General features: G+C 52.0%; 46 protein-coding genes and 3 tRNA genes (2 of these 49 cut by a window edge). 26 read left to right on the forward strand and 23 right to left on the reverse strand.

Going from position 1 to position 57,671, the window contains the following annotated elements; all coding sequences use genetic code 11:
- Together TJ79_RS20615 and TJ79_RS20620 are read left to right on the forward strand one after the other, a co-directional pair.
- A protein-coding gene (locus TJ79_RS20615) for an AraC family transcriptional regulator (RefSeq protein ID WP_040952231.1) crosses the window boundary here: on the forward strand, positions 1 to 872 show its 3' portion. The gene continues 58 nt to the left of window position 1, outside the view; 872 of the gene's 930 nt are visible here — the last part of the coding sequence; the start codon falls outside the window, past its left edge; it ends in the stop codon at positions 870 to 872.
- Positions 873 to 1,041: 169 nt separating this feature from the next.
- Positions 1,042 to 3,225: an alpha-galactosidase gene (locus TJ79_RS20620; RefSeq protein WP_040952232.1), complete on the forward strand. Its 2,184-nt coding sequence runs from the start codon at positions 1,042 to 1,044 to the stop codon at positions 3,223 to 3,225.
- Between the two features lie 188 nt (positions 3,226 to 3,413).
- Here the strand turns inward: TJ79_RS20620 and TJ79_RS20625 are convergent, their stop codons facing one another.
- The 3 genes from TJ79_RS20625 to TJ79_RS26210 all read right to left on the reverse strand — a co-directional run bounded on the left by TJ79_RS20625 (position 3,414) and on the right by TJ79_RS26210 (position 9,365).
- Entirely contained in the window at positions 3,414 to 4,760 is a 1,347-nt protein-coding gene (locus TJ79_RS20625) for a GDSL-type esterase/lipase family protein (RefSeq protein ID WP_238323087.1), read from the reverse strand.
- Between the two features lie 126 nt (positions 4,761 to 4,886).
- Positions 4,887 to 5,816: an AraC family transcriptional regulator gene (locus tag TJ79_RS20630; RefSeq protein WP_040952234.1), complete on the reverse strand. Its 930-nt coding sequence runs from the start codon at positions 5,814 to 5,816 to the stop codon at positions 4,887 to 4,889.
- Positions 5,817 to 5,999: 183 nt separating this feature from the next.
- Entirely contained in the window at positions 6,000 to 9,365 is a 3,366-nt protein-coding gene (locus TJ79_RS26210; protein WP_052339822.1) for an Ig-like domain-containing protein, read from the reverse strand.
- A 241-nt stretch (positions 9,366 to 9,606) separates the two neighbouring features.
- Here TJ79_RS26210 and TJ79_RS20640 point away from each other — a divergent pair, with 241 nt between their 5' ends.
- Together TJ79_RS20640 and TJ79_RS20645 are read left to right on the forward strand one after the other, a co-directional pair.
- Positions 9,607 to 10,101, forward strand: coding sequence for a sigma-70 family RNA polymerase sigma factor (locus TJ79_RS20640; protein WP_238323088.1), 495 nt, complete (start codon positions 9,607 to 9,609; stop codon positions 10,099 to 10,101).
- Positions 10,094 to 10,783, forward strand: coding sequence for a hypothetical protein (locus TJ79_RS20645; RefSeq protein ID WP_040952235.1), 690 nt, complete (start codon positions 10,094 to 10,096; stop codon positions 10,781 to 10,783). Before TJ79_RS20640 ends, TJ79_RS20645 begins: the two co-directional genes overlap by 8 nt.
- On the opposite strand, the gene TJ79_RS20650 is transcribed toward TJ79_RS20645, so the two are convergent.
- Both TJ79_RS20650 and TJ79_RS20655 read right to left on the reverse strand, forming a co-directional pair.
- Entirely contained in the window at positions 10,752 to 11,597 is an 846-nt protein-coding gene (locus TJ79_RS20650) for an alpha/beta fold hydrolase (RefSeq protein ID WP_040952236.1), read from the reverse strand. The genes TJ79_RS20645 and TJ79_RS20650 overlap by 32 nt on opposite strands.
- An 18-nt stretch (positions 11,598 to 11,615) precedes the next feature.
- Entirely contained in the window at positions 11,616 to 12,599 is a 984-nt protein-coding gene (locus TJ79_RS20655) for a Gfo/Idh/MocA family protein (protein ID WP_040952237.1), read from the reverse strand.
- A gap of 408 nt (positions 12,600 to 13,007) precedes the next feature.
- Here TJ79_RS20655 and TJ79_RS20660 point away from each other — a divergent pair, with 408 nt between their 5' ends.
- The 7 genes from TJ79_RS20660 to TJ79_RS20690 all read left to right on the forward strand — a co-directional run bounded on the left by TJ79_RS20660 (position 13,008) and on the right by TJ79_RS20690 (position 20,151).
- Positions 13,008 to 13,871: a VanW family protein gene (locus TJ79_RS20660; RefSeq protein WP_052339823.1), complete on the forward strand. Its 864-nt coding sequence runs from the start codon at positions 13,008 to 13,010 to the stop codon at positions 13,869 to 13,871.
- Positions 13,872 to 13,874: 3 nt separating this feature from the next.
- Positions 13,875 to 14,117, forward strand: a complete 243-nt coding sequence (locus TJ79_RS20665) for a hypothetical protein (RefSeq protein ID WP_040952238.1) — start codon at positions 13,875 to 13,877, stop codon at positions 14,115 to 14,117.
- 197 nt (positions 14,118 to 14,314) lie between these two features.
- Positions 14,315 to 15,358 (forward strand): LacI family DNA-binding transcriptional regulator, encoded by a 1,044-nt coding sequence (locus TJ79_RS20670; protein ID WP_040952239.1) that lies wholly within the window; start codon positions 14,315 to 14,317, stop codon positions 15,356 to 15,358.
- Positions 15,345 to 17,090 (forward strand): glycoside hydrolase family 13 protein, encoded by a 1,746-nt coding sequence (locus TJ79_RS20675; RefSeq protein WP_052339824.1) that lies wholly within the window; start codon positions 15,345 to 15,347, stop codon positions 17,088 to 17,090. Before TJ79_RS20670 ends, TJ79_RS20675 begins: the two co-directional genes overlap by 14 nt.
- A complete protein-coding gene (locus TJ79_RS20680; RefSeq protein WP_040952240.1) occupies positions 17,087 to 18,370 on the forward strand; it encodes an extracellular solute-binding protein in 1,284 nt (427 codons plus the stop codon). The genes TJ79_RS20675 and TJ79_RS20680 overlap by 4 nt, the downstream gene beginning before the upstream one ends.
- A 69-nt stretch (positions 18,371 to 18,439) precedes the next feature.
- Positions 18,440 to 19,309: a carbohydrate ABC transporter permease gene (locus TJ79_RS20685; protein WP_052339825.1), complete on the forward strand. Its 870-nt coding sequence runs from the start codon at positions 18,440 to 18,442 to the stop codon at positions 19,307 to 19,309.
- 14 nt (positions 19,310 to 19,323) lie between these two features.
- Entirely contained in the window at positions 19,324 to 20,151 is an 828-nt protein-coding gene (locus tag TJ79_RS20690) for a carbohydrate ABC transporter permease (RefSeq protein ID WP_040952241.1), read from the forward strand.
- A 184-nt stretch (positions 20,152 to 20,335) separates the two neighbouring features.
- Here TJ79_RS20690 and TJ79_RS20695 read toward each other — a convergent pair whose 3' ends face one another.
- Positions 20,336 to 21,316, reverse strand: a complete 981-nt coding sequence (locus TJ79_RS20695) for a GNAT family N-acetyltransferase (protein ID WP_040952242.1) — start codon at positions 21,314 to 21,316, stop codon at positions 20,336 to 20,338.
- Positions 21,317 to 21,438: 122 nt separating this feature from the next.
- Positions 21,439 to 21,873, reverse strand: coding sequence for a ferritin-like domain-containing protein (locus tag TJ79_RS20700; RefSeq protein WP_040952243.1), 435 nt, complete (start codon positions 21,871 to 21,873; stop codon positions 21,439 to 21,441).
- A 169-nt stretch (positions 21,874 to 22,042) separates the two neighbouring features.
- Here TJ79_RS20700 and TJ79_RS20705 point away from each other — a divergent pair, with 169 nt between their 5' ends.
- Complete coding sequence (locus TJ79_RS20705; protein ID WP_040952244.1) at positions 22,043 to 23,386, forward strand: glycoside hydrolase family 30 protein; 1,344 nt, start codon at positions 22,043 to 22,045, stop codon at positions 23,384 to 23,386.
- Positions 23,387 to 23,454: 68 nt separating this feature from the next.
- Here TJ79_RS20705 and TJ79_RS20710 read toward each other — a convergent pair whose 3' ends face one another.
- The 9 genes from TJ79_RS20710 to TJ79_RS20750 form a co-directional block, all read right to left on the reverse strand.
- On the reverse strand, positions 23,455 to 24,198 hold the full coding sequence (locus tag TJ79_RS20710; protein ID WP_040952245.1) for an ABC transporter ATP-binding protein: 744 nt from the start codon (positions 24,196 to 24,198) through the stop codon (positions 23,455 to 23,457).
- A 33-nt stretch (positions 24,199 to 24,231) separates the two neighbouring features.
- Complete coding sequence (locus tag TJ79_RS20715; protein WP_040952246.1) at positions 24,232 to 25,788, reverse strand: ATP-binding cassette domain-containing protein; 1,557 nt, start codon at positions 25,786 to 25,788, stop codon at positions 24,232 to 24,234.
- Positions 25,785 to 26,783 (reverse strand): ABC transporter permease, encoded by a 999-nt coding sequence (locus TJ79_RS20720; RefSeq protein ID WP_040952247.1) that lies wholly within the window; start codon positions 26,781 to 26,783, stop codon positions 25,785 to 25,787. The genes TJ79_RS20715 and TJ79_RS20720 overlap by 4 nt, the downstream gene beginning before the upstream one ends.
- Positions 26,770 to 28,401, reverse strand: a complete 1,632-nt coding sequence (locus tag TJ79_RS20725) for an ABC transporter substrate-binding protein (protein ID WP_040952248.1) — start codon at positions 28,399 to 28,401, stop codon at positions 26,770 to 26,772. Before TJ79_RS20725 ends, TJ79_RS20720 begins: the two co-directional genes overlap by 14 nt.
- Before the next feature lie 42 nt (positions 28,402 to 28,443).
- The gene (locus TJ79_RS20730; protein WP_040952249.1) at positions 28,444 to 29,049 is read right to left on the reverse strand and encodes a hypothetical protein; all 606 of its coding nucleotides are present in this window, start codon (positions 29,047 to 29,049) and stop codon (positions 28,444 to 28,446) included.
- Positions 29,037 to 29,693, reverse strand: coding sequence for a hypothetical protein (locus TJ79_RS20735; protein WP_040952250.1), 657 nt, complete (start codon positions 29,691 to 29,693; stop codon positions 29,037 to 29,039). The genes TJ79_RS20730 and TJ79_RS20735 overlap by 13 nt, the downstream gene beginning before the upstream one ends.
- On the reverse strand, positions 29,690 to 30,214 hold the full coding sequence (locus TJ79_RS20740; protein WP_040952290.1) for a hypothetical protein: 525 nt from the start codon (positions 30,212 to 30,214) through the stop codon (positions 29,690 to 29,692). The genes TJ79_RS20735 and TJ79_RS20740 overlap by 4 nt, the downstream gene beginning before the upstream one ends.
- 303 nt (positions 30,215 to 30,517) lie before the next feature.
- On the reverse strand, positions 30,518 to 31,150 hold the full coding sequence (locus tag TJ79_RS20745; RefSeq protein WP_040952251.1) for an HAD family hydrolase: 633 nt from the start codon (positions 31,148 to 31,150) through the stop codon (positions 30,518 to 30,520).
- A gap of 72 nt (positions 31,151 to 31,222) precedes the next feature.
- The gene (locus TJ79_RS20750; RefSeq protein WP_040952252.1) at positions 31,223 to 32,176 is read right to left on the reverse strand and encodes a LacI family DNA-binding transcriptional regulator; all 954 of its coding nucleotides are present in this window, start codon (positions 32,174 to 32,176) and stop codon (positions 31,223 to 31,225) included.
- A gap of 489 nt (positions 32,177 to 32,665) precedes the next feature.
- Between TJ79_RS20750 and TJ79_RS20760 the strand changes: the two genes are divergently transcribed.
- From TJ79_RS20760 to TJ79_RS27375, 7 genes are all read left to right on the forward strand, one after another.
- On the forward strand, positions 32,666 to 33,559 hold the full coding sequence (locus tag TJ79_RS20760; protein ID WP_040952254.1) for an ABC transporter permease: 894 nt from the start codon (positions 32,666 to 32,668) through the stop codon (positions 33,557 to 33,559).
- 3 nt (positions 33,560 to 33,562) lie between these two features.
- Complete coding sequence (locus TJ79_RS20765; RefSeq protein ID WP_040952255.1) at positions 33,563 to 34,459, forward strand: carbohydrate ABC transporter permease; 897 nt, start codon at positions 33,563 to 33,565, stop codon at positions 34,457 to 34,459.
- 73 nt (positions 34,460 to 34,532) lie between these two features.
- Complete coding sequence (locus tag TJ79_RS20770) at positions 34,533 to 36,206, forward strand: type 2 periplasmic-binding domain-containing protein (protein ID WP_238323089.1); 1,674 nt, start codon at positions 34,533 to 34,535, stop codon at positions 36,204 to 36,206.
- 60 nt (positions 36,207 to 36,266) lie between these two features.
- Positions 36,267 to 38,063 (forward strand): sensor histidine kinase, encoded by a 1,797-nt coding sequence (locus TJ79_RS20775; protein WP_040952256.1) that lies wholly within the window; start codon positions 36,267 to 36,269, stop codon positions 38,061 to 38,063.
- Positions 38,060 to 39,670, forward strand: a complete 1,611-nt coding sequence (locus tag TJ79_RS20780; RefSeq protein ID WP_238323090.1) for a response regulator — start codon at positions 38,060 to 38,062, stop codon at positions 39,668 to 39,670. The genes TJ79_RS20775 and TJ79_RS20780 overlap by 4 nt, the downstream gene beginning before the upstream one ends.
- A 40-nt stretch (positions 39,671 to 39,710) precedes the next feature.
- Positions 39,711 to 42,527 (forward strand): glycoside hydrolase family 2 TIM barrel-domain containing protein, encoded by a 2,817-nt coding sequence (locus TJ79_RS20785; protein WP_040952257.1) that lies wholly within the window; start codon positions 39,711 to 39,713, stop codon positions 42,525 to 42,527.
- Positions 42,528 to 42,618: 91 nt separating this feature from the next.
- Entirely contained in the window at positions 42,619 to 42,789 is a 171-nt protein-coding gene (locus TJ79_RS27375; protein ID WP_155987973.1) for a EutP/PduV family microcompartment system protein, read from the forward strand.
- Between the two features lie 65 nt (positions 42,790 to 42,854).
- Here TJ79_RS27375 and TJ79_RS20790 read toward each other — a convergent pair.
- Both TJ79_RS20790 and TJ79_RS20795 read right to left on the reverse strand, forming a co-directional pair.
- A tRNA-Pro gene (locus TJ79_RS20790) sits at positions 42,855 to 42,931 on the reverse strand.
- A 69-nt stretch (positions 42,932 to 43,000) separates the two neighbouring features.
- A complete protein-coding gene (locus tag TJ79_RS20795) occupies positions 43,001 to 44,011 on the reverse strand; it encodes a LacI family DNA-binding transcriptional regulator (RefSeq protein WP_040952258.1) in 1,011 nt (336 codons plus the stop codon).
- 541 nt (positions 44,012 to 44,552) lie between these two features.
- Between TJ79_RS20795 and TJ79_RS20800 the strand changes: the two genes are divergently transcribed.
- From TJ79_RS20800 to TJ79_RS20815, 4 genes are all read left to right on the forward strand, one after another.
- Entirely contained in the window at positions 44,553 to 45,467 is a 915-nt protein-coding gene (locus tag TJ79_RS20800; protein ID WP_040952259.1) for an ABC transporter permease, read from the forward strand.
- Positions 45,468 to 45,481: 14 nt separating this feature from the next.
- Positions 45,482 to 46,369 (forward strand): carbohydrate ABC transporter permease, encoded by an 888-nt coding sequence (locus tag TJ79_RS20805; RefSeq protein ID WP_040952260.1) that lies wholly within the window; start codon positions 45,482 to 45,484, stop codon positions 46,367 to 46,369.
- 50 nt (positions 46,370 to 46,419) lie between these two features.
- Entirely contained in the window at positions 46,420 to 48,015 is a 1,596-nt protein-coding gene (locus TJ79_RS20810; protein WP_040952261.1) for an extracellular solute-binding protein, read from the forward strand.
- Between the two features lie 100 nt (positions 48,016 to 48,115).
- The gene (locus TJ79_RS20815; RefSeq protein WP_238323091.1) at positions 48,116 to 49,465 is read left to right on the forward strand and encodes a glycoside hydrolase family 30 protein; all 1,350 of its coding nucleotides are present in this window, start codon (positions 48,116 to 48,118) and stop codon (positions 49,463 to 49,465) included.
- Between the two features lie 138 nt (positions 49,466 to 49,603).
- On the opposite strand, the gene TJ79_RS20820 is transcribed toward TJ79_RS20815, so the two are convergent.
- Positions 49,604 to 49,680, reverse strand: a tRNA-Pro gene (locus tag TJ79_RS20820).
- Positions 49,681 to 49,916: 236 nt separating this feature from the next.
- Between TJ79_RS20820 and TJ79_RS20825 the strand changes: the two genes are divergently transcribed.
- Positions 49,917 to 50,792 (forward strand): zinc ribbon domain-containing protein, encoded by an 876-nt coding sequence (locus tag TJ79_RS20825; protein WP_040952262.1) that lies wholly within the window; start codon positions 49,917 to 49,919, stop codon positions 50,790 to 50,792.
- 30 nt (positions 50,793 to 50,822) lie between these two features.
- A complete protein-coding gene (locus TJ79_RS20830; protein ID WP_040952263.1) occupies positions 50,823 to 52,277 on the forward strand; it encodes a zinc ribbon domain-containing protein in 1,455 nt (484 codons plus the stop codon).
- A 50-nt stretch (positions 52,278 to 52,327) separates the two neighbouring features.
- Here the strand turns inward: TJ79_RS20830 and TJ79_RS27380 are convergent, their stop codons facing one another.
- Positions 52,328 to 52,594, reverse strand: a complete 267-nt coding sequence (locus TJ79_RS27380) for a hypothetical protein (RefSeq protein WP_155987974.1) — start codon at positions 52,592 to 52,594, stop codon at positions 52,328 to 52,330.
- Between the two features lie 341 nt (positions 52,595 to 52,935).
- Here TJ79_RS27380 and TJ79_RS27385 point away from each other — a divergent pair, with 341 nt between their 5' ends.
- Positions 52,936 to 53,073, forward strand: a complete 138-nt coding sequence (locus tag TJ79_RS27385) for a hypothetical protein (RefSeq protein WP_155987975.1) — start codon at positions 52,936 to 52,938, stop codon at positions 53,071 to 53,073.
- 836 nt (positions 53,074 to 53,909) lie between these two features.
- On the opposite strand, the gene TJ79_RS20835 is transcribed toward TJ79_RS27385, so the two are convergent.
- From TJ79_RS20835 to TJ79_RS20845, 3 genes are all read right to left on the reverse strand, one after another.
- Positions 53,910 to 53,986, reverse strand: a tRNA-Arg gene (locus TJ79_RS20835).
- A gap of 65 nt (positions 53,987 to 54,051) precedes the next feature.
- Complete coding sequence (locus TJ79_RS20840) at positions 54,052 to 56,694, reverse strand: EAL domain-containing protein (RefSeq protein WP_052339826.1); 2,643 nt, start codon at positions 56,692 to 56,694, stop codon at positions 54,052 to 54,054.
- Between the two features lie 64 nt (positions 56,695 to 56,758).
- Positions 56,759 to 57,671 carry the 3' portion of an ArnT family glycosyltransferase gene (locus TJ79_RS20845; protein ID WP_052339827.1) on the reverse strand. The gene runs 299 nt beyond the window's last position, so only the last 913 of its 1,212 coding nucleotides appear in the window; the start codon falls outside the window, past its right edge; it ends in the stop codon at positions 56,759 to 56,761.

Genomic DNA, 57,671 nt, shown 5'->3' on the forward strand with positions numbered 1-57,671 from the left:
ATGCGTATTACTTCAAACAAGTGAACGAGCAGGCGATGTCTTTCCACCATCACGAATCAACGGAGATCATGTACATGATCAGCGGCGTCTGCCGCATCGATATCGAATCCGGCAAAGACTTGGACAGTCTCCATTTAAAAAAGGGCGAGTTTATCCTGCTGGACGCAAACGTCTCCCACCGGATTGCCATGGAAGAGGATATCCCTTGCCGGATGCTGAACGTGGAGTTCGGCTTTGAGCGGCGACCCGGCGCTATCCCGGCCATCAAGGATCTTATCCGGGAGAGGGCGTTTACCGATCTGCTGGCCGTGCCTTTTACTTATTCGGTGCTGCGAGACCCGGACGAGGTGTACCATGTGCTGAAAAGCCTCGTGCTGGAGCTGGACGGAACGGGAACGGACAGCGGTATGCTGGTTCAACTGCTGTTCGGTCAATTGCTGCTTAGGGTCGCGCGGTTGAAAGCGGAGGCGAGCGAGGGAGGCATGCCTCTTGCTGAACTGTACGTCAAGCGCAGCCTGGAGTTTTTGCGCCAAAACTATGACCGGGACGACATTAGGGTAAAGGAAGTCGCCGCCGCAGTGAGTGTGCATCCCGGCTATTTGCAGCGCATTTTTAAGGCGCAAACGGGGAAAACGATAACCGAGCAGCTGACGGAATTGCGCATGGAAAAGGCGAAGATCTTGCTGCGGCAGACGGATATCCCGGTGTCGGACATTTCCGGCTATGTCGGGGTGGCGAGCCGCCAGTACTTCCACCAGTTGTTCAAAAAATACACCGGCCTGACGCCGGTTGAATACCGCGGCTCCGGCGAGCTGCAGAAATGGAGCTACAGCAGGGAGAATGGGGCGGGAAATTCGGATATTCAGCAGTAAGTTGCTCGGTAGTTCTCGGTAGTTCTCGGTCATTTTCGGTAGTTTTTTAGTAGATAAGGTGATGATTTTTGACATGGAATCGGTCAATGAGTTAGGAATTTGATCACGTTTCCCGGGTTTCCCTTGTTACAATAGGTTCGAAATCTTTTCATCAAAGGAGAATCGAAAAATGGGAATCCGCTATGATGCTGAAGGCCAAATCTTTCACCTCACTGCCCAAAATACAAGCTATCTCCTCCAGATTACGGAGCAAGGCTATCTCGCCCACCTGTACTGGGGTCGCAAGCTGCGTCCGGGTCACTACGCCCACACGCTGCAAAAACGCGACTACTTCGTTTCATTTTCACCGAATGCCACGCCTGACGTGTCCTTGGACATTTTGCCCCAGGAGTATCCGGCCTTTGGCGCCGGGGATTTCCGCAATCCCGCTTATCAAGTGCAATTGGAGAACGGATCGACGGTGTCCGAGTTTGTTTATCGCGAGCACCGCATCTTGAAGGGGAAGCCGCAATTGGAAGCTCTCCCTGCTACCTATGTGGAAGAGGATAGCGAAGCCGAAACGTTGGAAATCGTCGTGGAGGACAAGCTCACCGGCTTGGAAGCTGTTCTCTCCTATACAGTATTTGAGCGGTTTGATGCTATTACCCGCTCCGTCCGCTTGATCAACAACGGCAAAGAGAGCCTGAGGCTGCTGCGGGCGCTTAGCGCCAGCGTGGATATGCCTCATGCCCAGTATGATCTGCTGCACTTGTCCGGCTCTTGGGCCAGGGAACGGCACATCCAGAAGCGGCCTTTGCGCCCCGGCATGCAGGGCGTGGAAAGCCGCCGCGGCTCCAGCAGCCATATGCAAAACCCGTTCATCGCCCTCTTATCCCAAGGGGCGGGGGAGACTCACGGCGACGTGTACGGCTTCAGCCTCGTGTACAGCGGCAGCTTTACCGCCCAGGCGGAAGTGGATCAGATGTTTACGGCCAGAGTCTCCATCGGCATCAATCCTTTTGACTTCACCTGGCTGCTGAATCCGGGCGAATCGTTCCAGACTCCGGAAGCGGTGCTGGTGTATTCGCCGGAAGGGTTGGGCGGCATGTCCCGCACGTACCACAAGCTGTATCGCACCCGCCTTTGCCGTGGCACTTACCGGGATAAAGAGCGTCCGGTGCTGATCAACAACTGGGAAGCTACTTATTTCAACTTCACTGCCGATAAAATCGAAGCCATCGCCAAGGTCGGCACGGAGCTGGGCATCGAGCTGTTCGTATTGGACGACGGTTGGTTCGGTCATCGGGACAGCGACAACTCCTCCTTGGGCGACTGGTTCGTCGACCGGAAAAAGCTGCCCGAAGGGCTGGAGGATTTGGTCGCCCGGGTGAACCGTCTCGGTCTCGGTTTCGGACTTTGGTTTGAGCCGGAAATGATATCGCCGGACAGCGAGCTGTACCGCGCGCATCCCGACTGGTGCCTGCATGTGCCGGGTCGTCGCCGCAGCGAAGCTCGCCAGCAACTGGTGCTGGATTACTCCCGTCAAGATGTGCGGGATTATATCGTGAAAACCGTCAGCGACATTTTGGCCAGCGCGCCGATCACCTACGTGAAATGGGATATGAACCGGAACATGTCAGAGATCGGCTCCGCCCTCCTGCCGGCGGAACGCCAGCGGGAAACAGCTCATCGCTACATGCTGGGGCTGTACGAAGTGCTGGAACGCATCACCTCGGCGTTCCCGAAGGTGCTGTTCGAAAGCTGCTCCGGCGGCGGCGGCCGCTTCGATCCAGGTATGCTGTATTACATGCCGCAAACATGGACAAGCGACGACAGTGACGCGGTGGAACGGCTGAAAATCCAATATGGAACCAGCATCGTCTATCCTGTCAGCACGATGGGCGCCCATGTATCGGCGGTGCCGAACCATCAAGTCGGCCGGGTTACTTCTTTAGAGACCCGGGCTAACGTGGCGATGGCGGGCAATTTTGGGTACGAGCTGGATTTAACGGTATTCACCGAGGAGGAAAAGGCGCTCGTCAAAGCTCAGGTGGCGCAGTACAAGGAAATCCGCCATTTGGTGCAGTTCGGCGACCAGTACCGGCTGCTGAGTCCTTTCGAAGGGAACAAGACGGCATGGATCATCGTTTCGGAGGATAAAACGGAAGCGGCGCTGTTCTTCTTCCGCGTGCTGGGCGAGCCGTACCCCGGACAGTTCCGTTTGCGTTTGGCCGGTCTTGATCCGAACAAGGATTATAAGCTGGCGGACAGCGGCGAGGTGTACGGTGGCGACGAGCTGATGGAACTGGGGCTGCCCGAGCCCAAGGGCTACGGCGACTTCCAAAGCGCGCTCGTTTTGTTGAAGGAAGTATAAACAGAAATATAAGAAAACCTCTATCGAGGCTTTACAAAGATGAGCGACCGCGTTTCAGAGGTAGGTTTTCTTGGTACAGAATGTTTTAGTGCTTGAGCACTTTAGCAAACTTAAACATTCTGTAACGTTAACAAAAAGCGGCGTCCCACCGGAGTTCGGGGGACGCCGCTTTTCATGTTTTAAGCGAGTTACGGCTGCCAAGGTTTCGATAGCACGTCAGCCAACGCTTTGCCCAGTGCTTCATGGCCTTTTGCATTGGGGTGGACGTCCTGGCGGATCATCAACTCCCGCTGCTTGCCGTTAATGACGGAATAGGCGTCGAAGACCTGCACCTTTTTATCCTTCGCCACCTTGGTGACGACGGTGTTTTGCTTGAGGATGAGGGGATCGGCCATTTTAAACAGATCGGTGTAGAGACTCGGCACCGGGTCGTAAAGATTGAAGACGACGATGCGGGATTTTGGCGCGACGGTTTTCAGGGTGTCGATGATTTTGCCCAAGTTAATCTTGAGCTGGTCGCTGGCCGCGTCGAACTTTGTTTGATCCTCCTGCGTGAACACGGGGCTCAGGTTGCTGGCGCTGAGCAGGCCGAGGCTGCGGGCCAGCCCCATAATATCGTTGCTGCCGATGGTTAAGGTGATCGTATCGGCTTGTGCCAGGCTGCGGCGGATGGAGTCGGCAGCCAGGTTGGTGAGTAAGCCCTCCGAGGTCATGCCGGACACGCCCAGGTTGACCGTTTGGTATTTGATAGTGTTCCCTGCGATGAACGGAAAGGAGTTGGGAGCTAGAATGCGGCTATCCGTCTGGAGGTTATAGCCGAAGGCGATGGAATCGCCAAGAGCAACCAACGTTTTGGCGGCTGGAGCGGCAGGGATTTTGTCTTGTTCCGCACGGCTGACGAAAACGAGCCGCACATCGGTATGGGCCGCGGAGTTGCCTGCATGGCCGTTAGGCTTCCAATCGATTTCCGTATGGTTGACGACTGCGGGAATGGGCACGGAGATGACGGGCAGTTCCGAGAGTTTTTTGGCTGTCTCAACTTTTCCGTCCACGCTGTATTCCACGAAGATCAATTTCCCGTTAGACACCCCGTAGACCAGATTGTTCGGGGCATCGATAGGGCTGGCCCAGCGCTCGCCGATTTTCGCTTCAGAGGCGGTTAACCGCACGACGTTATCCGGCAAAATGACGGCATTGGTCGTCTTGCTGGCGGCATCGAAGCCGATTTCGGCGCGGGAACCGCCATAGGCTTCTATGAGAGCCCGCAGGGGCGCGCGCAGGATGCCTTTCAACACAACGGGCTTGCCGTATGCTTCGGAAACGGCTTTTCCATCTACAGTCAGCTTCTTGGTTTTGTCATCCCATTTGTAGGCAATGCCATAGAAAGATGTGAAATAGGGCACGGAAAGATAGGTTCGTCCTCCAGCTTCTGACAGGAGGGAAGCGTCTTTAACCGGCGTGTTGTTGAGGCTCGCTTTCGGTGCGGCTGGCGCGGCTGTGGTACCAGCGGCTGCGGCGGAGATGGGCGTGGACACGGCGGTAATAAGGAAAAGGAAGAATATAAGAGCAGACATTTTCTTCATCGGGCAACTCCCTTTATGCGAATGATTCCGATGCATGCCAAAAACAGGAATGCATCGCTCTATGAATCATATCACACCTTATTTGCCGGTGTCTGCCAAAATGAGAGGTTTTTTCACGGGTCGCAGCACCGCATAACCATACCCCTCCGGATAATGCCGTTGGTAATCCTGGAACGGCGGATCTTCATTCCAAACGTATCCGATCGATTCGGGATCAAAGGTCCAGGCGGTTTGTTCGACAACCTCCATGACGGCGCCATTATCCTTCAAATAATCGAAGGGCGGATGAAAGAAAACCAGATAGTCCGACTCCGGGATGTCCCGGCACTTCATTCCAGCGGGAATCTCTCCCGTGTAATCCGCGGCAACGGGAATGCCGTAGAGATACCCTTTTTTCCCATTGTCGTAAAACCACCCGGCGGTCTGGCTGATCTGACCGGGCAGGGTCAGGTTGGACATGCTCGTCAGCGTGCCGCAAATGTCGTCACAATCGTGGCCATTATCCCAAAACTCCCCGTAATACTGCACCGAACCATCCCAAATACCGATGAATTTATGAGCCGGAATCCTTTCGATTTTAATCTCCGCTTGCTGCAGGTGAATGTTTCTCATGTTTCCTCGCTCCTTGATCAAATAGTGATAAGGGGAGAATACCTCTGCACGAATGGCGAGCGGTATGGGCCGTGGGGCTTTGCGGTAAGCGTGAGGCGTCACTTGAAAGGCTTTGACGAACGCTCGGGTAAACGCCTCTTGGGACGAAAACCCATACTTCACCGCAATATCCAGAACGCGGGCATCGGTGTCGCGGAGCTCCAGAGCGGCCCGGCTGATCCTGCGCGTCCAGACATAATCCCTTAGCGTCATGCCAGTTAGCGCGTGGAATTGTTTGGTGCAGTAATAAGGCGAATAGCCCAACTGCATCGACATGTTCAAAAGCGAAGGGGTGCTCGTCAGGTTATCGTCGACCCAATCGATCATGAGCTGTACCATTTCGTTCCATTCGTACATGGCAGGTTCCCTCCTTTCGCTTTTGATCTTACCAAGAGAGCTCCTTCTCATATTTGACCTGAGTTGCAAAAATCCTTTCGGCATCTTCGCAGCCATAGGGGAAAATCAGAAGCGTCCAATATGGTCCATGGGCAAAAAAAGGGGAGAACAGCCTATGTCTGTTCTCCCGGTTTATTGAGGCTACTATTTTTCCGTTACCGTAATGTTCAGCTTCACTTTCTTGTCTCCGAATTCGACGGTAACGTTTGCTTTACCTGCACCCGTGGCTTTGATCAATCCGTCTTTTACGGTTGCGGTATCCGGTTTGCTCGATGTCCATAAAGCGCGTTTGGTTACGTCAGCTTCGCTTGAGTCCAGATAGGTTGCGGTAGCCGACACTTGCAACGTGCCGCCGACCTTCAGCGATACGTTCATAGAAGAGGTTTCCAGGTATTTCAGCATATCGACGTCGACCGCTACTTTAGCGGTTTTCCCTGCGTATTTCGCTGAAATATTCGCTTTGCCGGAGGCGACTGCTTTAACGACTCCGCTTGTCGATACCGTTGCGATTTTATAATTGCTCGTAGTCCATTCCGCAAGCGATGTGACATCCTTGCTTTTTCCATTGCTGAAGTATACGGTAACTGTCAGCTTGGCCGTTTCGCCGGACTTTAGCGAAGCGCTGGGGACGGAAGCTACGATTCGGGAAACCTGATCGACTTCAACCGATACTTGCGTTGATTGTCCGCCATAGGTGGCGGTAATCGTGGCTGTACCTTTGGAATAACCGGTGACAAGGCCTTTCTTGACGCTTGCCACCGTAGCTTTACTTATTTTCCATTCGGCTTTATCCGTAACGTTCGTTTCATTGCCGTTGTCATCCGTTGCGGTCAATACGATTTGGTACGTATCGGAAACGCCTATCGTGACGAGCGGAACATTGGCTTCCAAACTGCCCGTAAGTCCAACTTTAACGGTGATATTGATCTTTTCGTCATTGTACTTTGCAGTGACTGTCGTCGATCCGGTAGCTATCCCGGTAATGACGCCGTCAAGGACTTCCGCGATGCTTTTATCCTTTGTACTCCACTCCACATCCGAGGAGACATTGGCGACCGTTCCATCTTTGTATTTGGCGAAAATGGTTACCGTCTCTTCATCGCCGATTTTATTAAGTTTGACTTCGCTATTCGATGCATAGACCTTCGACGGGATATCTACAGAAACTTGGACGGTAACCTTTTTTCCGCCATAGCTTGCGCTGACAGTCGCTTTCCCCATTTTATACGCGGTGATGGTTCCCTTGGAAACGAGAACGGCATTGTCGTTATCCGAACTCCAGGAAGCCATGCTTGTTACATCCTCCGTTGATCCATCCGCATACGTTGCCGTTAACTTGATTTTTTCACTGCCGCCGGTATGCATTGCAAGTTCATCCTTGTTTGCATCCAGATGGTTGGCAATATTGACACCTACCGTAATATTGACTGATTTGTTGCTGTACGTCGCTTTGATCGTCGCTGTGCCCGCTGCCTCAGCTGTAATCGTGCCTTTGTAGACGGATGCAATGGCTGGATCGCTGGAACTCCAGGTTGCGGAGCTCGTTACATTGGTAGTTGTTCCATCCGGATACACCGCTGTAACCGTAACGTTGTAAGTCTCGTCTGTTTTTAGGTAGAGTTCTTGGTGGTCAGCCTTCAGCTTTTTCGTCTGGTCAACATCGATGGAAATGGTCGCGGTTTGATTCGCGTAAGTCGCTTTAATCGTCGCAGTTCCTGCTTTTAGGCCTGTAAGATTGCCTTTCGTCACATAGACAACCGATTCATCGCTGGAGGACCAGGTGGCGTCAGAAGAAACATCTTTTTGGGTACCGTCCGTGTAAGTCGCCAACAGGGTGATCGTCTCTTTGTCATTGACAAGGAGGGCAACCTCTTGCGAACTCGGAGTCAGCCGTCTGACATTTTCGACATGAACGGTTATCGAGATGCTTTTATCTGCGTAAGCTGCCGTTACCGTAGCCGTCCCGTAAGCAACGCCTGTCAGTACCCCTTTACTATTCACGGTCACGATCGAAGGATCGTCTGAAGTCCAAGTTGCCGATTCTGAAACGGCTTTCTCGCTCCCGTCGGCGAAAACCGCAATCACATCGGCGTAATATGTATTATTGATCTGAATATTGATTTCTTTCGCTGTCGTGATGATCTTGGTCGGAACGTCAACGCTTACGGTAATGGTTACCGTCTTCCCACCATAAGTCGCGCTGATCGTTGCCGTGCCTGCTTTATATGCAGTGATGGTCCCTTTAGAGGCAATCGCTACAGTTTGGTTGGAAGACGTCCATGTTGCTTTGCTCGTTACGTCTTCTGTTGACCCGTCGATATAGGTAGCCTTCAGCGTTGGCGTATTTTTGTCGTTTACGCTCATCGCCAGTTCATTGTCGCTGGAATCAAGGAAGTTGACAATTTCGACATTGACCTTAACGGTCACCGTCTTGCCGCCATAGGTGCCTGTAATCGTCGCCGTACCCGAGGATAGGCCGTTAATTAACCCTTTCGTTACAAACGCAACACTCTCGTTGCTAGAACTCCAAGTTGCGCTGCTTGTCACATCGTTCGATGTTCCGTTTGGATATACAGCCGTCAATGTCAATTGCTGAGATTTATTTTCATGCAAGAATACGTCCTGAACGTTAACGGTAAGCTTTTGCGTTTTGTCTACGGTAACCGAAATGGTAGTCGTCTTCGTGCCGTACGTAGCGGTAATCGTCGCCGTACCGGCGCTGTAGCCTGTGATAACGCCACTCAGTACATCTGCAACCTCTTCATTGCTGGATGTCCACTTGGCAGCTGTCGTAACCTCTTCAACACTGCCGTCCGCGTAGGTTGCGTTCAATGTAATCTTCTGCGATTCCTTTTGCAGCAGAGACACCTCGGTTGAACTTGCTGTAATCCGTTTCGCCACATCGACGTTTACCGATACGGTAACGGATTTGCCTCCGTACGTTCCGGTTATCGTTGCTGTTCCAGAGCCTGCTCCCATCACAACTCCATTCACTACCGTTGCAATGGACTCATCCGATGAAGACCAGTCCGCCTCTTTGGAAACCGATTCCGTCGTATTGTCCGAATACGTCGCCGTCAATGTAATTGCTGCGGTTTCATCTTTACGAAGCTCGATGCTTTGTTTATCCTTCGTTAACGCTTTTACCTTTTTTGTAACTTTCACGGTAATCGACTGGGAAAAGCCATCATAGCTGGCAACCATGGTTACTGTACCTTCCGCTTTAGCCGTGATGGTGCCATTGTAAACGGAGGCGATGGATGTGTTCTCACTATTCCAATCTGCGTAATAGGTAAGATCATCCGTTGATTCGTCCCCATATATTCCGTAAGCGTAGAGAGACTTCGAATCCCCGACTGCAAGTGTTACTTCGTTGGTGGAGAGAGTAAGCTTTTTCAGGACATCGCTGCTCGACGATGTGCTTGCGAAGGCTGTTAGTGTGCTGGCAGATGCCCAGATGAGCACTAGAACTGCCAACATCAAGTTCCGCACTGTGCGTATTTGTTTCAAATGTTTCCCCTCCGAATGGTTAATTTTGCTACATCTCTTTTCGGATAAACAAGAGGGGGAATTTATAGCTTTCATTCCATTTTAAGCGATCATTCAGCACACTTTCAGAAAAAGTCGAGTCTGGACAATTCCTTCTCTATTATGAATCTACGGGAAATGAGAGCCATCGGGAAAATTTTCGGCAAAGATGAAACATTTTGGCCGGGAATGTCGTGTTTATGAAAGAAGGGGGCGAGAGAGCTTGACGATCAATCGGCTGGATGAGGAAGCCTATTGGGAGGAGAAGGTCCATGTCTATGCCGATATGGTGCTGCGCTTGGCCCTTACCTATATGAAAAATAAAACCGACGCCCAGGATATTTGCCAGGACGTGTTTTTGAAGCTGCTTCGTCAGGGGAGGCGATTTTCTGATGAGGAGCATGAAAAAGCATGGATTCTCAGGGTGACGATCAACGCCTGCAAGGACGCTTTGCGCAGCCCGTGGCGAAGGCGGGTCGCGCCGCTTACGGGCATGGAGCTGCCCATTGGCAACAGCGAAGGGAGGGAGATGGTGGAGCAGGTGCTTGCGCTTCCCTCTAAATACCGGGTCACGGTGTATCTGCATTATTTTGAAAACTACCGGACGGCGGAAATCGCTGAGCTCCTGGGAAAGAACGAAAATACGATCCGTACCTGGCTGAAAAGGGCGAGGGAATTGCTGCGAACGAAGCTGGATGGAGGCGAGGGCAATGGGTGAGAGCGTGGAGAAGAGCCTGGAAACCTATGCGGAAGGCATGGGGGAAATCAAAGCGGATGACAGGCTGAAGGCCGATCTGATCCGGCGGTTAAGCCAAGAGCGGGAACGGATGGGGAATACCGGGCGTTATCGCGGGACTTTACATAGAACCGCCTATTGGATGGCCGCATGCGCGGTGGCGCTGGTCATTTTTCTGTTCGGGCTTCCTAATCTGCAGGGCACGGAGCATCTCAGTGAAACGGGTCGTCCGTTTCATAGGTTTGTTCTGACGGCTTATGCCGCGGACGGCTCGTCCTTTGAAATTAAACCTCAGGTGGAGTTCCTTCTTGGGCGCTACAGTCCATTGATGAGCAGCGTTCCCGGCTTCCCGCTCAAAGCAGAGGCGGAAGGGGCGGACCGCATCGAGTGGATGGCAAGCGAGGGCAATTTCGTGTTGTGGAACCCACCTGATTACAAAGTGTACAACAAGGGGCAATCGGTGAGCTTAAGGCCAGGAGAAACGCTGTATTGGTCGCCACTTGACGAAGGCGCGCAAACGGCGGCCGAGAAGAGCGCCGTTACCGTTACCGCGTATGCCGACGGCAAAAAAGTCGGAAGCGCCCAGATCGAGATCGCTTCCGACAAAGATTATTTCTATAAGGGAAAACTGGTCACCCTTGAATCTGTGCTGCAAACGCCTTAATGGCTTCCGCCAATTGCTCCGGGGCTTCGTACATGCTCATGTGGCCGGAGGATACAAGGAGTGTGCAGGTTACGCCATCCCCTTCCACCGAAAAGGTCTTTTCGGTGGGGACGATTTTGTCCTGGCCTCCGGATACCAGCAGCACTGGGACCTGCGCGTCCTGCAGTACGGCATTACGGTCGGGGCGGCGACGCATGCCCTCCTGGGTGGCGGCAGCGGCGCCGGGATCGGTGCCTCGGCCGATGGCGAGAGCCCGCTGCACCTTGTCCGGCATGCTGTTCAGGTGATCGGGGGCGAATAACTTCGGCACCAGCCCTTCGACGAAGACGGAGATCCCCTGCTCCCGAATGGTGCGGATGCCGGCGATACGGTTGATCTTGCCCTCCTCCGTGTCGGGATACGCGGTGGAGTGGATCAGCCCGAAGGCGGCGAGCCGTTCCGGGTAAGCTTCGGCGAAGGCCAGGGTGACGTATCCGCCCAAGGAGTGGCCGAGGAGGATCGCCTTGTCGATGGCGAGAACGTCCAGCAGCTCCCGAACATCGAGGGCAAAGGCCTCCATCGGGTAAGCGTCTTGGGCGGCACCGCCCGCTTCGGCCTCGCGGGCCGTATCGCCCGCCGCCGGCGTTGGCGCCGAGGAATCTCCATGTCCCCGCAGGTCCGGAGCGATGACCCGGAACTTGCCGGCGAGGAGGGGAATCACTTCCTCCCAATAAGCGGAGCTGCCGCAAAACCCGTGAAGCAGTACAACAGGCGCTCCGCTCCCTTCGTCAACGTATGTGATTCGGCTATTTTTCAACTGAGCGGTATGTTTCACGTGAAAAACACTCCTTTGTTAACGGGATTGGTTTTCAAGCTTCACCGGCAGCCCGGAAGCAGCCGATTGGTTCGCCGCCATGGTGACTTCGTGGGTTTTCAGCGAGTCAGCATAATCGGAACGGATGAGCGAGCGGTCGCCGGTGCGTAGGGCGTGGATAAAGGCTTCATTCTCCCGCCCAATAGGATTACCCGGCAAATGGTACTCTGACGTCTTTTCCGGTTTGATTATTTTCAGGCTGCTGTCCCGTACTTCGAAGGTTCCTTTTTCCGTAAACAGATCAAGGCCGACGGTATGATAGTGGGGCAGCATGCAGGTGTTGGACAGGGTGGCTACCCCGCCGTTTGCCAGCTTCATCGTTACGGTGCCGACGTCGTATACGTCGGCCTTTTCCACTTTTTTATGCATGACCCGCTTATCGTAAGCCGCGTATACTTCGGTGATCTCCCCGCACAGATAGCGCAGCAGGTCGACCATGTGCGTCGTCTGCTCCACGAACTGGCCGCCGGACCGGTTGAAGGCGATCCACCAATCCGCCATCGGCATCGTTCCCATCCAGTAGCCTAAGGCCATGCCGAAGGTGGTGTCGCGCAGTTTCTTTTTCGCTTTATCTACCGAAGGCAAATAGCGCCAATGATAACCGACGGAAGTGAGCAGGTTTTTCTCGCTAATGGCCGCAGCCAATCGCTGGGGCAGGGCAGGCTCGTGAGCCAAAGGTTTTTCCACCAGAAAAGGTATCCCGCGTTCGATCAACGCTTCTTCCAATCCCTCATGGGTGTCGGGAGGTACGCAAAGATAGACGGCATCGAGCTTGCGGTCGTCCAGCATATCAGCCAAAGAACGATACGCCCGGGCGTTCGACCATGCCGCCGCCGCTTTTTCCGTATTCGCCCAGGTCGATCCGGCAAACGCCGTCACCTCGACGCCCTCGATTTGGGCAAGCTGAGCCTGATGAGACTTGGCAATTCCCCCGGTTCCAACGAAACCGATTGTAAGCGTCATGAAAACACCTCTCCTATGTGCATGATACTTTTTATTATACACGGCGATGAAGGCTTGACCAAAAGAGGGAGATTCCATTTGATGATCGTAACCAAAATGTCCACGATCAAATCGCGGACCAAGAGCCCCGTTCTACCCGCAATCACGAAAGACGCTTCCTAAACGAGAATTGCTTTGTCCAACCGATCGGCAACCTGCGCTTCACGTAAGCGGTGGGAAGCCGGTCTTTTTTGTGTAAAACTGGATAAAAAAGGAGGAAAAACCCCGCAACCAGCGAACCTAAAGGAAGGCTAGAACGTCAATATATACGGCTGGATTTGCTCGGAAGAGCTTTTGGGGTATTGCAATCGCCTTTTACAAGAAAACGGCAGTCCAACTGTAAACTGGATGGGGTATGGTGAATAGATGATGAGAACTTTTATACGGAAATGGCCGGCAGCCTATCGCCTGCGGGTAGCTCAGTTGCGCGTTCAGAGGGGCTTTCGGAACCAATTCGTTCGTTTTGCCCTTGTCCGGCGGGAAGAGGCCTTTCCTTATCCGGTAAAAAAACACCAGTCTCTGCTGCGGCGCAAACTGGGCGCCTCCGATCCGGTGCTGCAGGACAACAAGGTGGTCAATCTGGGGATTGCCGTGAGCAAGGTGAACGGCGTAATCATCGAGCCGGGAGAAACCTTCTCCTTTTGGCGACTGATCGGGAAGCCAACAGGCAAGGCAGGGTATCTGGATGGGTTACTGCTCTCTCATGGCGAGGTAAAATCGGGTGTCGGCGGCGGATTGTGTCAGCTGGCTAACCTGTTTTACTGGATGACGCTGCATACGCCGTTAACCGTGGTGGAACGGCATCACCACAGCTTCGACCCGTTTCCCGATGACCGGCGGGTGCTGCCCTTCGGCAGCGGAGCCAGCGTGTTTTACAACTACATTGACCTGCGATTCCATAATCCGACGCCCCACCGGTTTCATTTCCGGGTTTGGCTGACGGACCAGCATTTGAAGGGCGAGGTGACTTGCGACAGCGACTTGCCGGCGGCTTACCATCTGGAGGAACGGAACCATCGGTTTCATCGGAAGCCGGAGGGAAATTTCCGCGAAAACGAAATTTGGCGCAAAGTCATCGACAAGCGGATCGGGGCGCTTATTCGGGAAGAGCTGCTGATCCGCAATTACGCGGAAGTGAAGTATGCGCTGCCGGATGAACAGGTTGAGCAGAGCGAGCAGGAGGCGGCCGTGAAGGAACTCCAACCGATGGATGCTGCATGCGGGGAGGAATAGCGCATGTTCGAGAGCTTTAAATCAACAGTTTGCGCGGTATTATTGATTATTTCGGGGATATTGGCTACGTTGATCACAGTATTTGCCGCTGCCCGGTTTCTGTGGATCGGGGTGCTCTTTTTTCTCTCCGGGCTGGGCTTGCTTTTTCTCGTGCGGGCGGCGAGAGAGGATTCGTACAGTCTCCACCAAGAGATTATCCAGCTGAACAAGCGGCTGGATGAGTCGGAGCAAAAGCGGCAGCTGTAAACTGCACGTTCGCTCTTAGCGTTATTTACGGGCAGGTTAGTTCAGGCGCGGAAATGAGGTCACTCCCTTGCGGGCTATAAGCAGGGGGTGGTCTTTTTTTTGGCTGCGTTTTCATTTTAGTTATTGCGGAATGATAAAAAGTAGCCTATAATGACGTTAATGCAACCGGTTGCATTGAGGAAAGGAAGATTGCATGCATGCCTAAAAATAAAATCACGATTCAACAGATCGCGGATCTGGCGGGGGTCAACAAAGCCACGGTATCCCGGGTACTCAACGGCAATACGAACATCTCCGAGAAGACCCGGCAAAAAATCGAGAGCATCATGAAAGAGCATGATTACGTCCCCAACACCAATGCCCGCGGTCTTGCCTTCAACAAGACGTTCACCATCGGCTTCTGTTTTGATTACACCGATAAGAAAGCGTTTGCAAATCCTTTTTTCTACAAGGTGATGTCGGGGATCGAGGACGCGGTGTACGGAAACGATTATCTGTTCCTGATGATGAGCGACCACAACAAAGGAAAAGGCAAATCCACCTTTGAGCGGGTGGTGGCAGAACATCGGGTGGATGGCGTGCTCATTCCCGACACCCTGTTAACTCCGGATAATTATCGTTTACTGATGCATCATGGCATGCCCTTCGTCGTAATCGGCGAGACCATGCTACCTGAGGTGGGCATCCATTGGGTGGATGTGGATAATAGTCTCGCCGGTCAGTTGTTGACGGAGACCCTCATCGCTCAAGGCTACCGAAACATTTCTCTCTATGCCGATGCGGAGTCGCTGAAGCGGGATAAGTTTATCGCTGACCGAATTCAAGGATACCGGCGGGCGATGGATGCCCATGGGATGAGTCCCCGTATTTTCGCCGATGCCGGGTCATTCCGGAAAGCCGTCCGTTCGGACGGAAGCAGCGCTGAAAGGTTGGCCGGCCGGGCTGACGCGCTGATCTGCTGCACCAACGATCAATTGTTTGACGTGCTCGATCCGGACAATGGAGGGCCACTGGCCGCTGATATCGGACTGGCTACCTTCGATGATTTATCCATGCATCGCTACTTGAAGCGCAACGTCCACTATGTGGTCATCGATCTGGAGCAAATGGGGCACAAGGCGGCGGAGCTGCTGTTTTCACTGGTTAACAAGGCGGCGAACATTCCAGATCTGATTCGCATTCCGACGACAAAAGTAATTGAATCCAACGCAAAGAGGACAGAACACGATGACAATCTATGAATGGCACGATCCCGCATATGATGCAACCTTGCTGTCGGAGGGGGAGCTGGAGCTTCGCTTGAAGGTTCCTAAGCCCTCCGGCCGCGTATCGCTTCTCTTTTGGAACAAATATCGAACCGAGCAATATGGTATCCAACGCAAGACAATGATCAAGTGGGCAGAGTCGGAGCAGTATGGGTACTACCGCATCGTATTGACAGGTGTCGAATCCCGGATTCGCTACCTTCAATATACATTCGAAATCGAGAGGGAGGGGGACAAGGCATGGGTTAACGCGGAAGGGTTGAAATCGGAGCTTGCGGCAAAAGGGAGTTTTTCCTTCTCCTACGCAGGCGACCGGGACGCGGTTCACGCGCCGGAATGGATTTACGACCGGGTCTGGTATCAAATCTTTCCGGAGCGGTTCTACAACGGTGATCCGTCCAATGATCCGCAAGGCGCGGAAGCTTGGGGCGGTGCTCCGACGAGGGACAATTACATGGGAGGGGATCTGCAGGGAATATTGCAAAAGCTGGACTATTTGTCCGATCTGGGAATCAACGCGATCTACTTGAACCCGATCTTTGCGGCTAGTTCCAACCATAAGTACGACACAGTGAACTACCTGGAGGTCGATCCCCAGTTCGGGACGAAAGAGGATTTGCGCAAGCTGGTTGAGGCCTGCCATAGACGGGATATCAAAATCGTGTTGGACTTGGTGATCAACCACTGCGGGTATTATCATCCGTTTTTCCAGGACGTAGTGCAAAACGGGGAACAATCGCGGTATAAGGATTGGTTTTATATTCACGAGTATCCCATCGCTTTAAGCGATGAGCAGTATGATTCCGTCGGGTACTACCGGTGGATGCCCAAGCTGCGGACATCAAATCCCCAGGTTCGCGAGTACGTGTACGAGATCGTTTCTTTTTGGCAGAAAGAAACGGGTATCGACGGCTGGAGAATTGATGTCGCAGACGAGGTGGAGTTCAGCTTCTTGCGGGAGCTGAACGCCAAGGTGAAGGAATTGGATCCCAACGCCTTTATTATTGCAGAGATTTGGACCGATGCCAAGCGCTTGCTGCTGCACGGCGGCGTCAATACCGCTATGAACTATGAGCTGCGGACGCTGCTTCTCGATCTGGCCACGGACTCCACGCTAACTCTTGATGCTTTTCATGATCGCTTGATCGGATTTCTCCATCGTTATTCCATGAAAGAGCTGCACCAGATGTTCAATCTGCTGGGAAGCCATGATACGGAGCGGATTTTGACCCGCCTCGGGGAAGACCATAACCAGCTTGCACTACTCGTGGCGTTTCAATTCGCGCTGCCTGGCAATCCCGTCGTTTATTACGGCGACGAGGTAGGAATGACGGGAGAAAACGACCCCGGGTGCCGGGGATGTATGCCCTGGGAAGAGCAGGCGGCAGCAAACGACTTGACCGATTTGTTCAAAAAGTGGATTCAACGCAAAAAAGCCGACCCCGTGCTGCAGCAGGGCGATGTTTATCTTGAAAACGGGGGGGACGGGATGTATATCGTCAAACGCGTGCAGGATAGCAAAGTGTGGTCCCTTGTCGTAAACCTTTCCGGGAAGAGCCGGGAAGTGGGCGAGCTTTTACGGATGAGCGGCCTGCAGGGCAGAACGGTCACGGATCCATGGAGCGGGGCGGGCGTCCCGGCTACGGATCGATTGGAGTCGGGAAGATGCCTGATTGTCCAAAATTATAGTGAAGGAGCCCCTATATGATCAAAAAATGGAGCAAGACCGCCATGGCGGTTCTTCTGATAGCAGCGGTTTTAGCCGGCTGCAGCACGAAAAATAAAACAACCGGCGACACAAGCGGAAAAGCGACGAACAAACCGGCAAAAGAAGTGACCCTTACCTTCTGGCATCATTACAGTTCCGCATCTCCGGAGGAAAAGACGTTAACGGATACGATCATTCCCAAGTTCGAAGCGGAGAATCCGGGCATCAAAGTGAAGGCGGTGGCGTTCCCCTGGGACGAACTGCATAAAAAGCTGCAAATCGGCGGCAGTTCCGGCGATCTTCCCGACGTAGCCCGGCTGGATATCATCTGGGTCCCCGAATTTGCCGCTCAAGGTCTTTTGCAGCCGTTAAACGGATTCTCCGATTTCAACGAGGTATCGGCCGCACTGCTTGCCGGTCCGGTAAGCACGGGTAAGGTGGGCGACACGTACTACGGGTTGCCGCTGAACACGAATACGAAAGTGCTGTTCTGGAATAAGGAAATGTTTAACGCCAGCGGCATCGACAAAGCTCCGGAAACGACGGATGAGTTCTTCACGGATTTGGATAAAATCAAAACCAAGTACGGTAAGGTATGGGGTTACGGCGAACCCGCTCTACAAGGGTGGAACATCCTCCCGTGGATTTGGAGCAACGGCGGCGACGTCCTGTCTCCTGATTTCAAAACGGCGGACGGGTACTTGAATTCTCAAGCTTCCGTGGACATCATGACCAAGTTGCAAGCCGCTGCCAAAAAAGGCTTGATTTCCGGCTTTAAGCCTGGCGACGTGCCGGTTACTGAAGGGCATGCCAAGAATAGCTACGCCATGATGGCCGAGGGACCATGGGCGTACGCCCAATTCGATAGCCAGTTCCCGGAATTCGCTACCGCCAGCGCTTCCTTCCCGAAAGGGTCCGCCGGTTCCATTCAAGTGCTGGGTGGAGAAGATCTTGGTATTTTCACGAAGGATAAACAAGAGGAAGCTTGGAAATTCGTCAAATTCATGACCGAGGAATTTTCGCAAGTGGAAATGGGTAAAGTCGGACAGATTCCCGTCAATGTGAAAGCGGGAGAGAATGAGGAGATCAAAAAGATCGCCTACTACGCTCCTTTCTTGGAGCAGCTCAAGACCGCCAAGGCAAGACCTCCCGTCGCGAAGTGGCCGCAGATCGACGTTGTTTTGAGCGATACCACCGCCGCCATCATGCTGACGGGCGGGGATGTAAAGACCGAGCTGGATAAAGCGGTCGCCAAGATCGACGCTCTGTTGAAACCATAACCGTAAAACACTTCAAAAAAAGGAAGCGTCGGTTCGTCACCGGCGCTTCTCTCCAAAGGAGCCAGCAGCATGCGTACGAAACACGGGATAGCCGGATATGTGTTCTTTTTACCGGGGTTCCTCTTCTTTTCCTTCTTCCTGCTGTATCCCCTTGCGCGAAATTTGGTATACAGCTTCTACGATTTCAAGTTGACCCGGCTTAACGACTTAACCTTCGTCGGTTTCGGCAATTATGCGCGGGTGTTCCAGGACGAGGTGTTCTGGATATCCATCCGCAATATCTTGATCTATGGCGTGATATCGGTTCCGGGACAAATGATTATCGGCTTTCTGGTCGCCTATGCCCTGCACCGGAACAAGGCGGGGGTAACCACGTTCCGTGTGTTCTTTTTCCTCCCCGTGATCACGTCTTGGGTCGTGGCCTCGCTGATTTTCAAATTCGTATTCACCGATCAAGGCTTTCTGAATTATGTCCTGACGGATATGCTCCATCTGACAAAGGAGCCCATCAGTTGGTTGAGCCAGACGGGAACGGCCCTTCTTGTCCTTAGCCTGTTGGGCATCTGGAAGGGCGTAGGTTGGGTCATGGTCATTTACCTAGCCGCTCTTCAAGGCGTTCCGAAGGAATTATATGAAGCGGCTTCCTTGGACGGAAGCAACTCCTGGCAGAAAATCCGGCATATCACCCTGCCCTCCATTCGCAGCACCACGATGTTCATTCAGATCATGCTGATCATTGGGGCGTTCAACGTGTTCACCTCCATTTTTCTCATCACAAAAGGTGGCCCTTTGCACCAAACCGAAGGCATGCTGAGCTGGATGTACCAAAAAGCGTTCACGGAATACGACCTGGGGTACGCTTCGGCGCTTTCCTATGTATTTGCGATCATCATCGCCCTTCTGACGGTCATTCAATTCCGCATGAATAAACAGGAATAGGAAGGTCGAATAATATGCGCCTATCATGGAAATCGATAGTTCTCTACAGCTCGCTTATTATCGGGTCGCTTGTTTCCATCTACCCGTTGTTCTATATGCTCATGACTTCGCTGAAGCCGATGACGGTCTTGTTCGAATTTCCGCCGAAGCTGTTTCCGACGGAACCGACCCTGAACAACTACAAGGAAGCCTGGACCAGCGCCAACTTTTCCCGTTATCTGGGGAACAGCGTTTTTGTCACCCTGATGAGTTTTCTTGTGCTGTTCCTGTTTTCCTCGATGCTGGCCTTCGCGTACTCTCGGTTTTCTTTCTTTGGGAAAAAAGTTAGCTTCGGCATCCTCATCGGCAGCTTGTCGATTCCGAGCTTGACCCTGGTTATCCCCCAGTACATTCTGGTGCGAGATTTGGGCTTGTTCGATTCCTATTGGGGGCTGATTACGATCTACGCGGCCGGGGCCATCCCTTTCACTACTTTCTTGCTGAAGGGGTTCTTCGACTCCATCTCCCGGGAGATCGACGAGTCGGTGTCCATCGACGGCGGAGGCAGCGGGCGGTTGTTTTTCACCATCATTCTGCCGCTGTCCAAGCCGGCCTTCGTACCGGCCACCATCTTCAACGCCATGATCATCTGGGAGGAGTTCCCGTGGGCGTTGACGATCATCAACGATCCGCTGAAGCGGACGCTGCCCATCGCGCTAGCTAATTTTCAGGGCCAGTACACGACCCAGTGGGGGATCGTCTTCGCCGGCTCCATCATCGCCATGGCGCCTATCGTCCTGCTGTTCCTGATGCTCCAGCGGTATTTTGTCGCGGGGATCACGGCTGGCGCGTTGAAAGGTTGATCGGGCGGGTTGGATGAGGATTGTGCAAAAGACGAAAAAGCGGTGCCGGATTGTTAATCCAGCACCGCCTTTTTAAAGATATCAGAAAGTATTAACTTCGAAGCAGTGGCATCCTGATATCGCAAAAAAAACTTCCTCTAAATGCGGTCTGGCTTCTTTGAAGGTACGTCGATAGACGTTTTTCTTATAAATAGCGCATTGCCCGCTCATCGATACGCCGGCAAAAGCTGTAGGTGTAGTCGACGAAATGCTTTCCCCAGAAATAACGGGCGGTTGGGTTCAGCGTCTCGCAATCCACGCCCAGCCGTTTGACGCCTTCGCTTTTCAGAGTGGTCAGAACATGGGCCAGCAGCCCAGTAAAGACACCGCCGCCCCGTTCGCTCTCCTCCAAATACGCACCGCAAATGTTCATCATATCCGGGGCTTCCGTCAGAAAGTTTTCGCCGTTTGCGGTCAGCTCCATGTATCCGCTGATCGCATCCGTTCCGGCTTTACGCGCCACGAAGAATCGGGACTGCCGTTTCCGGCACAGATCAAGGAAATCCGCCTCTTGTTCTTCCTCGCATGCAAAAAATACCGGGCTGCGCCGCAGATGCTGGATGAGCTTGTTCTTGAGCGGCAGGATTTCGGCTGCATCGGCGGGGGCCAGCTCTGCGAAAAGCCAGCGGTCGTCCGCTTGCGGCAAAAGGGAAAGCGGAGTGTCAACCAGGCGAATCGCATCGGCGCAGCGGATGCCGAACCCGTTCAGCGCCAGCGCCCGGGTCACTTCGGCTTCATGGGCGTAAACGGTCAGAGCATAGCTGCCGATCCCCTGCCCGGCCATCTCCTCCGCAGCGAGTTGAAACAAACGGGACGCTAGTTTCTCGGGTTCGCCCGCGAAGGCGTTGCCGTGGAGAGGAGAGTACGAGCCGACCACCTCTCCGAACTGGCCATTGAGCCCGCTCCAAAAGCCTAAATAGCCGACCATCCGCCCGCCTTCGAAAGCGCCGACTCCTGTACCGTGAATGAAAAGCTCGCGAATACCGCGAGTTAGCGCTTCCCTGTAGTCTCTTGCATCCGCGCGTTCATCAAGAGCGGCTACATGCCGCCGTTCCGCCCCGCAGGCCGCAAGGGCCAGCCGGACGGCCTCCTCCGTATATCCCTCATGCAGTGAAGCAAAATCCATATCCCAGCCTCCCGTAAAATCTTCCTTCTTTTCATTGTAAAACGGATTGGGAGGGAAACAAGGGAAAGGTTGGGTATAGCGATTTACGGCAAAGGGATTATTGGCACGGGGATGCCGCGCTGTTATGACCTCGCATTATGGAGAGACATAAAAGAAAGAAACCAGACCGCATGATTCTGCTCATCGGCGGCAATGCGTCTGATGGATTCTTTCATGGAGGCTTCCGGTGCCCGGTCGGCCAGATCCAGATAGAAGTCCACCGTATTTTGTTCATCATTGAATGCAAATCGCAGCCCTGCCTTATAATCAGTCGGGCAAGATTCCGTGATTTGCGGGACAGGTAAGCGGCCGGTAAGCGATGCATAGATTTGCGAAAAAACGCGGAGATGCCTCATTTCGTCACTGCGAATCTCTGAAATTCGTTTGCGCTCCTCTTCGTTCGGGGCCATTTTTGCCAATTGTTCATAGCAGGCGATGGCGCTGTACTCGCCATTCACGGCTTTCCCAATATCGGCGGCAAAGCCGGTATCAACGCGGTAATAAGCGGGATAATACATAGGCGAATCTCCTCCGGGCTTTTTCCATTAGCCTATGCGGCAGGGAGAGTGGCGGTGCGGCAGGTGTGGACAAAATTGCAAATACAAAGACCAAAATGGAACATTTCCGATTCGGAACGTTAATGGTATGATCAGTCTGGATAACCCCGAAAGGATGGATCTAGCGCAGATGAAAATGAAATGGATTTCAACGACGTATGTAGAGGAAAAAAAGCAGCAAACGGAAAGCGAAAGCGCCTTTCAACCGGACAAAGGAACGGAGATGCTGGCGGTCAACGTGTACCCCGGAGTAGAGTACCAAACCTTTGACGGATTCGGTGCTGCAATCACCGAAGCTGCTGGTCACACCTTTTCGCTGATGAGCGCGGAAAAGCAGAAGCAGATTTTGGATGCCTACTACGGCAAGGACGGAAACCGCTATAACCTGGTGCGGACGCATATCGACAGCAGCGACTTTTCTCTGGGTCAATATGCGGCGATGAACGATCCGGAGGACCGGGAGTTCCGCTCTTTTGATCTGAGCCGGGACGAGCAATACATTTTGCCGCTTTTGAACAGAGCGGAGGAAACTGCCGGCCGCAAAATGCAGGTGATGCTCACTCCGTGGTCGCCCCCTTCGTTTATGAAGTCCAACGGGCAGCGCGTGGGCGGCGGCTCGCTTTTGCCGGAGTATCGGGCTTTTTGGGCGGATTACATCTGCCACTATATAAAAGAATACCAAAGCCGCGGTGTGAACGTCGAAATGATCACGATCCAAAACGAACCGATCGCCGTGCAAAAATGGGACAGCTGCATCTACACCGCCGAAGAGGAAAAAGTGTTCCTGCGCAACTTCCTGTACCCGGCTATGGAGAAGAACGGGCTGACGGATATCGCCGTGAACATTTGGGACCACAACAAAGAGCGGGTGTTCGAACGGGCTTGCGACATCATTGACGAGGAAACGGACCGGATGGTGCAGGGCGTGGCGTTCCACTGGTACAGCGGCGACCATTTCGAAGGAGTTCAGCTCGTACGGGACAAATTCCCGCAGAAAAAGCTTATCTTCACCGAAGGCTGCGTCGAATACAGCCGGTTCAGCGATGCCGGCCAGTTGGAAAACGCGCAAATGTACGCCCATGATATTATCGGCAACATGAACGCGGGGATGACCGCTTTTATCGACTGGAACCTGCTGCTGAACAAGCAAGGCGGACCGAACCACGTAGGCAACTTCTGCGACGCTCCTGTCATGTGTGATACGGATAACGACATCGTGCAGGAAAAGCTGTCCCTCACCTACATCGGCCACTTCAGCCGCCACATCGTGCCGGGCGCGAAGCGGATCGGGCTCAGCAAGTACACGGACAAGCTGGAAGCGACGGCCTTTAAGAACCCGGATGGTTCCCTGGTTCTGGTCTTCATGAACCGGACGAACAAGGAACTTCCGATCAAAATCCGGCTGAACGGCCAGGTCGCCGACTTCACACTGCCGACTGGCGCCATCGCTACGGGGATTCTTCCGGCAGAGTAACTTCTTATTGGACAAGCCCCTCCGTCATCTGGACGGAAGGGCTTGTTTCATTCTGGCTTTCTTTTCTTTCAATAGTAAGCTGACTTTAGCAAGGCTTTCGTATAGTCCGATTGCGGATTGGCGAATACCGTTTCGGTCTCACCCCATTCTTGTATCGCTCCTGCCTTCATGACGGCCATCCGGTCGGTGAAGCCGGAAATCGTCTCGATTCGATGGGTGATGTATAAAATGGACATTTCTTCCGTGCGCTTTAACGAAAGCAGTAGCCGGAGAATCTCATCTTCCGTGGACGGGTCCAGCGCCGAGGTTATTTCGTCAGCCACGAGCAGCTTCGGTGACATGGATAACGCTCTTGCAATGGCGATTCGTTGCTTCTGCCCGCCGGAGCATTCAGCCGGATATTTGTCCGAGTAGTCGGCAGGAAGCTTAACCTTGGCCAGAAGCTCCGCTGCCAAGCCGTAGGCTGCTTTCTTCGGATATCCGCTTAGCCTTAGCGGCTCTGCGACGATCTCCTTTACCCGCCAATAAGGATTCATGGAACGGTCGGGATTTTGAAAGATCAGCTGCATGGCGGGGGTCGGTTTACTCGGTTTCGACGAAGGTGCCGGATCGTCCCATGCAATGGACCCGGCCGTCGGTTTTTGCAAGCCCATGATCAATTCCGCCAAGGTTGACTTGCCCGAGCCGCTCTCTCCGATCAAGGCGAATATCTCGTCTTTCCGCAGCGTGAACGATACTTCATCCACCGCTTTGATGGGCTGGTCTTTGGTTTTGCCGGCGTAATGTTTCGATACCTTTTCCAAACGAAGCATTTTCGTTCACCCCTTGCGATTCATCCATCTTCTTCATGCGGTTTGCTCATCAAGCCGCTTACCGGCGTGTAGAACGATGGTCTGATCGGAAATGTGCCGGGCGGCGGGGAGGTCATGGGTAATGAGCAGCAGCGCCATCTGATGTTCCTTCACTTTGTTGACGAGCAGATCGAACACTTCTCTTTTCACAAGGGGATCCAGCGCTCCCGTCGGTTCATCGGCAATGAGTACCTTCGGCTTGTTAACGAGCGCAAGAGCGATCATCGCCCTACTTAACATCCCTCCGCTTAATTGGTGAGGATACATATTTACTACGTGCGCCCCAAGCTGGACTTCCTCCAAGGCTGCGATAGCGGCCGCTTTTTTTTGCGTTTGAGTCGTATGAAGCCGCATCGCCTCGAAAAACTGCCTGCCGATGGTCATAATCGGATTAAAGCTGCTCCTCGGATCTTGGAAGATGTAAGCGGCATCGATCCAACGCTGCATCCGGCCGGAATCGCCCGCTGCGTAGATGGGGAGGCCGTTTAATCTTATGGCGCCTTCCACCGACTCGTCTGGCAGGAGTCCGTATACCGCCCGGGCCACGGTCGTTTTGCCAGAGCCGGATTCTCCGACCAAGGAGGTGATGCTTCCTTGTTTTACCTCGAAGGAGATCGGATGGACGATGGTCTTTTCTCCGTAAGTCACCTTCATGTTGCGGACACTGATGGCACTGGTCTTTTCATCCGCTTTGGGCTCTTGTGGCTTATTCGGCAAGATTCGGCTCGGCTTACGATCGATCTTTGCTTCAAACCGATGGCCGGTCATCTTGCCTTCTCCGATGAGGGCGAGCGCGATGATGAGCATCAGGATGGCGGTAGCAGGAGGCAAAATCATCCAGAGCCATGCATCCGTCACGAAGGTCTGCGTGCGCGAAAACGCGTCTTGCAGCATCCGCCCCCACGATACGGTGCTGGGATCGCCAATCCCAAGAAAGGAGATACTGGCTTCCATCGCCACCGCCGCTTGAAACGAGACGACGAACTTGGTCCGTATCAACGGCCATAGAAAGGGCAGCAGATGCCTGCGCAAAATATAGCCGGTTTTTCCCCGGTAAAGCTGTGCCGCTCGCACGAATTCTCTTTCTTTGAGGGAGAGCACGGAGGCGCGGATGAGTTTCATATATCCCGGCCAGGTTAACAAGCTTAGCGTGAGGATCAATTGCCAAGTGCCGCCTCCCGTGAAGGACGCGACAATCAGGATCAATAGCAAAGAGGGAAGCACCAGCAGCATGTTTGCCAGACCGTCCAAAACCGGGTCGAGCTTTTTGGAGTAACCGGCGACGAGACCCAAGGCAGCGCTTAAAAACGTGCTGATCACCGCGACGGTAATGCCGATGATCAGGGTCGTCCTTGCTCCATAGACGAGCTGGCTGAACAGATTCTGTCCAATGGCATTCGTGCCTAGCCAATAGTCATAAGACGGATGCATCAGCCGATCTCCGTCAATCGCATAGGGGGAAGACGTCATGATCAGCGGACCGAATAGCGCGGTCAATCCATAAACGGCGAACAAAATCAAGCCAATGCGCTGAGACCAAGTTAGCTTCATCTTCCCACCTCGCCAGTCTCGGCTTTGCGGATTCGCGGGTCCAAATAGGGATAAAGCAGATCCCCCAAGAAGTTCAGAACAAGCACAAATAGTGTCATCAAAAGGAACAATCCGTGCAAAAGCGGGTAATCCCGGCCGAGAATCGCTTCTTGTAGCAATTTTCCGATTCCCGGATAAGCGAATACCGTCTCCACCAGAACGGAGCCGGCAATCAGCAATCCCACTCGAACGAGAATCAGAGCGACCAAAGGCAGAGCCGCGTTACGGGCAATATGCCGAAAAAGGATTCCCCATGAGCCCACTCCTTTAGCAGAAGCGAACTCGACATAGGGCTCATGGCGGACACGAAGGGATTCATTGCGCATGAGCAAATAAATGCCCGCCATGCCTCCTAACGTCAAGGTTAAAGAGGGCAATGTGGCATGGCGAATCACGTCAAAAGCCCGTTCCAACCAGGAATCCGACCGCAGGAAGGCAGTCTTTGCTCCGCTAAGGGGAAACCACTTTAATTTCGCAGCCAAGGCGATAAGAAGAATCATCCCGAGCAAAAACTCCGGAACCGAGCTGATGCCCAGCATGGATAGAAAGAAGCTGCGATCCGTTCGTCCTGGATATCGCCAAGCGGAGTATAGCCCGGCCAAAAGCCCGATCAAAATGGAGAAGAGGCTTGCCGTTCCGACGATCAGCAAGGTCCAGGGCAAACGCTCCATAATGATTTCGTACACCGGGGCTTTGTGCGAAATGGATAAGCCGAAATCGAAGGTGACGATTCCTTTCAAATACCGAAGGAATTGGTCGCCCAACGAGTCATTTAAGTGATAGTACTCCAGCATGGCCGCCTTCTGTGCTTCTGTCAGGAACACAGCGCCTTCTTCGCCGCCGCCCGTAATATAGTCGACAGGCCCCCCCGGCAGAAGCCGGGGAAGCCAAAAGTTCAACAGAATAACGAACGCGAGCACGAGCAGATAGGATCGGTATTTTTTACTTCTTGGCATCGATCAGGAACGCCTTGTTCTCCCAAAGCGGCATGCCGTCCGCGATGCCACCGTAGGTGTTTTTCCAGCCGTCGAACGTCTTGGCATTATGAATATCGTAAAACGGGCGATGGTACAGGACGAGAGTGGGCAATTCTTCGGCCAGAATGTCCTGCATTTGGTTGATGATTTCGTGGCGTTTCTCTGCATTGCCTTCCTGCATTTGCTGCTTGGCAAGGGCTTGGAACCCGTCCGCATCAAACACCGTTCCGCGCGAAGCCAGCGTGTTGGCGGCTTGGCCGGAGAACCACAGGCGCAGGAAGTCTGGATCGCCGCTTACGCCAATGTGACCGGTAAGCGCCATATCGTATTTGTTTTCGCCCATCGCATCGGAGAACGCCGTAGAATCCAACTGATTGATCTTCAGATCAATGCCGACTGCTTTCAGCATTTCCTTCATCATGGCCGCTTCCTGACTATTCGAAGAGGTCATCAAGCTGAGCTTCAGATCTTGCCGGATTCCGTCGGCATTCTTTTTGTAGTCAAGCTCATCCAGGAGTTGTTCCGCTTTGGCTTGATCATAGGCATACTGCTTTACCTTTTCGTTATACCAGGGAGAATCCGGCGGGATGACGCCCCCACTGCCGACGATCGGATCGCCGCCTGTCAGCTTGCGGGCCATTTCTTCGCGATTCAGCGCATAGGCGATGGCTTGGCGAAGCCGCTTGTCCTTTAGCTGGGAGTGCTCAAGATTGAAGGTAATGCGGACGACGCTGCCTGTTGGGTTGCTCTTGATTGTCTTGTAGCCTGCTTTCTCGGCTGTTTGGACGTCGGCGTAGTTGAAGGTAAAGGTTTGATCGATCTCGCTGTTTTGCAAGGAAAGCAGCTTGTCGGAAACACTCACATAAGCAATTTCCTTAACGAGGACATTGCCTTTGAAATAATCGTCGTTGGCTTCGTAAAGATATTGACCCGAGGTCGAGTCGTATTCCTTCAGCTTATATGGACCCGTTCCGATGAGAGCGGCCTTCTCTTGAAATTCAACCGGTTTTGTGACGGACTCCCAAATATGCTGTGGAAGGATCGGCACGATGCCTACCAAATCGCTGAGGAAAGGCGCATACGGGTTGTTCAGGTGGAAGGCGACCGTCAAATCGTCGATTTTTTCCACGCTTTTGATCTGGCTGATATCTCCGTTCCAATTGAAGGGGTGGGTCTTGTAATAAGTGAAGCTGAAAACGACATCGTCCGCCGTGAAGGCCTCGCCGTCATGCCATTTCACGTTCTCTTCGAGTTTGAAGGTGTAGGTGAGCCCATCCTCGGAGATCTCCCACGACTTGGCAAGCCACGGAATGACGCCTGTGTCGTCTTTCCAAGTCAGCGTATCGAAAAGATAGGAATTGCGGAGGTAACCAAAAGGTCCGGATGAACTGAAAGTGAAAGGGGAAGGGAAGCCGACGTTGCTGCCGGCGATTTTCAGCATGGGTACAGTCGAAGATGCCGGAGTTGCCGTCCCTTGCTCACCAGTCGTGGCGGCAGGAGCCTGACTTGCAGTGGAATCGGTCTTCTTGTTTCCTTCAGCGCATCCCGTCACAACGAAGATAAGAGTTAGAATGATCAGAAGCATGGATTTTCTCATTTTGAAAGGTTATCCTCCTTGATTGTCTTTGTGAGATGCCCGTTATATTTTTCCGTTTGCCAGCCAGGGCAGGAACCCATTCAGAAAACGTTCCGTAGCCGGCATGAAATAGGAGCCGTAATGATATTCGGGGTCCAGGGTCGTTAAGATCAAAGTGCCCGATGTGCTTTTTTTGTCGACGTACAAAATGGAGCCGTCATTCTCGATCTTAATAAGCGATTCGACTTCATGCTCGGGGAAAAAGACGCCGTGATAATGCCAGGTTGCATCTTCCAGTTGGATATAGTTGAACAGGTCGTGTTCCGGTTTGGTCAAAACCAGGCCGCTCTTTGCTTCCGGTTCCCGCCACCACCAAAAGTTGGTCGGACGGAACTCCCAGCGGTGCCCGCTAAACCACGGGTTCGGCTGGGCGCCTAGAGCGACGGCGATTTTTCCCTGCTGCAAAAACGATTGGATGGCGTGCATATGGCGCGTAATCATCCCTTGATGAATCTGCGAAGGAACGATGAGGATATCGAACCGCTCAAGATCGTTCTCCGTCAGCTTAGGCAGGTATACCATTTCTTCGATGTACGGCTTGTATTTCGGGTCCGTGAACGTACGGTGCTGATGGGAGCTGCCCGCGTAAAGAACCGCTATTCTGCGCATTCTTGACCCCTCCTCGTCTGCAGCGCCTGGTATTCGTCGTAAAGGAAGCGCTTGAACTGATCTCCGATCCTTCCCGCGCTATTGGTCGAGTGCCGATAGCCTAAAAGATTCCTACCTGAGTGCACGATGATGGTTCCTTGACTGCTGAGTCGGTCAATGTAGGTGACCGGCTCGTCTCCCGGCAGCCGTAGCAGTACTTCTGCTCCTGCGGGAAGGGGATGATGCCCTCTGGCAAAGAATCCGGCTACTCCTTTGTTGTATGTAATGTCGTCTGAAAGCACACCTTCGAAGATCGGATGATCGAGCACCGTAACCGTGTAATCGAGATGGTGGTGGATGGTCTTGGGAACGAATAAGGACGCTCCCGGTATCCAGGGTCGAAACAGGTGTCCGCAAAAGACGAGGATATGGCCTTGATTCAGGAACGCCTCGATGTGCTCCTGTTCTTCCAGCATGAGTTCCTGATCAATGAACTCGTCGACGATGAGGAATTTATGTCCGGTTTCGCAAAGATCGTAATCTATCAGGTCGTACTGATCCAGCACCTTCATATTCGGATCAAGCTGGCTGTCGCGGACGTTCTGCTCGCTGAAGCTCGCTCCGGAGTCCAGGAAAAGAAAGTCCGCTTCCGTTTTCCGATTCATGAGAGCCTCCTGATCTCGAGCAGTTCGTCTTGCGGAAGCGTCAATGCACGTTCGCATAGATCGGACCTCAGTTGCTCGTTAGCGGCAGCTTCATCTTTCGTCATCGTGCCTTCTCTGCCTTTTTTTAAATAATCGTAGAATACGGCAGGCAGAAAATTAGGTTTTAACGCGACTTCAACCGCTGCCCCATTGGAGTTGGAAATCACGAAGGCATACGATTGCGGTCGATGGGGGTCATATTGCGCCACCGGATAATGCACATCGACGGTATAGGCCCCACGTGTCACCACCCGGGTCGTGAATTCAAACGCGTCGCGGAAGCCGGGACCCGCGTGGCCGGAGCGTATGCGGATGTCTGCCCGTTCCGGGGCATCGGTGCCGTACAGCTCGGCGAAGGCGGCCTGAACGACGCGAAAACCGACGCCGATCGCCATTAACGCCAAGTTGCCATGGTAGTTGCGAAGCTCGGAAAACCGCAGGACCAGCACCTCGCCACGGTCTTTTACCTGCAAGACAGTCATGAAGAAAAAGCACCTCTCCCCTAATAAAAATTGATTATCAATGATAATCATTATCAATAAGATATCAATAATGAGAATCATTATCAATGTCAAAAATTGGCCATATTTTGTTTGTTGAAACAAAATAGCCTCCAGCCAATGGAGCATTGGATGGAGGCTATTTACTATTTTGACAATAGTTGGCGAATTCCTATGCCAACTCTATCACTGCCATCTGGTGATTATCCAGATAAGGCACGGTGTAGCGGAGTTCGCCGCCGCTGTGACGGTGAACCGCAGCTCCTTCATCGACGGAGCCAACTTTCAAATGCTTTGGAGACTAAGAAGAGCAAGGATATCTTTCGGATGCGTAAACTTATATTTAGCTGGAATAGCCTCAGGCTGCCTGCATCCCCACAGCGCCAATCCAAAGTCTACCCCAGCGTCTCGGGCACATTCATAGTCATAGATGGTATCGCCGATGTAGATCGAGGCTTCAGCCTGTGCTCCTGAAATCTCAAGAAACTTAAGCAAGGGTTCTGGGTGGGGCTTATGCAGCTTCGTATCATCTGCGCATACAACATAAGGCAGGTTACGAATGAGTCCAAAGGGGACCAAATCATAGATGAACTCTTGTGTTGTTTTGGACGTCACAACCCCAGTACGAATGGATTGCTCCCTTAGATCGGTAAGCAGCTCCTGAATACCGTCGTATACGTCAATGGTATGTTGATAATCCCTCATCAGATCAATCCAGCATTTATTCGCATGGTCAACGTCTTCAATACCGAGTTGGCGCAGAGACACAGCCCCCGGAATCCCGAGGGCAAACACTAACTCCTGCTGGTTCATTTCCCGATTATATTGACTCCTGAGCAGCTCCTGCAACGATCCCAAAATCGCTTGTTCTGTATTTAATAGCGTGCCGTCAACGTCAAAGATAAAGGTCGTGTACATGAATCTCATCCTTCCTCCGCATGAGTAGAAATAATCTCTACCCGTATGCTAAAGTATGAAATCCATTCCAGGTCAATAGCAAGATTGACGCATGATGAGGCGATAAGGGATCTCTACCTTATCCTTTGATTTCTCAATGGTAAGGTCAAAAGCCTGTTCGCCGACTTTTACCAATTGATGATCTACCGTAGACAAGCGCAGCCCGATTCCAACAGGCTGATTCTCTTGGCCGATGATCGCCAAATCCTCCGGAATCCTGAGCTGCATGCTCCTTGCGTGCTGATAAATGCCTGCTGCGACCTCGTCGCCGTTTGCATAAACGGCGGTTGGCCTACACTCCAAATCCAGCAATTGTTTTGCTGCTCTTTCCCCGTCATCAATGCTGTAGCAATCCCTAATATGATAAGCCGAAGGCAGGTTGCCGAAAACTTGCCGGTACGCTTTTATCGTCAACTGCGTGCTATTGCTTTCTTCTCCTCTTGCCGTCATGAATGCGACCCGCGTATGCCCTTTATCCTTTAATAGCTGAAACGTGTCTATAAAAGATGCATATCGGTCCATGTAGGCACAGCCGATTTCAGGATGATCTGTGTATTCGCACGCGACGATCGTTCCGTACTTGGCATAGGGCACAATGGCACTCCAAGCGTTGGAACGGGAAGTAATGATGATTCCGTCCAGTTGTTTATTTTTCAGCATCGCCAAGTAGCTGAGTTCTTTTTCTGGATCATACTTCGTAGGCAGAACCGTCACGGTATAATCGCGCTCGACCGATCGATTAAGGACGCCGTGGAGCAGTTGGTCAAAGGCTTGATTGTCATTGAACGGCATAATCACGCCGATGCTTCTCGTTTCCTTCCGTATTAAATCGACGGCCGAGCGGTTTGGTGCGTAGTCCATTTCATCAATCACGTGCTGTACGGCTGCCCGCTTCGATTCGGATACATAAGGATGGCGATTCAAGACTCTCGATACGGTCGATACGGAAACTCCTGCGCGTTTTGCAATCTCATTGATATTTGCCACCGTCGCCATCTCCTATATCCCACACTTCAACTTCTAGTCTTGCGTAGTAAACAAAAAAGCTTCTCACAAGTGCTTTTTTATTCCAGTATAAAGAGCGCATTCGGAAAAAACCATACGCGTAAAAACCGGAGAGTCCATGAATGGAGGGCTCTTCTCTGTCGATTCGTCTCAGGAATCGCTCGTTGTGCCAATCAAAAACTCCATGGACATCTCCACCGCAAGGCATTCCCTGTCTCTTGATTTAAATAGAAGGTATGATAGGAAGAGTCGTCGCCTCTAACTGGGAAGCGGCGACTTTTTTCGGCATGAATGCGGGCGCACTCGGCATAACGGGGATCTCCGGTCTGTTCCGACGCATATCTTTTGCCACCCCCATTAAAAAAGAAAGCGTTTCAAAATATCCAATCAGAACGATAGATATCCAATCATAGTTGTATAGGCGTACTTTCCGGTTCCCTTTATGATAGAGACATCGAGGGGGAATGCAGATTGTTTGCCAAGCTTTATAAATACCGGTGGCAGTACCTGATGATATTGCCGGGAGTCGTCTTGCTGCTGTTATTTAGCTACATTCCAATGACGGGGATTCAGGTGGCATTCCGTGATTTTCAAATCGGAACCTCCATCTGGACCAGCAAATGGGTCGGTCTGGATAACTTCAGCTTCCTTCAGGACCCGCATTTTTTAACGGTGGTCAAAAATACGCTCTACATCTCAGTGCTGAAGTTCATTTTCGGCTTTCCCGCGCCGATTTTGCTGGCGCTTTTGATCAATGAAGTGACCCAGCCGCTGTTCAAACGTTTCGTGCAGTCGGTCAGCTATCTCCCCCACTTCTTTTCCTGGATTGTGGTGGCGTATATCCTGCAATCTTTTCTGACCCTGGACGGCGGATTGGTTAACGATCTCATTGGAAAAGCCGGCGGTCATCCGATCTTTTTCCTAGGTTCTACGGAATGGTTTCGGCCCATGATCGTGGCCAGCGGACTGTGGAAGGAGACGGGCTGGAACACGATCCTCTATTTGGCCGCCATCACCACCATCGATCCGCAGCTCTATGAATCTGCCAAGGTAGAGGGAGCGGGGAAGCTTTCGCAAATCCGGCATATCACTTTTCCGGGTATCCTGCCAACCATCTCCATCGTGCTGATTTTGAGCGTTCCCAGCCTGATTACGGTGGGCATGGATCAGATCTATCCGCTGATGAATTCGGCCAACCAAGGGGTCGCGGACGTGCTCGATACCTATATTCTCCGCAGCGGGTTACAGCAAGGCTATTTCAGCATGGCGACCGCGGTGGGCTTGCTCTCGTCGCTGATCAGCCTGCTCCTGGTCGTCGGGACCAATCGTTTGTCCCGTTCGATCAACGGCGAAGGGTTGTGGTAAGCCATGAGGATAAGTAGAGGAGAAAAAATCGGCCAATTCGTCATCGTCATCCTGCTAGCTTTGACTTGCCTTTCGGTCCTATATCCGTTTCTCTACATGCTGGCCATCTCCCTGAACGACGGAGTGGATGCAGCCAAAGGCGGAGTGTATTTGTGGCCGCGCCGTTTGACGTTTATCAATTACGAAATCGTACTGGGCAATCAGGTCATCCGCCACTCGTATCTCATAACCATCGGCCGAACGGTGCTCGGCACCGTCGGTGGCTTGTTCGTCACGCTTCTGGTCTCCTTCGGCTTGTCCTACCGCGGGCTGCCTTTCCGGACAGGGATTCTCAGCTATATTTTGCTGACCATGCTGTTCAACGGCGGATTGATTCCGTTCTACATTCAGCTGAACGATCTGGGACTGATCAACTCGTTCTGGGTGTATATTTTTCCGGGACTCTTCTCCGTTTGGAATATGTTCGTCATGCTGAAATTCATCCAGGGCATTCCGGAAGCGCTTGTGGAGTCGGCGGAACTGGACGGAGCCAGTCCGGTGCGGGTATTGTTCCAGATCATCGTGCCCCTATCCAAACCGATGCTTGCAGCGCTAGGGCTGTTCACGGCAGTGGGACACTGGAATGATTGGTTCGCCGGCGCTTTCTATGTCACCAAGCAGAATCTGATTCCGGTGCAGACCTTCCTGCAGCAGCTGCTTTCGGCTTCGGACCTGTCTTCCGTACTCGGTTCGAACAATAACCAGGAAGCGTTGGCCCGCAGTTCCCAATTGAAGAACATCACGCTCATGTCCATCAAGATGGCTGTCGTCATGGTCAGCGCCCTGCCCATCCTGTGCGTGTATCCGTTTTTGCAGAAGTATTTCGTCAAGGGCGTGCTGATCGGCTCCGTGAAAGGCTAATTTCAGGGTATTCGGGTAACCGACTATATACCGGATTTGCAAAAGTATCGATTCCGAATAGGGGGTATTCAACTTGAAGATCAAAAAAGCGGGCATGGCCTCTTTGGCTATCGCGGCCATGCTTACGGTGGCGGCATGCTCCGGCTCTGGCGGCACTGCGAAAAACAGCAGTGAACCGGCGGGAACAGCAGCCGCAAGCGGCGGCGCCGGTTCAACAGATTTCAATCTGTGGCTGGGCTGGACAGCGACTATCAACAATGACAGTCTGGTGCAGAAGTATTGGAAGGAAAAAGAGCCCGGTGTGGACGTGAAGCTGGAAACGACCCAAGGCGACGCGATGACGGCGCTCAATCTGAAAATCAACACCGGCGGTTTTGAGGATGCGGCGATTTTCGGCCTGAACGATACGGTCAAGAGCGCCATGAACCGCTCCAAACAAATCATGTCCGTCGAGCAGTACTTCGATATGCCGGACAAATACCCGGGGCTCGCTTCCATTCCAAAGCAGTACTTGGATAAATTGAAGGATAAAGACGGCCACATCTGGTTCATTCCCACCTGGTTCGACCAAAATCCTGACAACCCGTGGCCGGGCTGGTCTTCGATCGCCTGGATGGTGCGGACGGACGTGCTGGAAAAAACGGGTATGACCAAAGCGGATCTGGCCACCATCGACGGCGTTGAGACGTTCTTGAAAAAAGCGGCGGAGCAAAAGGACGCATCCGGCAAAAATCTGCTTCCTCTCTCCTTCCTGATGGACCCCAACGATACGCTGGGTTGGAGCGACGAAGAAGCCATTCTCACCGCCTTCGGTGTAACGACGGCCGGCACGGGCGTCGAGAAAAAGGGTGATAATTTCGTCTTCGCCTACGACGATCCTAACTACAAAGCCGCCTTCCAGTGGATGAACAAATTGTACCGGGAAAAGCTGATCGATCCCGAAGTCGTAACCAACAAGAAGGAGCAATATCAGGAAAAGAACAAGGCCGGCCGTGTGGCGATGAACGCGGGCACCTTCTGGAACATCGATACTTCCACTTGGGAGACGCTGGACGGTCCGACGGCGCCTGGCTGGTATTATGAACCAATTCCTTACCCTAAAGTTCCAGGGGTAGAGAAGGTCGGCATCAACCAAGTCATCAACCCGAATCCGCAATACGGCGTCTACATCAGCTCCAAGACGAAAAACCTCGAAGCGATTCTCAAGTTCTTCGACTATACGCTTTCGCCAAAACCAGAACAGCAGCAGGTGGTCAACGAAGGTCCGGCGGGGCTGTATTGGAACTGGGTCGACCAGCCTCTGGGCAAATGGAAGTTCACCGACGAAACGTATAAAACAGCCCGTAATTCCGGTGACCCCGCGCAGAAATCGAAGGTGACGCCCGAACTGTATATGACCTCGTCTTACAGCAACGAGTGGTACCCTTGGTGGATGACGGCAGATATCAACAAAGCGGGAGCTGCAAAAACGATGCAGTACAGCGCGGAAGTCGGTAAAATGGGTGCTGTACGTGTTGCCCAACCCTATGATTTAATCAGTATGAAGCAAGGCGGCTTGTGGGAGAAGTATTCGCCCGAGCTGGAAAACATCCGCAAGGAATATCGGGGCAAGCTGCTGATGGCTAAAGACGACGCGTCTTTCGATGCCGCATGGAAGGACTTCCAGGATGCGCTGGAAAAACGCGCACACTGGAGCGAAGTGAAGCAGGAATGGCAAGAGGTTTACCAGGCTAGCACTCAAAAGTAAGAGGCGAAGGAGCAGCCCCACTGGGGGCGTGCTCCCTTTGCAATTTTTCGGGGAGGGCTTATGAAAGTGAGTCACCGTTTGGAAAAATGGATCATTCATATGACCCGATCCATGAAATTGCGGAGCAAAATCGTGCTGCTTTACTGCCTTATCGTCTTCCTGCCGACAGTACTGCTCGGGGCCGGCGCCGGCTATATGACGCTGCATATCGTGCGGGGTAATTATATGCTGACCGTCAAGGAAGCGGTCCGGCAGAGCGCCCAAAGCATCGAGTTCCGCAAGGAAAGCTATGATCTTTTGGCTACTCGAACCGCTACAGACGGCGAACTCATCTCCCGGTTGTCCCGGGATTACGCGGATATTTACGACCAATTGGGTACAGTCGAGTACGTGGATCGCTCCTTTTTGTTTACGAGCAAATATTTGCCGGGTATCGAAAATTTCCGCATCTATCATACCAACGATACGCTGGTTCAGGATGGCGGACTTTTATGGAAACCGGAGGGGCGCATGCTCTCGGGGATGGTCGAACGCGAATGGTATGCGGATAGACTCGCCAGGCCGGAAATCCTGCTGTGGACCAATGCCGCTGACGACAAGACGCGGCTGGTCGTCTCCCATAAAATCTTGAATACATACGGCGATGTTTACGGCATCGTGTATCTGCTGCTCAACTATAACGAAGTGTTCGCGGATTCCTTCAAGCATCCTTTTGACGGCGCCGGGGACTTGTACATCGTGGACGAAAACAAACAGATCATCGCTTCCTCGGTACCGGGTGAAATCGGCAGCAGCCTGATCTCATCTTCCTTGGGCCGGTATTGGCACAGCCCGGAAGAGACGGCGCAAGCGGAAAACGGCAGGATGCTCATTACCCAGGAAATCCGTTCGGGCTGGACCGTTGCCGCTCTCGTCCGTCTCGACCGTTTGGAGGAGCAATCCACACGGATTCTGTATTCTTTTGTGGGGGGCATCTTATTCTTTCTGCTGCTCTCTGTCTTTCTGATCCGGGTTCTCCTGAAGAACATCATCTGGCGGATTCGCAAGCTGGGAAGCCGGATGACGGACATTTCCGAGGGGTATTTCGACGCCACCGTGAAAAACCGGGATGACGACGAGCTGGGCGAGCTGGAAGTGATGTTCAACTCCATGTCGAGCCGGCTGCGGCTCTTGGTGGAAGAGCAGACCCAAGCTATACTCAAGGAACGCGAGCTTTCATTCAAAGCATTGCAAGCGCAGATCAATCCCCATTTTATCTATAACTCGCTCAGCCTGATCCGTTGGCGGGCTATGGATTTACAGGATGACGCGCAGATTCGGACGATCGACGCTTTGACGACGTTTTACCGGCTTGCGCTCCACAACAAGGTGAACGTGACGAGGATCCGTGACGAGATCGAGCACGTGAAGGCTTATCTGGAGGTTCAGCAATTACGCTATCCCGGCCAAGTGTTTGTGGAATGGGAGATCGAACCTGAGGTTTTGGATTTTTATACCATTAAGCTCGTTCTGCAGCCGATCGTGGAAAACTGCTACCTGCACGGCGCCATTACGAATCGAGGGGACGGCTTTATTCAGATCACGATTGGGCGGATTGGGGATACCGTTCAATTTCAAATTTTCGATAACGGCAAAGGGATGGATAAAGAGAAGCTGGAGAAGCTGCGGAACGGAACGTATACCGGCACCCGGAACGGCTTCGGCATGAATAATATCCGCGATCGGCTGACGCTTTATTTCGGGCCGGAAGGCCGCCTGGAAGTGGACAGCATGGAGGGAGAGTGGACGATGGTGACCATTCGGATTCCCGTTTGCGAGGAAAGTCCCGGCATTCAGAGAGGGGAAGGGGCATCATGAGGGCATTGATTGTCGATGACGAACAAATGCAGATTGAAGGTCTTGTGCACCATATCCGCTGGGCTGCGCTAGGATACGAGCCGCCTTTAACCGCCCGTTCGGGCGATGAGGCTCTCGCCGTATTGGCGGAAGCGGATGTCGATGTCCTGATCACAGACGTCTCGATGCCCGGCATGACGGGCATCGAGCTGCTCGCCAAGTGCAGATCGGACTATCCCAAATTTTCGTCGCTGCAGACGGTGATGATCAGCGGGTACGACGAATTCGAATTCGTCCAGGAAGCCATTCATCTGGGGGCGAAGTCGTATGTTTTAAAGCCCATCAAGACGGAGGAATTGGAAGAGAAACTGGTTGCTTTTCGGGACTCCTTGGAAAAAAAGAAGCGGATGGAGCAGGAGACCGTCATGCTTAGGGAGAAAGTAACCGAAAGCTATGATGTGCTGCAGGAAAGGTTCGTCAAGGATCTGATCGACGGCTGGATCCATAGCGACGATTTGTTGGACTCTTGGCGCCGTTTGCTTGATCTGCCCGAGGGAGAATGGCGGGCCACGCTCTTCCTTTTCGGATATGACCGTCCATTCCCCACCGGACCGCAGGATGCCAAGGAACGGATCGTGCTCAGCGAGGCGCTCCTGAATGCCGTAAAGCTGGTCATGTCCGGGTATCCCGGAACGTATATCGGGAAAACGGGAGCGGACGAAGCGGCGGTTATTCTGCTTAACGCGACTCCCGCGGACCGGGTGAAACTTGAAAAACAGCTTGCTTTCGTGCAGGATGTCCTCAAGGAGCAGCATAACGCTTCCGTCACCGTGGGGGTGAGCCGGGAATGCCGAACATGGCCGGATATCCCGCAGCTTTATAAAGAAGTGCGGCACATGATGGCCGGGGCTAGAATGGCGGGGAACGGGCAAATCCTGCATTTTGACCGGTTCGATATGAACGAGTACCATGATTTTCGGCTGCGGGAGGAATACATTCCGGAAATCGTCAAGCTGGTGAATGGCGGAGAGGATGAGAAAGCCGCTGCTTACTTGGATCATGCACTGGAGAGGATATTGGAAAGGCAGCCCGTATCGTTTTCCTACGTTCAGGCGTTCGGCATGGGGCTGCTCAGCGAATTGGCGCGAAAAGGAAAGCAGGCGAAAGAGTCCGATGCTGAAATGAATGTCCTGATGTGGCAGAAATTGATCAATTGCACCGGTACAGAGGAGGTACGGGGAGTCGTCCTGGACTACCTCATGCAGGTATCCCGATTGAAGGAGCAGGATCAAACCGCCGGGCAGCATCATTTAATCCAAAAGGTCGCCCGTTATCTGGAGGAGAATCTGCAGGATAACGTAACGGTGAAGCAGCTTTCCGAACAGTTCCATCTGAATTCCAGCTACCTGAGCGTTCTTTTCAAAAAAGAAATGGGCCGGACCATCTCCGACTTCGTGCAGGAGGCGCGGATGAACAAGGCCAAGGAGCTGCTGCGGGACCCAAGCATCAAGGTGTACGAGGTGGCGGAGCAGGTCGGGTTTCAAACGGCGGCTTACTTCACTTTCCTGTTCAAAAAATGGACGGGAACGACGCCCCAAGAGTACCGGGACTATCATTATTCCTCGTAAATAGACAAGTTTCAGGAGAATAGGAGTAGGAGTGATACTAATGTTAAAGAAAATCAACTTGGAAGGCGAATGGATGCTGCAACTGGACGAAGGCAAAAAAGGGTCTTCGCTTCCTTTTACCGACACTATTCTGCTGCCGAACACCACATCTCATGCCCGCAAAGGAGCGAAGAACGAGGAAGCGTTGGTCGGATCGTTGACCGACAGCTACAAATTTGAAGGATACGCTTGGTTTGCAAAAGAGGTGGAGATTCCCGCGGAGTTGGCAGGCAAGACATGTTTTCTCTATTTGGAGAGAACCCGCATGACCACCGTCTGGGTAGACGGCCGGGAGATCGGTTCACGGAACAGCCTGAACGCTCCCCATCTCTACGAGTTGACTGGTTACCTTCAAAGCGGTCGGCAGACCATCACCGTACGCGTGGATAATACCGATTACCCGACAAAAGGCGGCCACTTGACCTCGCCGGACACGCAGACTAACTGGAACGGGATTACGGGGCGCATCGAGCTGCAATTTTTCGGCGAATCGTATTTACGCGACATTCGGTTGACTCCGAACCTCGCGGACCGGTCTGTTACCATTGCGGCCAATCTAGAGGGAGAGACTGGGGTGACCGCGGTCGTATCGGCGGCTAGCTGGAACGGCAATACGAAGCATACTGTCGCCGAAAGAGAGCATGTTCTCTCTGACCGGGACGTTTCTTTTACCTACGAATTGGGCCAAGACGCGCTGCTATGGAGTGACCTTGAGCCGAACCTTTACAAGCTGAAGGTTTGTTTGAAAAACGCGGCGGGAGAGGTTCTGGATCGGCATGAGCTGATCTTCGGTCTGCGGGAATTCAAAACCGCCGGGGATAAGTTCACCATCAATGGAAACCGGACTTTTCTTCGCGGCAAGCATGACGGGCTTATCTTCCCGCTGACCAGCTATGCGCCAACCGACGTGGAGGAATGGCTGCGTATCCTCGGCATCGCCAAGTCCTACGGCATCAACCATTACCGGTATCACACCTGCTGCCCGCCGGAAGCGGCCTTTACCGCAGCGGATATGCTGGGTATCTATATGCAGCCAGAGCTGCCGTTCTGGGGTACGATCACCGAAGAAGGCGATGAGAACCATAACCAGGCGGAACAGGATTATTTGGTGAGCGAGGGCTATGCCATTTTGCAGTCCTTCGGGAATCATCCGTCCTTTGTGATGATGTCGCTGGGTAACGAGCTGTGGGGCAGCCGGCCAAGAATCGATGCAATCCTGAAAGCCTATAAGGAATTCGATAGCAGACCTCTCTACACCCAAGGTTCCAATAACCATCAATGGGTTCCAGAGGTGCTTCCCCACGATGATTTCTTCAGCGGGGTACGCTTTACCCGCGACCGTTTGTTCCGGGGCTCCTACGCCATGTGCGACGCTCCCCAGGGTCATGTTCAAATGGATCTGCCGGGGACGATGATGGACTATGACGCTCAGATCGTTCCTCCCGATTTTTATCAAGGGCGTGGAGAGAACGAGGCAGCCGGAACGGAAGGCGCCACGGTGCAGATTCAATACGGCACGGAAGCCAAGACTGTAAAGGCTGATGATGCTGCGGGAGAGTGGATTCCTCAGGTGCCGGTAGTCTCCCATGAGATCGGACAATATGCGATGTACCCGGATTACGCGGAAATCGAGAAATATACCGGTTCTCTGAAAGCAGAGAATTTCAAAATATTCCGGGAGCGTCTGGAGGAAAAAGGGCTGGGGCACCTTGCCAACGCATACTTTAAGGCCTCCGGGCACTTGGCGGTGGACTGCTACAAGGAAGAGCTGGAGGCTGCTTTCCGGTCCAGACGTCTGGCGGGCTTCCAGCTGTTGGACCTGCAGGATTTCAGTGGGCAGGGGACGGCGCTGGTCGGCATCCTAGACGCCTTCATGGATTCAAAAGGGCTGGTCACTTCCGAAGAATGGCGCACCTTCTGCAGCGACGCTGTTCTATTGGCGCGGTTTGAGCGGTTTAACTATGTATCCGAAGAGCGCTTCGATGCCCATGTCGAGTTGGCTTGGTACAGAAGCCAGCCTCTTGAGCGAATTGATCTACAGTGGCAATTGGCTGCCGGTTCGGAAACTTTGGCGGCCGGTGTAACCAATGCAGGCTTCCCGGCGGGCGCGAACTACATCGATATTTGCGACCTCGTCATCGAACTGCCGGCAGTCGATCGTATGACGCAAGCGACACTATCCTTGCAAATTGCCGGGACCGATGTCCGCAAGGCCTATGATCTCTGGATCTATCCGCAAAAAACCGACACCGGCTTGGACGGCATCCACCGGTTTACGGAGCTTTCCAGTGAGGCGATGGCTCTCTTGGAGCAAGGGGAGAACGTGCTGCTCATGCCAAACCCCGAGAGCTTGACCAATGCCATCGAAGGAACATACTGCACCGACTTCTGGTGTTACCCGATGTTCCGCTCCATCTCTGAGAGCATGAACCGTCCGATTCCGGTAGGTACCCTCGGTCTTCTGATCGATAAGGCGCATCCGGCGCTCCAGGATTTCCCCAGTGAGGAGCATTCCACCTATCCTTGGTGGAATATCGTGTCCCATTCGAAATCGCTCATCTTGGACGGGACGGACCGCGAATGGAGCCCCATCGTCCAAACGATCGATAATTTCGAACGGAATCACAAACTCGGCTTCCTGCTGGAGTGCCGCGTCGGAAACGGCAAGCTGCTCATCTGCCCGTTGGATGCGGAAAAAGCCGGAGAGTCGCCGGAAGGCAGGCAGTTCCTCTCCAGTCTCGTCGGTTACATGAAATCGTCGGAGTTTAATCCCGCATACAAGGCGGACGCATCCGAGCTGCTTCAATTAATCCGATAATCGCCGAACATTAAGTTGCGACGGGTAAGGCTATGACGATATTATCGTTGTAGCCTTTTCTCTTCCCGCACTGTTTTCTAAGGAGCCCGCTATGAAAAAAATCCTCATAATCGGAATCGTAGCCAGCGGTAAAACGACTTTGGCAAAACGTTTATCGAACCAAATGAACTTTGAAACCAAGCTGCAACGATACAGGAAAAAAGTAATCCGGCTTTATGATAATAAGAATGTGGAAGAGCTAGTCAGCAGCTTCTTCATCTAGACGGAGCAGCTTTTGCGGACATAAAAAAACCGCAGCCGAAAGACTGCGATTGGTTTGTAAGGTTATGGTCGAGACGACAGGATTTGAACCTGCGACCTCTTGCTCCCGAAGCAAGCGCTCTACCAAGCTGAGCCACGTCTCGATAGTCCATTTAGGACCAGCGAAAAATAGTATAGCACAGACTGGAGCGAAAGCAAAGAAATTTTTCTGGTTATTCGCCCAGGGGTTTACAGGAGTCGCGGATGATCACTTCAGAGTCCACGACAAACACACGTTTATCATGATGCACGTCATCGTTCATCTGATCGATCATTTTTTCCGTCAAAATCGCGCCCATGGTATACTTCGGTTGATTGACGGTGCTTAATGTCGGCGTAATGTATTTGCTGATCCGGTTATTGTCGACGCCGATGACGGACAGATCTTCCGGGATGCGGATATTTCGCTCGGCACAGGCCTTATAGACACCTAGAGCCATTTCATCGTTGGCGCAGTAAACGGCTGTGAAGTGAGCATTTTTGGCAAAAAGGCGCTTCATCGCCTCATAACCGCCGTCCTCGTTGAAATCCCCGTTTTCCAAGAGCTCAGGACGGAATGGAATTTGCCGGTCTCTGAGTGCTTTCAAATAGCCTTCAAGGCGCTCATAGCTGTCGGTAGACTCGGCGTAGCCGCTGATGAAGACGATGTCCCGGTGGCCGTTTTCAATTAAGTAGAGCACGACCTGCTGGGAAAATTTCACGTTGTCCGTAAAGACGCACGGAATCTTCTCATGATTGATATTCCGCCCGATGATGCCGACGGAGTACCCTTTGTCTGCAATCTGGCATATTTCCTCATCGGAAATCAGCGGGGCGATAAGCACGACGCCGTCAATCGTACGGTCCATCAGCAGGTTGAGATATTCCCGTTCCTTGTCCCTTTGATTTTCCGAGTCGCAAATGATCACCTTGTACTTCTGGGCGTAAGCCATGTTTTCCACGCCTTTGATGATCTCGGTAAAATAGGCGCTATTGATGTCCTGGGCGATTACGCCGATGGCCATGGAACGCTGGGAACGCAAGTTTTTCGCGGCGGCATTGGGGTGATACCCCAGTTCCTGGATAGCCTCCATGACTTTGGTTCTCGTTTTGAGCGTGACGTTGTTGGCCTTATTCAGGACGCGGGAGACGGTAGCTGGAGAAACCCCCGCTTTTGAAGCGACATCTACGATTTTAATATCCACGTTTTATCATCGACCTATCCTGATTTCTTTAACCCGATAACTATAATATATACTATAATACACCGTGAAATCGATTTCAATATATAGTCGGAAAAAATCATTAAATTTGACCGAAATTGAAAGAATTTCCGCTGCTATTCACTAAAATAAAAAGAAATCGATTTCACATGAAAACGAAGACGAGATAACACCTTCGCGACGGCTTCATTTTTTGAAAATCCATCTTGATTTTCTGATTCCGTCTATTTTATAATACATTCAGAAGAATTGAAATCGATTTCAATTTAGTGTGTTGATAATCTTCGAAAATATCGCCATTATTTCGGTGTATTTCTACAAAAAATTCATTTACCAAAAGAAATCGATTTCACAATTCGAGCTTAATATCTGCAAATTGGTGGTTTTCGTGACTTTCCTGCTGTAGATTTTGCTGAATGGACTAACAATTTGAAATCGATATCATAATTAGAAGGAGTTGCATGCGCTTACATAAAAAGGACTAGGAAAGCAGTTTTTATTATCGGTTAGAGGGGAGAAGTCTATGTCCAGTTTTTTTAGAGAGCTGCGAAAGAACAAGGTTTTGTTCCTCATGATTTTGCCTGCGCTGATTTTCTTCGTTGTATTCAGTTACTTCCCTATGATTGGCGTTTACTACGCGTTCACGAACTTCAGCTTTGACGGCGGGTTGTTCAAAAGCCCATTTGTCGGGATAGATAACTTCCGGTTTCTGTTTGAATCCGGTGTTTTGATGAAATTGACGAAGAACACGGTGCTCTATAACCTGGCCTTTATTTTCCTAGGCAATTTGCTGCAGTTGATCTGCGCCATTTTCTTGAGTGAGATGGTGGGGAAATGGTTCAAGAAAATCGCCCAATCAGTCATGTTCCTGCCTTTCTTCATTTCCATGGTTCTTGTCGGCGCTTTCGTGTTCAACCTGTTCAGCTTTGAAACCGGCGCGGTGAACGGATTCCTGAGGATGATCGGCGCTCAGCCTTACGACTTCTATATGCATACCGCTCCTTGGAAATTTATCATCGTCTTCTTCCACGTTTGGAAGGGGATCGGCTATGGAACGGTCATTTATTTGGCCGCCATTCTAGGGATCAGCGATGAGTACCACGAAGCGGCGAAAATCGATGGAGCGAATATTTTTCAACGGATTCGGCACATCACGATCCCGTTATTGATTCCAACCTTCGTCTTGCTGATCTTGCTGGCCCTTGGCGGGATTTTGAAAGGGCAATTCGATCTGTTCTACCAAATCATCGGCAACAATGGGATGCTGTTCGATTCCACGGATATTATCGACACCTACGTTTATCGAGCACTCGCTGTTAACTTTGATATCGGCATGGGGACGGCTGCCGGTTTGTATCAATCCTTCTTCGGCCTCTGCCTTGTTCTTACTGTGAACTGGGTGGTTCGCAGATTTCAAAAAGACTACGCGTTGTTCTAGGAGGGAGGTTTACCGTGAAAATACGTGCAGAGCGTTCCACGATCGCTTTCAATATCATCGGGTATGTGTTCATTTCGCTGCTGACTTTGCTTTGCGCCTTGCCGTTCTGGCTTATCATTACCGGCTCGCTGTCGGTGGAAACAGACGTCATCCGCGACGGCTTCCGGATATGGCCCAGTCATTTTACATGGGAGGCGTATTCCAAAGTATTCGAACGTCCGCAACAGATTTTTAAAGCGTACGAAGTCAGTATCGGCGTCACTGTCATCGGGACTGCCCTCGGATTATTTCTTACTTCCATGGCCGGCTTCGTGCTCTCCCGAAAGGACTTTAAATATCGGGATTCCTTGTCCTTCTTCATTTATTTTACAACGCTGTTCAGTGGCGGTCTGATTCCTTGGTATATCTTGATCGTCAATAACCTGGGTTGGAAGGACAATTATATGGCTCTTGTCGTTCCCGGGCTGATGAGCGCTTGGAATATCATCTTGATGAAAAATTTCATGAAATCGATTCCCGATTCCATTGTGGAGTCGGCCAAGATCGACGGCGCCGGAGATTTCCTCATTTACCTCAAGCTGATTTTGCCGCTGTCCACTCCGGGTCTTGCCACCATCGGGTTGTTCATGGGACTGGGCTACTGGAATGATTGGTTCTCCGCCAACGTGTTCATCACCACCGAGGCCAAATATCCGCTACAATTCCTTCTTTATAAAATTTTGGCCAGCGCCGCCGTGTTGAAAACGGACGTCGCGTTGAATTTGGCGGCCGATGTCAAGCCGCCGGCGGAAACGTTGAAAATGGCCGTGGCCATAGTCGTCACAGGCCCGATCATTCTCCTGTATCCCTTTGTACAGCGATATTTCGTCAAAGGGCTGACTATCGGAGCGGTCAAAGGTTAGACCCGGGAAACCGGCTAATATATCCAATTAATCAAGATGGGGGAGTAAACTTGAGTAAAAAACTAGGCAAGGTATTCTCATTGATCCTCACCTTCGCACTTGTGAGCACGCTGATTGTAGCATGCGGCGGCACCAAGGATGAGAGCAAGGAAACGAAGGCTCCGGAGGCGTCCAAAGCACCGGCAGCGACAAAGGCAGCGGAAACGGCAGCGCCTTCAACCGGCCCGGACATCAGCAAAAAAGTCGTACTGAACTGGTACCTGGTAGGCGACGCTCACACGGATACGCCAAAGGTCATGGAAGAATTCAACAAGATGCTGGAACAAGATTTGAATGCAACCGTTAAGCTGAACTTCACGACTTGGAACGAGTGGCAAACGAAATACAATCTGCTTCTCGCCTCGGGAGAAAAAGTCGATATGATCTTCGCTTCCTCTTGGGCTGACTTCTTTAAATATGCCAAGCAAGGCGCGTTCCTCGATCTGAAGGATCTGCTTCCCGTGTACGCTCCGCAAACCTTCAAAGAAGTGCCGGATTATGACTGGAGAGACGTTACCATTGACGGAAAAGTCTATGCCATTCCCAGCACTTTTCCGGAATATACACCAAACGGGATCGTTTACCGGGAAGATTGGCGCAAAGAGTTGAACCTGCCGGAAATCACCGATTTGGACAGCATCGAAAAATATTTGGACGGCGTGAAGAAGGGCAAAAAAGTAACGCCGATCAACGGCAGCGCTTGGAACGAAGTCAACACGTTGTTCCATGATTACTATGACTTCAAAAATATCGGCGGCGACAGCAAAGTTATCGTGTCCAAAGGCTATGATACACCGCGCGATGTGGTAGCGTATCCTTTCACTCCTGAATTCGCGGAGTGGGCAAAACGGATGAAGACTTGGGCCGATAACGGGTATTGGAATTCCAACACCCTTTCCTCCAAGCAGGAAGCCGGCGATTTTATCAAGACTAATACAGGTGCCGTTTATTGGCGTAACGCTCCGGGAGCGGCGGGCTTTATCTCTGACCTGGAGAAGAATCACAAAGGCATCGAGGGCGCGTACTTCCCCTTCAGCCGTTTCCATAACTATGTAACGCCGAACCTGGGCATTAACAACGGTATGGCCATTCCGAAAAGCGCCGCCAATCCGGAGCGTTCTTTGATGGTACTGGAAAAAATCCGCTCCGACGCGAAGTATTACAACTTGATGACCTATGGCATCGAAGGCCGTAACTATGCGTTCCAGGCTGACAACAGCATCATCTCGCCGGCTCCGGGTCAAGATCCCGCCAAGGTTACCGCCTATGGCATTGCTAGCTGGGGTTGGAGAACCACCAAAAACGAACACCCATCTGCCAACCGCTGGGCTGGAGAAGACGCGATGAAAGAGGAATTCAGCAAGATTTCCCGTCCGGATATTTTCCAACCGATCCTGATGGACTATGAGCCGGTGAAATCTCAATTGGCCGCCGTCAACCAAGTGTACGAACAGTACGGCCGTCCGCTCATGATGGGTCTCGTACCTAACGTAGATAAAGCGCTGGAGACCTATCAAAACAAGCTGAAATCAGCAGGCATCGATGCATTGATGAAATACGTGCAGGAGCAAGTGAACGCTTACTGCGACGCTAAGGGAATTAAATAAGGAAGATCATGGCGGGACCGACGACCTGGCCGGAAGAAGGCATTCCTTCGGTTCGGGCGGCGCGGCCCGCCTTTATTTTGCAGCGGAGGTTGATGCGGGAGTGAAGAGAAAAGCGGAAATATGGCTGACGACAGTAGATCAGGAGCATATGTTGGCTCGGCAGGAGGATGCGGAATTTGTGGATGGAGCGACAGTCGCCACTCCGGCGGATTACACCGTTCGGGTCGATCCAGAGCGGCAATATCAGGAGATGGATGGCTTTGGCGCATCCTTTACGGACGCATCAGCTTATTTGGCGGTGAAGAGTCTAGGCGAAGAAGCACGCAAGATGATGATGCGGAAGCTGTTCGACCCCGCGGAAGGCATCGGTATGACCATGCTGCGCCAGCCTATGGGCGCTACGGATTATACGACCGAGATTTACAGCTACAACGATCTGCCGGATGGTGAGGAGGACTTTGCGCTGGCGCGCTTTTCTATCGACCATGACCGGGACTATGTGATTCCGGCGGTGAAAGAGGCGCTATCCATCAATCCGCAGATCAAAGTAATGGCTTCTCCGTGGAGCGCCCCGGGTTGGATGAAGACGTCGGGTCACATGGTCACCGGGACGCTGCGTCCGGAGTGCTATGGCGTCTATGCCGAGTACTTCGTCAAGTTCATCCAGGCTTATGAAGCGGAAGGGATTCCGATTTTTGCGGTAACGGTACAAAACGAGCCGGGCTACGGCCCAGGCCACTACCCTGGCATGGTGATGAAGCCGGAGGAGGAGCTGCGGTTCATCCGCGACTATCTGGGCCCGGCTTTCCGGCGAGCAGGTATTCATGCCCTCATCATGTGCTACGACCATAATTGGGACGTACCGTCCCATCCGCTGGCGATATTGAAAGACCCGGAAGCGGCCCAATATGTCGCTGGGGTGGCGTGGCATGTTTACGGCGGCAATCCGGATGCGATGTCCCTCGTTCACGACGCGTTCCCGGAAAAAGGCGCATGGTTCACCGAAGCCTCAGGAGGCGAATGGATACCACCCTTCCGCACGGCTTATCTGGATCAGATGCGCAACGTCATCGCCGTCCCCCGGAACTGGGGCAAGTCCGTTGTCTGGTGGAACGTGGCGTTGGATGAAGTCAACGGGCCGACGGTGCTGCCACACAGCACCTGCCGGGGCGTGGTGAAGATCGTGCAGGAAACGGGCGAGATCATCTACAACCTTGATTATTACACTATGGGACATATCAGCAAATTCGTGCAGCCAGGCGCTAGGCGCGTCGAATCCGATCATTATTTCGATGAACTGGAAACCGTGGCGTTCCTTAATCCCGATGAGTCCAAGGCGCTGATTGCATCCAATCGCACGGCGGAAGCGAAAACCATCGAGGTGGCGGCAGACGGAGGCGTTTTCCAGTATACCCTTCCGGGAGAAAGTTCGATTACAGCCAGGTGGTAGCATAAGCGCATCTTGCAACAAGGAAACCCGGTTACAGCCTGATTGGCTGCATCCGGGTTTTTCTTTTTGCATTATACCAGATCCATTTGCGGGCATGAAAAAATCGCAGCCACAGGCTGCGAATCGTTGATGAAGGTATGGTCGAGACGACAGGATTTGAACCTGCGACCTCTTGCTCCCGAAGCAAGCGCTCTACCAAGCTGAGCCACGTCTCGATGGGATAAAAGAAACAAGTAATATGTAGTATAGCACAGTTGTTGGATCGTGAAAAGAAAGCCCCCTTCGAAATAAGGGCTGCAGATCTGCCCTGATCGGATGATAGTCCCGGTTAGGGCCGTTTTTTTGCAGAACCATGGCGAAATATGGATATTTATACTACTTATTTCACAGACACCCTGAGACTAATGAATTATCCTGTATCTGTAAATAAAACCATAAGGGAGGAATGTTCATGGAATGTACGCATTGTGGGTATTTAAATCAGGGAGGGAATTTCTGTATTAAATGCGGTACGCGGTTTGAAAAGACACCAGCAGCTGATAGTGCGATGAGATCGGAAGGTATAGAAGCAGTTGACGGTCCAGTTACCGTTGGCGTACCTGCCGGAGAGTTGGGGACGGACAAACCTTGGAGCGCTTCGGAAGTTCAAGTGCAGCCTCAACCTAATGTGGCAAACGATATTGTGCAAACAGTAAAAGAAGGTGCGGTGACGTACCTGCATTTTGTTCGGGATGCATTACGGAAGCCTGCGGCAGTCGGCATGAGTGCCAGTCGAGGGACTTTTACTAACGCAGTCATTACCTTCGTACTGTTTTCGATTCTTACGCCTCTCTTTACGTTTAGTTTGCTGAAACAGGTGATCAGCGGCATTCAGGGCATTTTTGAGGTGAAGGTTTCATTTGGCACGGTTGTAGCGAGGCCGGCTGTTTTTTATGCGCTCTTTTTGTTTTTGGTTGCGCTGATCATCATGGGCGTGCTCTACCTGGGAAAAGTGCAAATTACATATAAACAGGCGGTCGCCCGTTTTGGCGCTCTCCTTGTGATACCTACAGTTTTGATGGCTGCGGCCATCGTGATTTCGCTGCTTCATGCCAACTTTTTCCTAAAGGTCGCATCATCCTTGAGCGGTTTAGGGATGCTCGGCGTTCTGATCGCTATTGTGATTACTGCATATAGCTTCAAGCGCAACAGCGAGGGCGGGCTCGACTCGTTTTACGTGGTACTGTTAACGTTCGTCGGCATCGGGATTGTGCTATCTTTGTTCGGCAACTACATGGTACACTCTTTCATCAATTCGATGCAGGATACGTTTGGCGTCAATTTCTGATGGAAGTACGATTAAGCTTGGAGGTTTGACATGGGATATTGCAACCATTGCGGGAGCGCGCTTCCGCCTGAAAGCTTGTATTGCCCCGAGTGCGGAACGAAGGTAGAAAACGATGCCGCTGATTTCATCACGGTACCGCAGGCAGTTGTTAGAACACCTCGGAAGCCTATCAACCGGAAAATGATTTGGTGGCTAGGTGGGATCGTTGCGGCTGTTATTATTTTAGTAGGCTTGTATATGGTAGGAGCCTCGTTGTCGGATAAAGATCGGATGCTGCACCAATTTGAAGCTGCGGTTAAGGCAGGGGATAGCGGCAAGCTGGAGCACATGCTGGTAACGGATGACAAAGGGATAACCGGAAAGAAAATGGCGGAGAGCTTGATCAGCGCAAATAAAAATTATCCATCCTTCTTAAGCGATCTGATGACCAGCTTGAAGGCTCAGTCCAAACAAATGGATTCGAAGGGGAAAAGCAAGAAGACGGTTTTTGATTTGGACGAGCTGTTTGGCGAAGGCCAGACGAATACTCTGCTTACTCTGAAAAAACAGGGAAAATCGCTGTTGCTTTATGACCGTTATGTTTTGCAGCTGCAGCCATACCGGCTGAGCGTAACCACGAATTTGGAGAATACCGCGATTTATGTAGATGGTGTTCAGGTCGGAACGGTCAAGGGTGAATATGGCACCCAAGAGGTGGAAGGGCTGCTTCCCGGCCTGCATAAAGTGAAGGCGACTTATACCGGCGATTTTGCGAGCTTTGACAAGGAAGAGGGCGTTGATTTATTTTCAATGGCCGATCAGCATGCCCAGCTTACCTTGAACCTGCCAGGTGATTTCGTTTATCTGAAGACTAATTATGATGGGGCAGCCGTTTATTATCTGGACGACAAGGACGTGACATCGTTGGTGAGGGAGGGGAAAGCAATCGGACCGATCGCTTATGACGGGACGCATAAGGCGGTGGCTGAAGTGCTGTTTCCATGGGGTAAAATGAAGTCGGACGAGGTTGTCGTGGATCAAATGTATAATACTTTGACAATTAACCCGCTCTCGGCTGAAGTGAAGGATCAGATCATGGCGGCGGTGGCGAGCTTTTACAAGAGCTGGGCTCTTGCTTACACAAGCTTTGACCCCTCTCAATTAAAGAATGTAGACGCTGATTGGGCGATGTCTCTTACCGATTCCATCAACGAGAGCAAGGAAGCGGGGGACCGCGTGATCATAACCAGCAAAAGTATTACCTTCGATCTGGACAGCTTCGATCTTCAAGAGAATAGCGACGGGTATCGCGTTTCGGTGGATGCGCGGAATTTGGATAACGGGATTTCGTATAACAATACTTATTCGGAGGCACCACCGGCGTCGGACTATGAGAACGACCGTACGTTCAAGCTTGCTTTTCGCGATAAGGAGTGGAAAGTATTAGGGGCTTCTACAACGTATTATTTCAATGATGCACATACGAAGGTCATCAACAACCCGTAAGGCTGAAAAATGGCGCAGCATAAAGGGGTGCATCCATTTATGGGTGAATGTCACCCGGCAAGCGTCCAATCTTCAGGCAATTGCTCTGCGTACAATACGGTATCTCTAACAGAGAGGAGCAAATAACCATGGGATACGCAGGTGGCGTTGGTTGCGGAGTACCGGCATTTGGTAGCAGCATTGCTTTCATTTTGGTACTGTTTGTTTTGCTGGTCATCATTCTCCGGACGATTGCTTACTAAGAAACCTTGAATCCCGGCTGCTTCTGAGCGCACGGGAGTGTCATCTGGGAACGGATGATGGACTAGAAGCTTCACCGAAAGGAGCCTCCAGACGGGGGCTCTTTTTGTGTAGTACGGCTCTAGTGGGGAGCAACCTTTTTCCGATTGTGGCCAAGGATGAAGTGAGGCTTGAAATTTCCGGGACTGCTTACGCGTATCTTCATCTTTTTGCGATTTCCGTCGATAAATTGGAATAATTGTTTATAGATAGTAGTAAAAATCACCGTTTCATTTGAAAAGTTGCATTATAGTAATCCTGTAAGTTGGTCCGACAAGCTTTCACTAATCGATAAATTGCTTTGCCAAAGTGGAGTGGGTTCCCGAGGCTTATATTCCAACAAGTGCTCTTAGCTTATTAAGGAAAGCAGATGATCCATATGAAGAATATCCTTGCATGGAATGCCGGCACAATAAATGAAGAGAAATATCGCTTGGCCCGCGGTATGTTTTATGGGACATTAATGGTGTTGCCTTTTTGGGCGCTGGTGGGGGTAATCATTTTTTTGGCGGTATGAGGAGATGGCTTTGACGAGCCTCTATCGGTTCGAATCGGCCTCTCGGCGACTCTCTTTATGCTTGAAAATGGGTTATACCTTTCTGAAAAGGGACCTGGCGCAGTCTCGAGTAACATCGGGCTAATAAACATAAAAAAACCTCTATTCCGATTAGATCGTTTTGACACTCAGATTAGAGGCGGATAGCATAACAAAACCCCGCTAGCTTAGGCTGGCGGGGCTTTTTTGTTGGATGACAATACAATTTAAATAACAAAGGTTCCAAGGATGATAACCAACAGAATAAATAGTACAAGAACAAAAGCAGAGATTGATCCGCCTCCTGTTGCTGGGACGCAACCGTATGACATGCTTTTTCACCTCTCCTTTCCGCAAACATGGTACAGCATATGCTGAATTACATAGTAGGATTGGATGTTTTACACGACATATGCGATTTGGTGATCAAGCACCTAATTCCAAGCCGATTTATGAATTTCTATCAATTCAAACTACAGGGGCGTCATGCGAGCGGAGATAAGCATCAAATTGACGGAGTATGTTGGGGAACTGCTGGGTAAACTTCGGAGGGATTCGCCGACGGATTTAAATTAATCAAATGCAGCGTGAAAACCCGTTCCCAAACCACTTTCTGGGCTTGGAATAAGTTTTTTACACAAAAATAAAAACCCTAAAATATCAAGGGCTTCCGTCGAATGTAATGGCGTTCCCGATCGATACCGCCCCTGAGGGGCGGACTGCGAAGCAACGCTAACGAAGCGGATGCTCCGACGAACCTCTACCGGTTCGAATCAGCCTCTCGGGAACTCTTTTATGCCTAAAAATGGGCATAAAAATGGCGTTCCCGAGAGGATTCGAACCTCCGACCTGCAGTTTAGGAAACTGTCGCTCTATCCTACTGAGCTACGGGAACGCAGCATTACTCATTGTAGCACAGAGGCTTTTCTCTCCGCAATAGGAGGGAAAAGCCTCTTCTTGTCACAGCAGAAACTGCTGCTCAATTTTCTCTGGGCGGTCCGGGCGGCCGATGAAGTAGCCTTGGACCTCGTTGCAGCGGTTGGATTTTAAGAAGTCCATTTGTTCTTTCGTTTCGACGCCTTCGGCAATGACGGTCAGGTGCAGGCTCTTGGCCATGGTAATGATGGCTGTGACGATCTCGGCATCCGTGTTGTTGATGAAAATATCCCGGATGAACGAGCGGTCGATTTTGAGGGCGTGGATCGGCAGCCGGTTCAAGTAGCTGAGGGACGAATACCCGGTGCCAAAGTCGTCGATGGAGATGTACACGCCCATTTCCTTCAACCTCTGCAAAATGCCGATAACCTGGTCGTGATGTTTCATAACCGATTCGGTGATCTCCAGCTCCAGATGCGTGGGCTCAAGGCCTTCCTCCTGCAAAATGGTGGCAACCAGATCAGGAAGATGCTTGTCCTGCAACTGCTTCACGGACAAGTTCACCGCCATCCGACCTACGGCGACTCCAGCGTCCAACCATTTGCGAAGCTGGCGGCAGGCATGCTGCAATACCCAGGCACCGATATCGATGATCAAGCTGGTTTCTTCGGCAATGGGGATGAACTTGTCCGGCGGCACCGGTCCCCATTCGGGATGGCTCCAGCGCAGCAGTGCTTCGAACCCGGTGATGCTGCCATCCTCGAGCTTACGCTTCGGTTGATATTCCAGATGGAAATCGTCGTTTTCCAGGGAATTGCGGAGACCTTTGTCGATCTCCAGCTTATATTGGACGGTTTCGTTCATTTCCTGGGTGAAAAAGCGGTATTGGTTCTTCCCGTTGATTTTGGCATAGTACATGGCGGTATCCGCGTTTTTGATCAGGGTTTCTTCATCATCCCCGTCCTCCGGGTAGAAGCTGATACCGATGCTGGGGGTGGAGAAAAATTCATGGCCGTTCAGGTGATATTTCCGCCCCAGGCTCTTTTTGATCCGGTTTGCCACCGCTTCGGTTTCGTCAAGATTGGCTCCTTCGAGGATGACGGTGAATTCGTCGCCACCCAGGCGGGAAACGGTATCTCCTTCACGGACGCAGGCGGTCAGGCGGGTAGCCGCATCAATCAAAAGCTGGTCGCCTATGTCGTGGCCCAGGGAATCGTTGATTAACTTAAACTGGTCGAGGTCGATGAATATAACCGCTAACCGCCGGCCGTAACGCTTTGCTCCGGCGAGGGAGATCTTCAGGCGATCATAGAACAGCCTTCGGTTAGGCAGCCCTGTTAAGGAATCGTGGAAGGCGTAATGGCGAATTTCCTCTTCATACCGTTTACGTTCGCTGACGTTACGGAAAACGAGCACCACTCCGAGAATCACTCCATCATCGTCGTGGATCGGCGATGCGCTGTCGTCGATGGGGATTTCCGGTCCATCCTTTGGCAGCAGCACTGTATTAAAAGGCAGCGTGGCGATGGAATCCGTTTGGATGGCTTGGTAAATAGGGTTTGTCACCGGCTGCCGCGTTTCTTCGTGAACGATGGGGAAGACCATCTCGATGGGCTGCCCCACCGCTTCCTTCCACGCCCAATTGCACAGCTTTTCCGCAACGGGATTCATGTAGGTGATGCGGCCTGTGGCATCAGTAGAAATCACGCCGTCGCCGATGCTATCCAAGGTTGTGGCAAGATGCTTGCGACTTTCCCTCAGGGCTACCTCGGTCTTTTTGATGGCGGTAATGTCAAAAATCGCCCCGATGACCTTCACGACCTCGCCGCTCATGTCATGGATCGGGCGGCAGGATTCCCGCACCCAGATGGGTTTTCCATCCGCACGGGTATACTGGATTTCCAGGCTGTAGCGCTGCCCGTTGCGCAGGGCTTGGCTTCCTTTTTCCAGCTCGGCTGTGGTCTCGGGCCGAAGCAGCTCCGACCGCCAGTTGAAGGCATTTTGCGTAAGGACTCGGCGGGAATAGCCGGTCAACGTCTCCATGCCGCTGGAGAAGACCGCTTCCCCTGTGGCCAGATTTAAGCTCCAGATGGCGGCTTCGACGTTATCGAAAATTTGCTCCAGCTCCGCCTGTTTCTTTTGTAGCTCCTGGGCATCCTGGTCGGCGCGTTCTAAATAACGGGCGAAAAAGAATGCCAGCGGTCCCATCACACCGGTGAATAGCCAAAAATTGACGAGAACATGTTTAAGCTCGTTCGTATTGGATAGAAGAAAAAGAAACGGCACACTTCCCATTACCAGGTTCAGCATGATCATGGCGGTGCTTTGCTTCCACGGGGTAACCCGCCATTTTTTCCGGATGAGAATGCTGAGGGAAAGTAGGAGAACCAATATGGTTAACGCAAAATAAGTGGAATTACTGATTGGGAAAAACAGCAAACGGAACAGTCCAATCATCACAGCGGCGATTATCGCCGGGACCATCCCCCCGAACATGACGGCGAGAATGACGACCAACAGCCGCAAATCCATGATGATTTTCGTGTCCTGTACATGAACGGTAAAATACATCAGCAGCATGCCAAGCATACCGTAGCCAATCCCCTGCAAAAGAGAATGAAGGATCGTTGTGGTTTTGCGCAGCTTGATGATTTTATTTAGCAATGGATTGATCAGAAAGAGGCCGGAAACCAAAATGGAGCCGTTAATCAGAAGATCGCGAAACAATTCTTCACCTGCTTAATATGAAAGTTCTACATTTATTCGACGAAAGACAACTTAATCCCTTTGTTTAGGGTTGAAAATTGTTCCGATGTTTGTCTGATATGCGTCTAAACTCCCATGCGGAGAACAAAAACAGTAAGGGAAGCAGGGGGATCGCATAGCGGGAATGGGTCAAATAGACCATATGTAATAGGCACATGTACGCAATGAGTGAAGCCATCAGAAGGGCGGTGGTGTTTCGCCGGAAGCGCCAAAATCCGATAAAGCCAGGAATAAGCAAAACATAATGGAGGATAATGGCGACAACCAGCGGAATGCCAGGAAGAGGTAGCCAATAAAAGACATCCCCCCAGAACAGCAAAAATTTTCCGACGGTATACCAACTGGCATAGGTCCAGAAGGAGCGGTGGAATCCGGTTTTCAGGCGTTCCACGGCTCGTTCGGTATCCTGACGGTTATTGACCTGAAGATCGTCGGTGGCATGCCATGTTCGTTGTTCGTCCATGAATAGAGAAGGCACCGTCCATGGATAGGTCCCGAGGAGCAGAGGATTGCCTCCGGACTCCGTCAGGGGGATGAATCGGTCGGTTACCTCATAGTTCCGCACCCACCAAGGAGATAAGAGGAGGACAAACAATAGGGCGGAGACCAGTCCGCAACGTAAAAGCGAGCGCCAGGGGATGCGCCGGCGGAGAATTAAGATCAGCAAAAATATTCCGGGCCAAAGTGCGATAGTGGGGCGGATATAAACGGCCACAGCCCAGGCCAGACCAAAGGCGGCGGCGCGCAGAACGGTGGGGCGTTCTTCGGCTCGGAAGGCAAGCTCCAACAGGATCATCAACGCTAAAGTGAACATGGCTTCGGTAAATAAAAAGGTGGATTCCAACCAAAAGGGCGGGTAAACCACACAAAAGAAAACCGCCCATAGGGAGGTTTTTGGCGAGAACAGGCGGTTTCCAATCCGGTATAGAAGGGCGAAG

This window comes from Gorillibacterium massiliense (assembly GCF_000455485.1).
Classification (GTDB): Bacteria; Bacillota; Bacilli; order Paenibacillales; family NBRC-103111; genus Gorillibacterium; species Gorillibacterium massiliense.

Coding starts and splice junctions, on each gene's coding strand:
- TJ79_RS20620 (WP_040952232.1), top strand. CDS start 1,042: ATGGGAATCCGCTATGATGCTGAAGGCCAAATCTTTCACCTCACTGCC.
- TJ79_RS20630 (WP_040952234.1), bottom strand. CDS start 5,816: ATGTACGAATGGAACGAAATGGTACAGCTCATGATCGATTGGGTCGAC.
- TJ79_RS20645 (WP_040952235.1), top strand. CDS start 10,094: ATGGGTGAGAGCGTGGAGAAGAGCCTGGAAACCTATGCGGAAGGCATG.
- TJ79_RS20655 (WP_040952237.1), bottom strand. CDS start 12,599: ATGACGCTTACAATCGGTTTCGTTGGAACCGGGGGAATTGCCAAGTCT.
- TJ79_RS20660 (WP_052339823.1), top strand. CDS start 13,008: ATGAGAACTTTTATACGGAAATGGCCGGCAGCCTATCGCCTGCGGGTA.
- TJ79_RS20665 (WP_040952238.1), top strand. CDS start 13,875: ATGTTCGAGAGCTTTAAATCAACAGTTTGCGCGGTATTATTGATTATT.
- TJ79_RS20670 (WP_040952239.1), top strand. CDS start 14,315: ATGCCTAAAAATAAAATCACGATTCAACAGATCGCGGATCTGGCGGGG.
- TJ79_RS20675 (WP_052339824.1), top strand. CDS start 15,345: ATGACAATCTATGAATGGCACGATCCCGCATATGATGCAACCTTGCTG.
- TJ79_RS20680 (WP_040952240.1), top strand. CDS start 17,087: ATGATCAAAAAATGGAGCAAGACCGCCATGGCGGTTCTTCTGATAGCA.
- TJ79_RS20685 (WP_052339825.1), top strand. CDS start 18,440: ATGCGTACGAAACACGGGATAGCCGGATATGTGTTCTTTTTACCGGGG.
- TJ79_RS20690 (WP_040952241.1), top strand. CDS start 19,324: ATGCGCCTATCATGGAAATCGATAGTTCTCTACAGCTCGCTTATTATC.
- TJ79_RS20695 (WP_040952242.1), bottom strand. CDS start 21,316: ATGGATTTTGCTTCACTGCATGAGGGATATACGGAGGAGGCCGTCCGG.
- TJ79_RS20700 (WP_040952243.1), bottom strand. CDS start 21,873: ATGTATTATCCCGCTTATTACCGCGTTGATACCGGCTTTGCCGCCGAT.
- TJ79_RS20705 (WP_040952244.1), top strand. CDS start 22,043: ATGAAAATGAAATGGATTTCAACGACGTATGTAGAGGAAAAAAAGCAG.
- TJ79_RS20710 (WP_040952245.1), bottom strand. CDS start 24,198: ATGCTTCGTTTGGAAAAGGTATCGAAACATTACGCCGGCAAAACCAAA.
- TJ79_RS20715 (WP_040952246.1), bottom strand. CDS start 25,788: ATGAAGCTAACTTGGTCTCAGCGCATTGGCTTGATTTTGTTCGCCGTT.
- TJ79_RS20720 (WP_040952247.1), bottom strand. CDS start 26,783: ATGCCAAGAAGTAAAAAATACCGATCCTATCTGCTCGTGCTCGCGTTC.
- TJ79_RS20725 (WP_040952248.1), bottom strand. CDS start 28,401: ATGAGAAAATCCATGCTTCTGATCATTCTAACTCTTATCTTCGTTGTG.
- TJ79_RS20730 (WP_040952249.1), bottom strand. CDS start 29,049: ATGCGCAGAATAGCGGTTCTTTACGCGGGCAGCTCCCATCAGCACCGT.
- TJ79_RS20735 (WP_040952250.1), bottom strand. CDS start 29,693: ATGAATCGGAAAACGGAAGCGGACTTTCTTTTCCTGGACTCCGGAGCG.
- TJ79_RS20740 (WP_040952290.1), bottom strand. CDS start 30,214: ATGACTGTCTTGCAGGTAAAAGACCGTGGCGAGGTGCTGGTCCTGCGG.
- TJ79_RS20745 (WP_040952251.1), bottom strand. CDS start 31,150: ATGTACACGACCTTTATCTTTGACGTTGACGGCACGCTATTAAATACA.
- TJ79_RS20765 (WP_040952255.1), top strand. CDS start 33,563: ATGAGGATAAGTAGAGGAGAAAAAATCGGCCAATTCGTCATCGTCATC.
- TJ79_RS20775 (WP_040952256.1), top strand. CDS start 36,267: ATGAAAGTGAGTCACCGTTTGGAAAAATGGATCATTCATATGACCCGA.
- TJ79_RS20780 (WP_238323090.1), top strand. CDS start 38,060: ATGAGGGCATTGATTGTCGATGACGAACAAATGCAGATTGAAGGTCTT.
- TJ79_RS20785 (WP_040952257.1), top strand. CDS start 39,711: ATGTTAAAGAAAATCAACTTGGAAGGCGAATGGATGCTGCAACTGGAC.
- TJ79_RS27375 (WP_155987973.1), top strand. CDS start 42,619: ATGAAAAAAATCCTCATAATCGGAATCGTAGCCAGCGGTAAAACGACT.
- TJ79_RS20800 (WP_040952259.1), top strand. CDS start 44,553: ATGTCCAGTTTTTTTAGAGAGCTGCGAAAGAACAAGGTTTTGTTCCTC.
- TJ79_RS20825 (WP_040952262.1), top strand. CDS start 49,917: ATGGAATGTACGCATTGTGGGTATTTAAATCAGGGAGGGAATTTCTGT.
- TJ79_RS20830 (WP_040952263.1), top strand. CDS start 50,823: ATGGGATATTGCAACCATTGCGGGAGCGCGCTTCCGCCTGAAAGCTTG.
- TJ79_RS27385 (WP_155987975.1), top strand. CDS start 52,936: ATGAAGAATATCCTTGCATGGAATGCCGGCACAATAAATGAAGAGAAA.